Source organism: Streptomyces armeniacus, assembly GCF_003355155.1.
In the GTDB taxonomy this organism is placed as follows: domain Bacteria; phylum Actinomycetota; class Actinomycetes; order Streptomycetales; family Streptomycetaceae; genus Streptomyces; species Streptomyces armeniacus.
The window spans coordinates 7,765,880-7,823,550 of the sequence record NZ_CP031320.1 but is presented as its reverse complement, the minus strand read 5'-3'; the positions used below and the strand labels follow the sequence as shown (position 1 = coordinate 7,823,550).

Below are 57,671 nucleotides of genomic sequence, written 5' to 3'. Positions count from 1 at the left end.
CCGGGCGCGAGCGCGGGTTCGCCGTGCAGGTTCGGGCCGACGCGCCAGCGCGCGAACCAGATCGCCGCCGGGAGGTCGCGCTCGCCGGCCGAACGCACCCGTTCCAGATGGCTGATGCCGGAGATGGCGCTGCTGTAGAAGCCGGGGACGTAGTCGAGGCGGCGGACCTCGCGGTTCCAGCCCCGGACGAACTTCAGGGTCGTGCGGCCGCACTTGGCGTCGCGCTGGTCGTACGCCTCCATGTCGAGGTAGATCGCGCTGTTCGCCGCCATGCCCAGTTCGCGCGCCCGCGCGACGGCGTCCCTGCCCTCGCGTACGCCCTGCTGCCACGCGCGGCCGGCGTCGATCGCGTACCTCCGCTTGCGCTCGGAGTGGACGCACGGCGACTGCGAACCGACGTACAGCGGCAGCAACCGCCAGCCCAGACCGGTCACGCCGCGCACCCAGTCGCGGTCGAGGTTCGGCTGGTTGGGACAGGCGCGGCCGCGGCCGCCGATGTAGACGCCGACCGCGCGGTACGGGGAGGCGGTCCAGGCGCGCATGGTGTCCAGCGGCGGGGTGAGGCAGGTGTCGAAACCCTCGCCCTGGAAGACGCGGGCGCCGGAGGCGGTCGGGTTGTTGGCGGCGTTGGTGTCGACGGCGTCGCTCGGGTTGATCTCCGAGGGGTCGATCTCCGCGTCCGGGTCGTCGCCTTGGGCACCGTCGGTGGCGTCGGCGGCGTCGGCGCTGCCCGGTTCGGTGAGGCCGGGTTCCGGTTCGGCCTCGGCGCCCTGCGGGTACGCGGACGGCTCGGCTGGTGCCGGTAGCAGCGAGGGCTGGGGGTCGGGCCGGTCGGCACCGGCGGCGGTCGCGGAGGTTCCGGTGCCGGTGAAGAGCCCGGCGAGGAGGGAGGCGAGTGCCGCCACCCAGACGATCGTTCGTCGCACCATGTGTTGATGTGTCTGCCGCATGAGCCAGAGTGAACGGCCCGCGGGCGGCCGTACGGGACAGACATGCCGGTTGTCTCCGGACATTCAGTCGATCGCCGCAGCCGCGCCGCACCGCACCGCCCGCCGACGCGGCCCGGCGGACCCGGCACGGCAGACCCGGCACGGCAGACGACGACGGCGCGCCCGTACCGGAGTACGGGCGCGCCGCCGTCTGACCTCCCCCAGCACTCGCCCCTCAGCGGGACGAGGCCGTGCTCACCACAGGTCCGTGAAGGTGATCACCGTGTCGGACTGGTCGACCACGGAGAACGGAGAGTTGTTGAGGCTGGCGTTGTTGGCCTCGTTGGAGGCACCGGCGCCTACGGCCACCTGCGAGTTGACGGTCGAGTTCCGGCCGTCGTCCGCCTGCGCCACGCCCCCCAGGACAGCGAAGGCCAGCGGAAGGGCGGCGACCGCGGCGATGACGCGGGCGGTACGGATACGTGCCATGTCTTGCTCCTCCATGAACCGCAAATCGGTTGTGTCCCCCCGGCGTCCGGTCGAGCCGACCGGACGCCTGTGATGTGACTGCGACGTCGCGGAAGCAGAGTTGCCCACGGGATGCGCGTTGCACCAGCAATGCCGGGACGATTCGCTCGCAAGCATGGCGATCTGTCGATAAACCCCCTTCACGCCCCCAAACCGCCGTGCGCCGGGGCGCATGCCGCGCACCACCCCGGCACAGCAAGCGACGAACCGTTTCAGCAAAAAATCCGGCCATCCTCGATTCCGCAGGTCAGGTCGTGCGCCTCGGCGCACGTCCACTATCCACAAACGAACTTGTGTACGAAAATGGGTGTATGGGCTCCCCGGTGCTCACCCACGCCCTGGCCGCGGCATCCCGCGGCCTCGCCGTGCTGCCCCTCTCCCGCAGCAAACTCCCGGCCATTCGCTCCCCGCACCCCGCCGGCGGGCCGGCCCCGGCCCCGTGCCACGGCCAGTGCGGGCTGCCCGGACACGGCGTACACGACGCCACCACCGACCCCGACGCCGTACGCGCCCTCTTCGCCGCCGCGCCCTGGGCCACCGCGTACGGCATCGCCTGCGGGCGCCCGCCGCTCCACGTCATCGGCCTCGACCTGGACGTGAAGCACGGCACCGACCCGCTCGCCGCACTCGCCCGGCTCGCCCGCGCGCACGCCTTCGTCCTGCCGCCCACCGTCACCGTGCTGACGCCCAGCGGCGGCCGGCACCTGCTGCTGCGCGGCCCCGCCGGCGTGGCCGTGCCGAACTCCGCCGGCCGGCTCGCCCCCGGGATCGACGTACGCGGGTCGGGCGGCTACCTCGTCGGCCCCGGTTCCGTCACGGCGCGCGGCACGTACGAGCTGGCCCTCGGCTCGTACACCCGCGCGCCCGCGCCCGTACCGCCCGCGCTGCTGCGGCTCCTCGCGCCCCCGCCGGGGCCGGCGGCGGTGCGGCTCCTCGCGCCCCCGCCGGGGCCGGCGGCGCCCGCGCGTACGGCGGGCGCCCCTCCGTACGGTGCCGCGCGGGCGGACGCCGCCCTGGTCCGCTTCGTACGCGCCGCCCCCGTCGGCGAGCGCAACGCGCGGCTCTTCTGGGCCGCCTGCCGCGCACACGAGACGGGCCGCGGCGAAGCCCTCACGCCGGCGCTGGTCGAGGCGGCCGTCGCGGCGGGGCTCACCGAACGCGAGGCGCGCGGCACGGTGACCTCGGCGGCCCGGCGGACGGCGGCCGCGCCGTAGGCCGACGGCCGCCGCGTTACTCCGTGACCCGGGCCAGTACGAACCCGTCGTACCCCTTGGTGCCCACCGTCTGCACCGCCGTGGCGCTCAACCGCGGGTTCTGGCCGATCAGTTCGACCAGCTTGCGGCTGCCCTGCGTCTTCGGGTCGGCTGTGCCGGCGTCGACGACGGTGCCGTCCCGCACAACGTTGTCGCCGATGATGATGCTGCCCGGCCGGGTGAGCTTGAGGGACCACTCCAGGTACGTCGGGTTGTTCGGCTTGTCGGCGTCGATGAAGACGAGGTCGAACGGCGCGGCCTCGTCGTCCACCAGCTGCGGCAGCGTCTCCACCGCGTTCCCCACCCGCACCTCGACCTTCTTGTCGAGGCCCGCACGGGTCAGGTTGGCGCGCGCGACGTCCGCGTGGCCCGGATCGGCCTCCAGCGTGACGAGCCGGCCGTCCTCGGGCAGCGCCCGCGCCAGCCAGATGGTGCTGTAGCCGCCGAGCGTGCCGATCTCCAGCACGGTGCGCGCCGCCTGAATCCGGGCGATCAGATGGAGCAGCTTGCCCTGATTCGCCGAGACGCTGATCTCGGGCAGCCCGGCGGCGACACTGTCGGCGATGGCCGCGTCCAGGACATCATCCGGGGCGTGGAGTTGCTCGGTGAGGAACTGATCGACGTCGGTCCACTGGTTCTGGGACATGCGTTCCTTCCATGGAGAGTTCCCGAGGAAAGCTACTCACCGCACACCTCTCCGCAAAAGACGTCCCCCTCAACACGCCGTTCCTGTCCACCTTCTGACATGCGGTCATACGGCGTCGGCCAGCGCCTCCGTACGGGCGGTGCCCGGCTCTCATTGGTCCGGACACTCGGAGGTACGGCGAAGGACGAGGGTGACGAAGCCGAAGCTGTCGCGGTAACTCCGCAGCCACTCCGAACGGTGAGCGGAGGCGACAGCGAGCACCTCGGCGCTGTCGGGGTCTTCGGGGTGCTCCAGCGCCCACGCCGCCAGCGAACCGGTCCAGCACCACTCGAAGTCGTCGAGCTCCCGGCGCGTACTGATGTGCCCGTGGACAGGGGTCCAGCCATGGGCGACGACACGCTCCACGGTGGTCGCCAGGTCCTCGTACTCGCCCAGCAACTCGCGGGCCTCAGCGGTGGGTTCGCACTCCCAGTAGGCGTCGCCGACCAGAACGCGGCCGCCGGGGGCGAGATGCGCGGCGGCGGCGTCGAGGGTGGGCAGCAGGCCGCCGAACGCGTGGGTGGCACCGACGCACAGCACCGCGTCGAAGGGGCGGGTGGACACGAACTCCGCCGCGTCGTGCCGGTGCAGCACGAGCCGTTGTCCGACACCCTGCTCGACCGCCTCCTGCCGGGCCTTGGCCAGGAGTTGGGCCGAGGTGTCGACGCCCTCGGCGGTCACGTCCGTACGCGCGGCAAGCGCCCGGAGGAGCCAGGCCGCCTCACCGCAGCCGAGGTCGAGCACGCGCTGCTCCCCCGGCCCGACGGTCCGCTGGAGCAGCCGGCGCACCGACTCGTCGTCCAGGGGGCTGTTGACGGGATGATCGGCGTGCGCCAGCCGGGCGATCAGTTCACGGTCCATGGCCGCGCAGCCTGACACCGCCGTACGCCACACGCATCCGCTTTACCCCGCCGGTGAACGGGCTTCGGGCCACGCCGCGGGGGCGGACAGCGTTGGGCTGCCCGCCCCCGCGCACGCTTACGAACCACGGGTCACGTGTCACGGTCACGGGTTACGAACCGCGGGTTACGAACCACGGGTCCGTCCGTCGCGGATCACGTGGGACACGAGATCAAGGGTGGCCCGTAAAGGATCAGAGCCAGTCCGTGATGACCGCGCTGTCCCTGGTCCCGTCAGCGTTGAACCACATGCAGACGCCGGTCAGGCCCAGCGGAATGATCGTTCCACCGCTCGCGGTGCATTCCGCCTTGGTCAGCGGCGGGCGGGTGTCGGCCTGGGCCGTACTCGAGCTCCCGAGTACAAGGGCAAGGCTGCCGAGCGCGGTTGCCGCCACTAACGCGATGCGACGAGACCTCATATCGGACCCTCTCTTTGTGGTGGAACTTTCACTTCGCCATCACGTTAGCCACTCAGGTCCAGGGGGTTTCCCAGTGGCGCAATGGTGAATCCCGTGGTAACCGGGCAGAGTTGGCCTCCGCCTGTTCCACCAGGTCAAACGCTGCACGGCCTGTCGGGGAACGGCGTCGCCGGGAATTTCCGCCGCACGCTCGGGCGGGAATCCGGGGTGAGCCCTTTCCTTGTGCCGGGCACCTATACAGACCCCGTGGTGTTTTTCGTACGCGGCTTTCCAGAAGTTCGGGGTGAAAGAGAGTGCATACAGATGGGGCACCCTCACCGAAGGGCGCCCCATCCGACCGGCGTCTGTATGAATCAACGCGGAGGCGGTGGGATTTGAACCCACGGAGACATCGCTGCCTCGACGGTTTTCAAGACCGTTCCCTTCGGCCGCTCGGGCACACCTCCCTGTGCCGCTTCCGGGGAAGCGGCACAGGGACAGCGTAGCCGGAGGGGTGGGGGCGGCTCACACCGGTCTCTTATACCCACCTGACGGCACGTCACCCTCATCGGCCCCTCCGGATCGGGCAAGACGACGATCCTGCGGCTGCTGATGACCCTGCTGAAGCCCGAAGAGGGCACCATCAAGGTCGCCGGTGACTACCTCACACACGAGGAGCAGAACGGCAAGCTCGTGCCGGCCGGCGCGCAGCACATCCGCGCGGTGCGCAAGAAGCTCGCCTTGCTCCTCCACCAGATCAACCCCTTCCTCAACATGGTCCTCCTGCGGAACCTCCCCCACGCCCCGGTGCACGTTCTCGGCCTGTCCCAAGTCGCGCCCACCGCGCGCGCTCACCAGCTCCCCCGTTCCCGGTGCACCCGGCTCCCCCTGCTGCCCCATCACTCCCCCTCCCAGGCACCGATGGTGCCAAGGTGCCGTGCTGCCGCCGACGGGCCCGCGGCAGCGCAGAACGCGGCGGCGGTCACCGCGGCGGTCGCCGTAACGCCGTACGCACCGGCGTACGTCCGGCCGTACGCAGCGCCGTCCGTACCGCCGTCCGTACCGCCGTACGCGCCGGCGGGCAGCAGAGCGGTCGGCGGGTCATGTCGCTGGGGCACGTCGGCGCCTCCGGGCGTCGATCAGCATTTCCTGGATGTTGCGCAGCGGCCGGCCCTCCGCGTCGTGTGCGACGCGCGTCCAGTCGCCGTCCGGGCCGAGGTGCCAGGACGCGGTGGAATCCGAGGTCCCGGTCTCCAGCAGCCCGTTCAGGGAGGCGCGGTGGCCCGGGTCGCTGACCCGCACCAGCGCCTCCATACGGCGGTCGAGGTTCCGGTGCATCATGTCGGCGCTGCCGAACCACACCTCCGGCTCCCCACCGTTCCCGAACGCAAAGATTCGGGAGTGCTCGAGGAAGCGCCCCAGTATGGACCGCACCCGGATGTTCTCGCTCAGCCCCGGCACTCCGGGCCGCAGCGCGCAGATGCCGCGCACCCAGATGTCCACCGGCACCCCCTCCTGCGCGGCGCGGTAGAGCGCGTCGATGACCGCCTCGTCGACCATCGAGTTGACCTTGATACGGACGTACGCGGGCCGCCCCTCCCGGTGGTGCGCGGCCTCCCGCTGGATGCGCGTGACCAGCCCGTCGCGGAGCGACCTGGGCGCGACGAGCAGCCGCCGGTAGGTGGCGCGCCGCGAGTACCCGCTGAGCCGGTTGAACAGGTCCGACAGGTCCGCGCCGACCTGCTGGTCCGCGGTGAGCAGCCCCAGGTCCTCGTAGAGCCGGGCGGTCTTGGGGTGGTAGTTGCCGGTGCCGACGTGCGCGTACCGGCGGAGCGTGTCCCCCTCCTGGCGGACCACCAGCGAGAGCTTGCAGTGCGTCTTCAGACCCACCAGCCCGTACACCACGTGGCAGCCCGACTCCTCCAGCTTCCGCGCCCACTTGATGTTGGCCTGCTCGTCGAACCGCGCCTTCAGCTCGACCAGCACCAGCACCTGCTTGCCGGACTCGGCGGCGTCGATCAGCGCGTCCACGATCGGGGAGTCGCCGGAGGTGCGGTACAGCGTCTGCTTGATCGCCAGCACGTCCGGATCGGCCGCGGCCTGCTCCAGAAACGCCTGCACGGACGTCGAGAACGAGTCGTACGGGTGGTGCAGCAGCACGTCGCGTTCGCGAAGCGCCGCGAAGATGTCGGGCGCCGACGCCGACTCCACCTCCGCCAGGTCGCGGTGCGTGCCCGCGATGAACTTCCGGTACTTCAGATCCGGCCGCTCCATCGCCGACGCGATCCCCGACAGCCCCGTCAGGTCCAGCGGGCCCGGCAGCGGATAGACCTCCGCGTCGCCGACCTTCAGCTCACGGACCAGCAGGTCCAGCACGTACGGGTCTATCGACTCCTCGACCTCGAGCCGTACGGGCGGCCCGAAGCGGCGCCGCATCAGCTCCTTCTCCAGCGCCTGCAGGAGGTTCTCGGTGTCGTCCTCCTCGACCTCGAGGTCCTCGTTCCGCGTGACCCGGAACATGTGGTGCCCCAGCACCTCCATGCCCGGGAACAGCTCCTCGAGATGCGCCGCGATCACGTCCTCCAGCGGCACGTACCGCTGCGGCGACGCCTCCAGGAAGCGGGAGAGCAGCGGCGGGACCTTCACACGCGCGAAGTGGGTGTGGCCGCTCACCGGGTTCCGTACGACGACGGCCAGGTTCAGCGACAGGCCCGAGATGTACGGGAACGGGTGCGCCGGGTCCACGGCCAGCGGCGTCAGCACGGGGTAGATCTGCTGCCTGAACAGCGTGAACAGGCGCGCCTGCTCCTTCTCCGTCAGCTCCGGCCAGCGGATCAGGTGCAGCCCCTCGTCCGCCAGCGCGGGCGCGATGTCCTGCTGGAAGCAGGCCGCGTGCCGCGCCATGAGCTCCCGCGAACGGTTCCAGATCAGCTCCAGCACCTCGCGCGGCTGCAGCCCCGACGCGGAACGCGTCGCCACGCCCGTGGCGATCCGCCGCTTCAGACCGGCCACGCGGACCATGAAGAACTCGTCGAGATTGCTCGCGAAGATCGCCAGGAAGTTGGCCCGCTCCAGGAGCGGCGTCTCCGGGTCCTCGGCCAGCTCCAGGACCCGCTCGTTGAACGCCAGCCAGCTGCGCTCCCGGTCCAGGAACCGCCCGGCGGGCAGATCCCCGGCCTCCGCGTCCGGGCCCTGGCCCTCCTCGTACGTGTCCGGATCGGAGTCCAGATCGGGCTCCAGCGCCGGCCCGTCACCGCCGTGACCGTTCCCCCGGCCCCGGCCGGTCACCCCGGCGTGGGGGCGGTGCGCGGCGATGGAACCGACGGAGGGCTGGGGGGCGGCCGTACGGGTCTCGGCCTGGCGCGTCTCGCTCTGGCGCGCGTCGGCCGGGCGCGCTTCCGCCTGCGGGCGCGCGTCCGTCTGCGAGCGCGCGTCGGCCTGTGCGTCGGTGTCAGCGTCGTCGGTGGTGTGCGGCACAGCTGGCTGGCTCATGTACCCATTGTTCCGCGCACTCGACGCGCGCAGCGCGGCGAGCGGGGGGCGGGACGCCCCAGCGGCGGGTTCCGCCCGTGCGGGGGGCGGCGAGCTGGCGGCTGGCTGCATTCCGCGATGTTCGCAAGCGAGTTTGAATCGATGGTTAAGCGAACATGGCGGCCAGGGGATCACCGCGTTGCCGCGCGGAGCGCGGCGCGCCTGCCTGCGCCTTCTCCCCACCCCCGACCGGGCCCGTCCACCGACCCGGGCACCGACCCGGGCACCGACCCGGGCACCGACCCGGGCACCGACCCGGGCACCGACCCGGGCACCGACCCGGGCACCGACCCGGGCACCGACCGCGGTGACCCTACCGGTCCGTCGCGGACGGGCGAGCCCGCGGTGGCCGGGGGCCGTCCTCAAGCGCCGGACGGGCTGGGTATGCGCCCACACCCACGTCGCGCGACCGCGGCGCCATCGTGGCCGGGGGCCGTCCTCAAGCGCCGGACGGGCTGGAGGGCAACGGCTACGTCTCCGTGCGGTACATGAGATCCGTCTCGTGCGTGCGGAAACCCAACCGCTCGTACACCGTCATCGCCGGCACGTTGTCCGCGTCCACGTACAGCATCGCCGTCGGGAGGCCACGGTCGCGGGCCAGGTGGCGGAGGCCGAGGGTGGTGAGGGCGCGGCCGAGGCCGCTGCCCTGTTCCTCCGGGGCGACGCCCAGGACGTACACCTCGCCCAGCTGCTCCGCGCTGTGCACCTTCGTCCAGTGGAAGCCGACCAGCCGTCCCCCGCGAACGGCCAGGAAGAAACCCCTGGGGTCGAACCACGGCTGCGCCTTGCGGTCGTCCAGGTCGCGCTGGCCGAGGCTGCCCTGTTCCGGGTGGTGGGCGAAGGCAGCGGCGTTCAGGGCGAGCCAGGCCGCGTCGTCGTCGCCCGGTACGAAGGTGCGTACGGTCACGCCCGCCGGGAAGGACGGTTCGGCGAGTTCGAGGTCGGCGAGGGGCCGCCGCAGCTGGCGGAGTTCGCGGAAGAGCGTCAGGCCGAGGAGCTGCGCGAGGTGCCGGGCCGCCGGGTGGCCGCCGTGCGCCCACATGCGCAGCCGTTTGCCGGAGGTGTCGAGGAGCGCCTGCCCGAGCTGGCGGCCGTAGCCGCGGCCCCGGTGCCCGGGGTGTACGACGAGTTCACCGGCCGGTGCCTCGACGGGGTCGGTGTCCTCGAGCTGGGCGTATCCGACGAGTTCGCCGTCGTTCCGGAGCAGCAGATGCCGTACGCCCGTGCGGCGGCCGCCGCGCAGCTGGAGCCGGCCCTGTTCGGAGACGGCGGGCTGCCCGTCCGTACGGGCTGCCGCGTCGATCAGGTCCTGTGCCTCCCGTACGACCCCGGGCGACACTTCGTCCACAACCACCACGTCGCTCATGAGAAGGAGCCTAATCGGTGTGCGCAGCCGCGGTCTCGGTCCGGGGTGTGCACGCGGGGGCGCCGTGCCCGCTCCGTGGCCGCACCGTGGCGAAACGCAGACTTCATCGTCGTGCCCCTGACACGCTACGCGCGTTGACCGTAAGCTGCCGTCCGCCTGCCCACCAGCCCACCACCCGAGGGGGATCCAGGACACCATGGCAGCGACTTCCCAACGCAGACGCCGTGCGGGCCGGTTGACCACGGTCGCCGCCGCGCTGGCCACCGCCGCCGGACTGCTGTCGGCGGCCGTACCGGCGAACGCCGAGAGCTCGGAGGACGCCACGTCCTCCGCCACGCAGCGCAGTTCGGCCGACGCGCCCGCAGACGCATCCGCAGACGTACCCCAAGGCACCCGCGGCGGCCGTACGGTCGACGTCCAGATGCTGTCGTTCAACGACTTCCACGGCAACCTCGAACCGCCCCAGGGCTCCTCCGGCAAGGTGTCCGAACTCCAGCCGGACGGCTCGACGAAGGACGTCGATGCGGGCGGCGCCGAGTACCTCGCCTCCAGCCTCCGGGACGCCCGCAAGGACCACCCGTACTCGGTCACGGCCGCCGCCGGCGACATGGTGGGCGGCAGCCCGCTGCTGTCCGGGCTGTTCCACGACGAGCCGACCGTCGAGGCGATGAACAAGCTGGACCTGGACGTGACGTCCGTCGGCAACCACGAGTTCGACGAGGGCCGCGCCGAACTGGAACGCCTCCAGAACGGCGGCTGCCACCCCGAGGACGGCTGCTACGAGGAAGGCCGTGAGTTCGGCGGCGCCGACTACCCGTACCTCGCCGCGAACGTCACCGACGAGAAGACCGGCAAGCCGATCCTGAAGCCGTACCACGTGTGGCAGCACAAGGGCGTGAAGATCGGCTTCGTCGGCGTCACGCTGGAGGGCACTCCGGACATCGTGTCGGCGGACGGCGTGAAGGGCCTGGAGTTCCACGACGAGATCGAGACCATCGACAAGTACGCCAAGGTGCTGAAGCGGAAGGGCGTCAACGCGGTCGTCGCGCTCGTGCACGAGGGCGGCTCCCCGGCCAGCCCCGCGTACAACTACGACTGCGACAGCCCCGGTGACGGCGACGGCATCTCCGGACCCATCGCCGCCATCGCCAAGGGCACCAGCTCCGAGGTGGACGCGCTGGTCACCGGGCACACGCACGAGGCGTACGCGTGCACCATCCCGGACCCGTCCGGCACCCCGCGTACGGTCACCTCGGCGGCGTCGTTCGGCAAGCTGTACACGGACACGACCCTCACGTACGACCGCGCCACCAAGGACATCGTCCGCACCAAGGTGGCCGCCGCGAACCACGTCGTGAGCCGCGAGCAGCCCAAGGCGAAGGACATGACCGAACTCATCCAGCGCTGGGGCAAGCTGGCCGAACCGGTCGCGAAGCGGCCCATCGGCTGGATCTCCGAGGACATCCCGGGGCGCGGCGCCAAGACACCCGAGTCGCCGCTCGGCGACCTCGTCGCCGACGCGCAACTCGCCCACGCCAAGGAGCAGGACGAGGGCGCCGACCTGGCACTGATGAACCCCGGCGGCATCCGCTCCGACCTCCAGCACGCCGCGTCCGGCGACGAGGGCGACGGCGTGGTGACGTACGCGGAGGGCTTCACCGTCCAGCCGTTCTCCAACACGGTCAACCTGGCCGACCTGACCGGCGAACAGCTCCTCCAGGTGCTGCGGGAGCAGGTCAGCGGCGACAACGAGGCCTCACCGAAGGTGCTCCAGCCGTCCGCGGGCCTCACGTACACGCTCGACCTCACGAAGTCCGGCGCGGACCGCGTGGTGGCCGACTCGGTACGGCTGAACGACAAGCCGCTGGACCCGGGCGCCACGTACCGGGTGGCCGTCAACAGCTTCCTCGCGGGCGGCGGCGACGGCTTCCCGACCCTGGCGGAAGGCAAGAACCCGCTGGTCGGCGGGGACGACCTGGCGGCACTGGAGACGTACCTGACGGCCAACTCCTCTGCGGACAAGCCACTGGACGCACCGGCGGCGGACCGCATCAAGGTCGTGCAGTAACCCGCACCCGTACGGCGCCCACGCCCGTACGGCGGCGGCCGGTCCCCGGCCGTGACGCGACGTGACGCATGACGACGGCCCTCGCCCTCTGTCGGACGCTGTTGGCTAATTCGGGGGTCTGATCACTTCGCCCCGCCGAGTGTGAGCTCGGCGGGGCGAAGTGCTGTGAAGTGGCTGGTGCGGGTGCGGGCTCGGGGCGTGTCGGTGAGGTGTGCGTCGGCTGCGGCGCACGCGCCTGGGCGGACCAGGCGGGCCGCGGCCTCGCCGGCCTCGAACAGCCCGGAGAGGTACGGGTGTTCCCGGCCCTCACGGCCAGCGAGGAACGCATCGCGGTCCTGGTCGGCGACGGCGCCACCACCCAGGAGGCTGCCTCCCGCATGTCCCTGAGTGTCACGACCCTCCAAGCCCCGCGGCCGCGTCGCCTCCGCACACTCGGCGTCCGCTCCACGCCTCCGGCACCCCACCGCCCACCGCCCACCGCCGGTCTTCGGGCTCTCCCCCGACTGGCTCCTCGAGGACGGGCGCCCCGTCGCCGCCGCCACCGTCCTGTCCCACCCGGAGCAGCTCGAACGGCTGGGCTCCGCGTGCCCAGAGGCTGTTCCCACCGCCGTACTGGCCGGCGACCCCTGCTACGACCGCCTCCTCGCCGCCCTGCCCCAGCGCGCGGCCTTCCGCCGCGCGCTGGGCGTGGGACCGGAGCAGCGGCTCGTCGTGCTCAGCTCCACCTGGTCGCCCCGTTCCCTCTTCGGCGACAGCCACGACGGCACCATTCCGGAGGGCGGCGATGACACCGCAGCCGGTCCCCTCCCCTGGCTGCTCCCCCGGATCGCCTCCGAACTCCCCGCCGACGAGTACCGCACGGTGGCCGTTCTGCACCCGAACATCTGGTACGGCCACGGCCCCGGCCAGCTCCGGGCCTGGCTGGAACGCGCCCGCCGCGCCGGACTCACCCTCATACCCCCGCTCGAGGGCTGGCGGCAGGCGCTGATCGCGGCGGACTGCGTGCTCGGCGACCACGGCAGTGTCACCTTCTACGCCGCCTCCCTGGGCACTCCCGTCCTGCTCGCCGCCTTCCCGGACGGCGATCTCGACCCGGGCTCGCCCGTCGCCGCGCTCGGCCGCGCCGCGCCCAGGCTGCGCCCGTACGGCAGCCACGGGAGCCTGCGCGCGCAGATCGACCATGTGGTCGACGCCCACGAACGGGACCGCTACGCCGCGCTGGCCGCCCAGACCAGTTCTTCTCCGGGCGAGTCCGCCGGGCTGCTGCGCGGGCTCTTCTACGGCCTCATCGGCATCCCCGAGCCCGCCAGACACGCCGCGCGGCTCGACCCGCTGCCGCTCCCTCCGTACGAACCCGCCGAACGCACCGCTCCCGTACGGGTGCTGACGCAGCTCGTGGACACCGGCCCTCCGGAGGTCGCCGTCACCCGCTACGCCGGCCCCGTACACGAACCCGAGGACACGGGCCCGGAAGCCGCGCACCTGGCGGTGCCCGAGGACACCGCGGACACCGGCCAGTTGAGCACCGCCGACGTCATCGTGCGCACCGCCGCGGAGGACGATCCGCGTATGGGCCCGCCCGCCGCCTGGACCGCGGACGTCCTCGCCCGCCACCCGTACTGCGCACTCGCCGTGTACGTCACCGGCGTCGACCGCTGTACGGTGCGCATCCGCGGCGGCACCCTGCTGCGGCTGACGGCGGCACCGTACGGGGACGGAAGGGCCCGCCTGTGCGACCCCGCCGCGTACGCCTCCGCACTGCACGCCTGGCTGGCCGCCGGGAAGCCGCTGGAGGACACGGCGCACGGCATCACCGTACGGACGGGTGCGGCCCGCCACCGGGTGACCGTCGAACGGCTCCGTACGGATGACGGCGCGCCCCGCGGATAGCCTCCGTACGGACGTCGGCCCGCCCCTCGGGAGGCCTCCGTACGGCGACCCACCGTCCGGTCCGCGTCAGTCCTCCGCGCCCAACTCCGCCAGCCGCGCCCGTACCCGGGCGGCGGACACGGTGTCGTCCGCCCCCTCGTACAGGCCGAGCGCGGTCCGCAGGTCGTGCGCCTCGCCGTCCGCGTCGGCGAGTTGCCTGGCGCAGCGGGCCCGCAGCTCCGCCGCGTCGGCGTGCTGCAGGGCGGCGCCCTCGTTGCCGAGGGTGGCGATCGCCTGGCCGAGGCAGGTGCGGGCGAACTCCGGGTCGCCGCCGTCCAGATGCGTCTCGCCGAGGCTCATGTGGACGCGGGCCTGGTTGTACAGGTCGGGTTCGGCGAGGTCGCGGAACTGCTCGAGGGCGCCGTGCAGCCGGCGTTCCGCCTCCTCGAGGCGGCCCTGCCCGCGCAGGGCGCGACCGAGGTGGTGTGCGAGCAGCGCCCGGGCGCGCGGTACGTCGTTCGCGCCGTCGTCGCCGGGCCCGATGCGGCCCAGGGTCCGGCCCGCCTCGGCGAAGCAGTCCTCCGCGTCCGCCCACCGCCACTGCTTCAGCCGCAGCAGCCCCAGCGCCTCGACGGCGCTCGCCTGACCCCGGTGGTGCCGCGCCCGTCCGTCCGCCTCCGCTGCCCGCACCAGAGCCGCTTCGGCCTCTCCGGCGTCCTCCGCGCCGCCCCGCCCCAGGTGGGCGAAGGCGAGCTGTACGAGCATCCGCCCCTCCGCCCGCGGGTCCCCGAACGCCTCCGCGCAGCGGCGTGCGGCCTCGACTCCCCTCCGGTGCGTGTCGATCCACTGCTGGTGGTAGCCGAGCCGCAGATGCAGGCCCCACATCGCTTCGCACAGCTGCCACACGAGCTCGTCGAGTCCGTACTCCTCGGCCGCCCGCACCGCCGCCGCCAGGTTCTCCCGTTCGCGGCGCAGCTCCGCCAGCGCGGCTCCGCCGTCCGCGGCGTCGCGGTCCGCGGGGAGGCTCAGCCGCAGGTACGCGGGCCCGAGCCGCCAACGCCCGGGAATGACACGGAGGTCGGCGGCGGCCGCACACCCGAGGTGCCAGCCCACCGTACGGCGCACGGCGGCAGCCATGCCCGCGTACCCGTCCTCCGCCTCCGCGCGCCGCAGGGCGTGCCGGCGTACGAGGTCGTGGAAGCGGTAGCGCTCCTCGCCCACCTCCTCCAGCAGGTGGACACCGGCAAGCTCCTCCAGTCCCGTACGGGCCTCCTCCTCGCCCGATCCGGCGGCTCGCGCGGCGGCCCCGACGGTGATGCCGGGCCACGGCCACACGGCGGTCGAGCGGTACAGGCGCGCGGCCTCCGGGCTCAGTTCGCCGTATGTGGCGTCGGTCGCGGCGTGCACCGCTCCCGGAGGGCCCTCGCCCTCCGGCGGGTGGCCTCCCGCGGCTCCGCCGTCCATGCCACCGCCTCCTCCGCCGTCAGCGCCCGCCGCACCTGCCGTCCCTGCCGCACCTGATGTGTCCTCCGCGGTCAGCCGTTCGGACAGCTGCCGGTCCATCGCCTGCCAGGTGAGGTGCTCGCGTACGGCGAAACGCGCACCCGTCGCGCACAGGGCCAGCGGCAGACGGCCGCACTTCTCCGCGACCGCCCGCGCACCGGCCTCCGCCTCCGGACCCGCCATCCGTTCGCGCCCGACGATGCGGCCCAGCAGCCGTACGGAGTCCGCCGCGGACAGTGGCGGGAGCGTGATGTGCCGTGCGCCGGAGACGGCCACGAGTCCGTCCAGCCGGCGCCGGCTGGTGACGATCACGAGGCAGCCGGAGTCCGCCGGCAGCAGCGGCGCCACCTGCGCCGCGGACGCCGCGTTGTCGAGCACGACGACCATGCGGCGGCCGGCCACGCAGTCGCGGTACAGCTCGCTCTGCCTCTGCTCGTCCGCGGGCATGCGGCTGGGCGGCACGCCGAGCCGGTCCAGGAACCGTACGAGCACCTCCGACGGCGCCGCCGCACCGCCCGGCCCCGGCCCCGCGCCGGCGGCAGCGAGGTCCGTGTAGAGCTGCCCGTCCGGAAAACGTTCGCTGAGAAGGTGCGCGCAGTGCACGGCCGCGGCACTCTTCCCCACGCCGCCGGGCCCGACGAGTACGACGACCGCCGGCGCGCCCGCGGGCCGCTCCCCGCTGTCCAGCAGTCCGGTGATCTCCGCGTGCAGCGCCTCCCGGTCGGTGAACACGGCCGTCGCCGGAGGGAGCATCCGCGGCCGGGACGCACCGTGCGCGAGCGCCGGCACGGCGCGCGGCTCCAGCCACTCCGTCTCCCGCACCCAGGCCGCCACCTCGCGGGCGAACTCGGGTGACCTGCGGGCGTGTTCCAGCAGCCGTACGGCAAGCGCGCGCCGCTCCTCCTCGGTGACCGGCAGGACAGGCTCACCGGCTGCGTGGTCTTCCTCCCGCTCACCCTCCGGCTCCTCGTCCGGTGCCGCGGAGGGGCCCTCGTCGGGTTGCCCGGACGGATCACCGTCCGGGGACGCACCCGCGCGCCGTCCGCGCCGCAGCAGCCCGAAAAGCGCCTCCGAACTGCGCCTGCCCATCTCCCCGCCGGCCCCCGACAGGGCTCCCGAGGAGACCGTGCCGACCGCCGCGATCACCGCCGCCGAGAACGGTTCCACTGCGCCACCCCCAACTCGCCGCTCCCGCAACGGTATCGGGAAGATCACGCCCACAGGGGCGGAACGGTGCACCGCCCCGACACCACCGTACGGAGACCACCAACCGCACATGCTGCTCCGTACGGTGGCCGCCCGCAGCCGCGGCGGGCCCGTGCGCGCTAGGCGGAGGCGGCGCGCTGCCAGAGCCGCTGCACGGTGCGGTAGTCGGTGACGATGACGCCCTCCCGGTCTACGAGTTCACGTGCCCGGGGCGACGTCAGGAAGGCGTGGTCGGTGCTGCGCACGGACCAGCCTCCGGGGTCGGCCGTACGCGCGTCCGCGTCGTCGAGTCCCGGATGCACGGCCCACTCGCTGAGCCCCGCGGGGAGTGAGCGCAGGAGTTCGGCGTAGCGGTCCGCCTTGCCGTCGAGGCCGAGGGAGAAGCTGTCGAGGAACGGATGGTCGGTGACCGGCAGTCCGCGCGGCCGCGTCTTCCGGCGTGCGGGGTCCAGCCAGACGCGTACGGCCAAGCCGTGCTCCGCGGCAAGCGAAGCCGTCAGGTCGAAGATGTCGTCGCGTCCGCCGTCGGCCAGGCAGTGCCAGTCCAGATGCGTCGGCCGCAGCCCGGCGGCGAGCACGGCGTTGATCTGCGCACGGAACTCGCGCTCCACGTCCTCGAGCCGCGCCTGTGCCAGGAGTTCGGGCACTCCGTCCGGCGAGAACAGCTCACCCTCCTCGTCCAGCAGCGACGGCACACTCTCCGGCGCGGCCAGCGGGCCCCACTGGTGGGGAGCGCGTGCCGTGTCGCAGAACAGCGTCAGGTGCACACCGAACGGGATCTCCGGCCGCTCCCTCAGCAGCCGCATCGCCTCCGGCGCACCGGGACAGGGCACCATCAGGCTGCACGAACTGGCGATGCCCTGCTCGATGGCGTCGATCACCGCGGTGTTCACGGCGTGGTACATGCCGAAGTCGTCGGCGTTGACGATGAGCACCCGTGCGCCGGGCGCGAACCCCAGCAGCTCGCTGGAGCTGCGGGTGTCCCGGTCATCGCCGGTACCGGAGCCGTCGCCGGAGCCCGAGCCACTCCCGGAGCCGTCGCCGGAGCCCGAGCCACTCCCGGTGCCGTCGCCGAAACCGCCTCCGGAGCCGTTCCCGGTGCCACTGCCGGAGCCGTCTCCGGCGCAAGTGCCGTCGTGCCCTGCGGATTCCGCCATAGCGGGCACCGTACGGGAGGCGCCGTGGCACCGCCTACGGGTTTACGTCCGGCGGGCGGCGGCCCCCGGGACGGCCCCGCGGTCACCTTTCGCCGCTCCGCTCCGTCCCCGTAACGAGCACCCGGCGGACGGCCCGCCGCATCGGCGCGACATCGAGGAGCAGCACGATGACCACCACCCGTACAACGGCACCGGACGCACAGGGTGCTGACAACGACGCACAGGACGCAGAGAGCGCGCAGTCCGCACCGGCGGCACCCGGCGCACGTACGGCCGCCCTGCTGCGGCCGTACGAGCTCGGCGGCCTCCGGCTGCCCAACCGCGTGGTCATGGCGCCCATCACCCGTGCCCGCGCCACCAACCCGCACCTCGCGCCCACCGCCCTCCACGCCGCCTACTACGCCCAGCGCGCCACCGCCGGACTCATCGTCACCGAAGGCACCTGGACCAGCCCGCGAGCCGTCGGCTTCCCCCACGTCCCCGGCATCCACACCGACCGCCAGGTCACCGCATGGCGCCGTGTCACCGACCTCGTCCACGCCCTCGGCGGCCGCATCGTCCTCCAGCTCTGGCACGCCGGCGCCAACTCCCACCCCGACCACCACCACGGCGCCCCACCCGCCGGCCCCTCCCCCGTGAACCCCGGCGAGAGGGTGTTCACCGGAGGCGGCTTCCAGCGGACGGTCACTCCGCGCGAGTTGACCGCAGCGGACATCGCCGCCACGGTCGCGGAATACGGTGCCGCCGCGCGCAACGCCCGCCGCGCGGGCTTCGACGGCGTCGAGGTCGCCGCCAACGGATCGATGCTGCTCCCGCAGTTCCTCAACCCGCGGCTGAACCACCGAACGGACGCGTACGGCACCCGCCGCGAACGGCTGCTGCTCGAGGTCGTCGACGCGGTCGCCGAACCGTGGGACGGGCAGTGCGTCGGCATACGCCTGTCGCCGTACTGGACGGCGGACGACGTCTTCACCGCCGACGCCCGTACGCGTGCCACCTATCCGTACACGGCCGACGACGAAACCCTCGCCGCGTACGACGAGTTGGTGACGGAGCTGAACAACCACCCGCCCTCGTACCTCCACCTCCGCGGCCCCGCCCCGACCGCGCCCGGCGCCGCCCGTGTAGTACGTGTTCGGGTCGCCCGGTGCCAGTTCACGGCCGAGGGCGAGGCGGGTGACGAGGTCGGGGTTGGCGATGTAGTGGCGTGAAGATTGGTAAAGTGAGTGGGTGTACTGTACGTATATGCTTTATTGTGTTTGTCTAGACTTGGACGGCATGCGACATTGGAGTCCGTCTCGTGTGCTCGGAGATGTATATCAGAGACTGGGCAAGGACGTTCTCCAGTGCGGGTGCGGGTGCGGATACGGGTGCGGGTGAGGGTGCGGGTGCGGGTGCGGGTGCGGGTGCGGGTGCGGCCCGTGGCGCAGAGGGCGCCGGAGGCGGGAGGCCGCCGGGATCCGCGGCGGCCTCCCGGCCCGGTCGTGCGGGGCGGGACGGGTCAGGAACAGCTGCTCAGCTCGCAGATGTCCGCCCTGTCGGTCGAGACCTTGACGTCGTCGTACCAGATGTATCCGTCGTCGGCAGGGGCGAACTCGGGGGTGCCGCCGCCCGCGAAGCTGGAGAAGTGCGCCTTGTCGATCTGGTCGTCGTTGGTGACGAAGCGCAGGCCGGTCTTCTCGGCGGCGGACTCGCCATTGTAGAAGATCTCGAGTTCGCCGTCGGGGTTCGCCTGCCCGTCGGTGACGGTGTTGACCTTCAGCCGCTGGACGACGTTGACCCACTCGCCCTTCGGCCACTGGATGTCGGCGCCGTCCTTCCGCAGAACCACGTGGTCGCCGTACTCGCCCTCGTGCTCCATGCTGTAGTAGTAGACGGCCGCCGTGCCGCTGCTCTTGGTCCAGATCGGGCGGGAGCTGAAGCCGTTGGTGCCGTCGCACTGCTCCCCGCCGGAGCAGGCGCCGCCGCCGGACAGCCCGATCCCGACCTTGCCCGCGAACTGTGTGGTGCCCCAGCTGAAGTCGTCGCTGAACTTTACCCAGAACGACAGGTAGTACTCACGCGACTCGGGCACGCGGAACGGCGCGAGGGCCCCGGAGTTCTCCGGGCCTATCTGCCCCTCCGGGTAGAAGACGCGCAGCGACTTGGCGCCGCTGTGCGCGGGCGTTTCGCCGTCGATGCTCGTACGGGTGTCCCAGCCCTGCGGCGTGCCGCCTCCCGGCCCGTCGGCGAGGTCCCAGCCGTCCGCGGCCCATTCGGAGACCGTGTACGGGTTGCCCGCGGCCGGCCGCTCGAAGCCGTTCTGCTGCGGGGCGGCGGCCGGACGCGGTTTGTCGCCGGTGCGTTCGGCCGTGGCCTGGGGGGCGAGGTTGAAGGTGGCGAGCAGGGCGGTCGCGGTGCCGACGAGGAGCACGGTCTTCGTCTTGGTCTTCATCGTTCCTCTTTCCGGTTGGGGGGACGGGCGGTGCGGCGCGGGGCGCGGTGGATCACGGCAGCCAGCGGGTCAGCCCGTCGGTGACGAACGCGTCCTCCTCTCGCAGCCAGTGGTACGCGGCGTGTACGCGGGCGATCTCCTCCGTCTGGCCTGGCGAGAGGCACTCCGCGGGGTCCAGGCACCAGGTCCCGGCCAACAGGCCCTGGCGCCGCAGCACTTCGTGTACACCGGCGATGCACCCGGCGAAGCCACCGCGTACGTCGTAGACCGCCGCGTTGGCGTCGGTGTCCCCGGCCAGCCGCGCCAGGGCGCGCTGCCGCGCGGCAGCGTCGCCGTCGCGGGCGGCGTGGACGTCGCCGAGCAGCCGCACCGCCGAACGCGTCCACACCGCCCAGTGCCCGAGGAGCCCGCCCGCGAAGTGCCGTACGACCGGGCCCGCGGGCCCGGTCACGTGGTACGGCGTGAGCAGGTCGGCGACGATGGCGTCGTCGTTGCCGGTGTACAAGGCGACGTCCCCGCCGCGCTCCGAGTCGGCGACGCCCTGGACGAGTTCGAGGGTGCGGTACCGGTCGAACGGGGCGGCCTTCACGGCGACGGTCGACTCCTGGTCGGCCAGCCGCCGCCAGTACGCGCGCGGCAGGTAGCGCCCGCCGACGGCCTCCTGGAGGTAGAAGCCGATCACCGGCAGCACCTCGCCGACGGCGGCGCTGCGGTCCAGGAGCGCGTCGAGGTCCGCGTCGGGCAGCCCGGCGGGGGAGACGAGGACGGCGTCGTAGCCCAGTTCGCGGGCCGTACGGGCCTCCCGCACGGCCTGTTGTACGGGTCCGCACACGCCGGCGATCCGCAGGAACGGCCGGTCGCCCGCGGCCTTTTCGGCCTCCTCTGCGGCGAGTTCGAGTACGGCGCGCAGCAGCCCGTGGTCCCGTACGGCGAACTGCGTGGTGTGCACGCCGACGGCCACGCCCCCGGCGCCGGCCGCCGCGTAGTAGCGGGTCAGGGCGCGCTGGCGGCGTTCGTCCAGGGTGCGGTCGGCGCGCAGGGCCAGGGGGTGAGCGGGGATGACGGTGCCGCGGCGCAGGAGCGCGGCGGCGCCCGGAGGCAGGGCGTACGGCATCAGAAGCGGCCGTCCCGGCGCTCGAACTTGGTGGGCCTGTCCCACACTTCGTTGCCCGCGCGCAGCCAGGCCGCCTGGAGGTCGACGAGCTGCCCGAGGGTGCGGTCCGGGTAGCCGAACAGCGCGTGGCAGGCCGTGGCGTCGCTCAGCAGGCTGGTCGCGGGCGGCTCCCCGGTGAACTCGGCCTTCACGCCCAGGCGTTCGGCGAGCCGCAGGGCGAGTGTACGGACGCCGGCCGTCTCCGGTCCGGTGAGGTTCAGCGTGAACGGGTCGCCGCCGCGGGCGTGTCCGATGCTGCGCAGGACGACCTCGTTGGCGTAGCGCTGCCATACGACGTTGACGGCGCCGGTGTCCAGGGCGACGGGCCGCCCGGCGAGCAGCGTGCGGGCGAGGTCGGCGAGGACGCCGTAGCGCGGCTCGACGGCGTAGTTGAGGCGGATCAGGGCGACGGGGGTGTCACGGGTGCGGGCGGCGTGGGTGAAGACCCGTTCGCGGCCGAGGCAGGTGACGGCGTAGTCGCCCTCCGGACGTGGCGGGTCGCCCTCCGGGGAGCCGCCGGTGACGGGGGCGGTCATCCCGTACACGTTGCCCGTGGACAGGGCGACGGTCCGGGCCGCGGGCCAGCGCCGGGCGACGTGGTCGGGCAGCACCGTGTTGGTCAGCCAGGCCTGTTCGGGCGCGGTGGCGGTGCCGAACTTGGCGCCCACGAGGTGGATCACCGCCCCGGCGTCCGGCAGTTGGGCCAGGGCGCCCGGGTCCGACAGGTCGGCGGCGACCGTCTCGACGCCGTACGCCGCGAGCTGTTCGCGCGCCGCTGTGTCCGTCCACCGGGAGACCGCGAGCACCCGCGCGTCCGTACGGCCCGCTGCCGCGAGCGCGCGGCGGGCCATGGCGGCGATTCCGGCGCCGGTCTTGCCGCCCGCGCCCAGGACGAGTACGTCGCCGGGCCAGGAACCGGCCTCGGCCGTCAAGTCCGGTCCGGGCCGGGCGAGTTCCTCCCGGAGTTCCCGTGGCCCGGTCAGCAATTCGCTCATCACTTCTCCCGCGCTTAATTCATTCCCTATTCCGGAATGAATTCTTGATTTCTTGCCACTGCGGCCAGAAAAGCATCGCGGAGTTCTTGACGCAAGAGCATGATTAGCGCAATCTCCTGGCATGAAGTCGGCAGGGAAGAATGATTCATTCCTTCGGGGACCCAAATACCTGCACGTTGCGGAGCGGCTGCGCACGAATATCGAAAACGGCCTCTGGGCGCCCGGCGCACAGCTCCCCGTCGAACGGGAACTCGCCGATTCGCTGTCGGTGAGCATCAACACACTGCGCCGCGCCGTGGGCGAACTGGTCGCCGAGGGCATCGTCCAGCGCCGCCAGGGCGCGGGCACCTTCGTCACGCCCGCCGCCGACCAGGCCGCCGAGGAACCGGCGGCACCGGCGGGGCGGCGGCTCGTCGGCGTGCTCGTGCCGTCGACGACGTACTACTACCCCCGGGTCGTGGACGGGATCCAGCGGGTGCTGCGCGAGGCGGGCGCGGGTGTCGTCCTCGCGTCGTCCAAGTACGACCTCGGAGTGGAGCAGGACGAGTTGCGGGCGATGCGGGACAGCGGCGTGCAGGGCCTGCTGCTCGTACCGAACCTGCACCTCATGAGCGACCCGCAGGCGTACGTGGACGGCCTGCGCGAACTGCCCCTGCCGTACGTCCTGGTGGAGCGCAGGCCCCGGCGCCGGAGCCCGACGACTCCACGTCGTACGTCGGCACCGACCACGGCGGCGGCGTCTGCCTCGCGCTGCGGCACCTGCGCGGCCTGGGCCACCGGCGGGTCGGGCACCTCGGCAGGCTGCGCACCGGCACGTCGGCGAGCGTCGCCCGCGGCTTCGACGACGCCGTGGCGCTCCTCGGGCTCGACGCCGCCGACGGCGCGGTGGCCCGGCAGGAGGTGTGGGCGCCCGCGGAGATCGCCGCGTACGTGCGCTCCTGCGCCGCCGCGGGCGTCACGGCCGTCTTCTGCCACGGCGACCGGGACGCCGCGGCCCTGGTGGTCGAGGCACGGCGGCAAGGGCTGGCGGTGCCGGACGACCTCGCGGTCGTCGCGTACGACGACGAGGTCGCGGAGGTCGGCGACGTGCCGCTCACCGCGGTCTCGCCGCCCAAGTCCGAGGTGGGCGCGCTGTCTGCCCGGCTGCTGCTGGGCCGGATGGAGACGGGCGACGACGCCCTCTGCCACCGAGTGGAGATCCAGCCCCGGCTGGTGGTCCGCGCCTCGTGCGGTGCCGCCCGTACGGCGGCCGCGGTCTGAAGCGGCGTTCCGGGCCGTTCCCAGAGCCGTACCCAAATCCCGTTCCCGAAGCCCGTACTCAAAGACGTTCCAGAGCGCGCGTGCCGTACGCACGCGTGCCGTTCGACCCTTCCTCACCTTCTCGACAGGAGACAATGCATGAGCAGCGACCCGGTCACCGGTCGGTTCCGCATCGGTGTGATCGGCGCGGGAAGCGTCGGCGCCGCCCACGTACGTGCGGCCGCCGACGCGCGGGGCTACGAGATCGCCGCGATCTGCGACACCCGCCCCTCCGCCGCCCGTGACCTGGCGCCCGCCGGTGTGCCCGTCTTCACCGACCACCGCGACATGTTCGCGGCCGGGGAGCTGCACGCGGTCATCGTCGCGGCCCCGCACGCCCTGCACACCCCGATGGTCGCCGACGCCGCCGCGGCCGGGCTGCACGTGCTGGTGGAGAAGCCGATGGCGACCACCGTCGAGGACTGCACCCGGATGGTGGACGCCTGCGACCGGGCCGGCACCCTGCTCGCCGTCGCCCACGTCGTCCACTTCGACCCGCTGGACCAGGAGGCGCAACGGATCGTCGCCTCGGGGGAGTTCGGCCGTCCCGTACTGGTCACCCACCGGCGTTCGGCGCACTACGAGCCCGGGTCGCGGCCGCCGTGGTTCTTCGACCGCGAGCTGGCCGGCGGCGGCATCGTCCTCAACGTCGGCACCCACGGCCTGGACCGCATCCAGTGGTTCACCGGCTCCCCGGTACGGCGGGTCAGCGGCATCGTACGCGGCCGGGACGGCGTCGAGGTGGAGACCGACGCCCTCGCCCTGGTGGAGCTGGCCGACGGCACCAGCGCGAGCGTCGCCCTCACCAGCCGCGGCGCCCCGTACTTCGACGAGACCGAGGTGGTGATGGACCGGGCCACGCTGCGGGTCTCCGCCACCGAGGGCCTGTTCCTGCTGCGCGGCGGCACGTCCGCCCAGCTGCTCGCCGCCGACCCCGGCCGCCAGCGGCACGCGCTGCGCGCCCAGTTGGACGGCTTCGTCGCCGCCGTACGCGGTGAACCCGGCGCCCGCTACGTGGACGCCGCCTACGGCCGGTCGGTGGTGGCCGCCGCGCTCGCCGTGTACCGGTCGGCGGCCGAGGGCGGCCGGGTCGCGCTGCACACGGACGGAGTGCCGGCGTGAACCGGCGCGCGTTCAGCACCCTCGGCTGCCCCGGCGCGGAACTCGGCGAGGTGGTGCGCCTGGCCCGTACGGGCCCCTGCGGCGGCGTCGAACTGCGCTGCGCGCCCGGCCAGTTGGCGTACCCCGGCATGCCGGACGCGGAGGCCGGCGCGGTCGCCGCCCGGCTGGCCGCGGCGGGCCTGGACGTCGTGTGCCTGGCGTCGTACGTGCAGGTCGCCGCCGACCGCGCGGACGTGGCGGAAGACCTGGCCGGGCATCTGCGCCTGGCCGCCAGGCTCGGCGCCCCCGCCGTACGGGTCTTCGGCGGCGGTGGCGACGGTGGCGGTGGCGGCGAAGTGCGGCCGGGGGAGGGGCGCGACCGTGCGGCCCGTCTGCTGTCCGGCGCCGCACCGCTGGCGGCGCGGCTCGGCGTGGACGTCCTGCTGGAGACCCACGACGAGTTCCTCACGGGCGCTCAGGTCGCCGCCGTCCTCGAAGCCGTCGGCTCCGCCGCCGTCGGCGCGGTCTGGGACGCGGTCAACCCCTGGCGCGCCGGTGAGCCCCCGGACCGTACGGCCGCCGTGCTCGGGCCCTGGGTCCGGCACGTACAGCTGAAGGACGTCGCCACAGCCGCCGACCTGCGCCCGGTCCTGCCCGGCCACGGCACCCTGCCGCTGGCCGCCGTCGTCGAGCAGGTGCGACGGCTCGGCTACGGCGGCTGGTTCAGCCTCGAGTGGGAGCGCGCCTGGTACCCCGAGGCCGCCGGTCTCGGGGTACCAGGCGCGCTCCCACTCGAGGCTGAACCAGCCGCCGTAGCCGACCCGTCGCACCTGCTCGACCACGGCGGCCACGGCACCCTGCCGCTGGCCGGGCAGGACCGGGCGCAGGTCGGCGGCTGTGGCGACGTCCTTCAGCTGTACGTCCCGGACCCAGGGCCCCAGCACGGCGGCCGTACGGTCCGGGGGCCCACCGGCGCGCCCGGGCCCCACCCCCGGCACCTCCGCCGGGCGGGACGGACTCGGCGCGCTGCTCGCGCGGCCCGCCCGTGCCGTCGTCGCGGTCGACTTCGACGGGACGCTGGCCCCGATCGTCCCCGATCCCGCGCAGGCCCGCGCCCACCCCGGCGCCGCGCCCGCGCTCGCGCGGCTCGCGCCGCGGCTCGCCGCCGTGGTCGTGGTCACCGGGCGGCCCGCCGAACTCGCCGTCCGCTACGCCGGTCTGGCGGACGATCCCGCCCGGCCGAACCCCGACGTGCCCCACCTCGTCGTGCTCGGCGCGTACGGCGCGGAGCGCTGGGACGCGGCCTCCGGGGAGGTACGGCTGCCCGACCCGCATCCGGGTGTGGAGGCCGTACGGGACGTACTGCCCGGCCTCATCGAGGACGTCCTTCCCGCCGGCGATACCGGCGTGCACGTCGAGGACAAGGGCCGCGCGCTGGCCGTGCACACGCGCCGCGCGGCCGACCCGGCCGCCGCTTTCGAGGGGCTGCGCGAGCCGCTGGAGGCGCTCGCCGCGCGCCACGGTCTGGTCGTGGAGCCGGGGCGGCTGGTGCTGGAGCTGCGTCCGCCGGGCATGGACAAGGGCGTGGCGCTGCGGGAGTTCGTACGGGAGACGGGCGCGAGCACGGTGCTGTACGCGGGCGACGACCTTGGCGACCTCGCCGCCTACGCCTACGTCGACTCGCTGCGCGCCGAGGGCGGGCACGGCGTTCTGGTGTGCAGCGGCAGCGACGAGGTGACCGAACTCGCCGAACGCGCCGACCTGGTGGTGGACGGCCCGTCCGGCGTCGTGGAGCTGCTCGACGGCCTCGCCGGCGCCCTGGCAGCCGGGACCGGGACCGGGGCCGCGACCGCGACCGGGGCCGCCGGGCCCGAGGCAGGCGCGTGACCGCCGTACGTACAGGGCCGGACCACCCGGCCGGCGAGCTGCGCGTACTGACGTGGAACCTGTGGTGGCGGTTCGGGCCCTGGCGGGAGCGGCGCGAGGCGATCCGTACGGTGCTGCGCGAGGAACGTCCCGACGTGGTGGGCCTGCAGGAGGTGTGGGCGGACGGTACGGACAACCTCGCGGGCCTGCTCGCCGACGACCTCGGCATGCACTGGACGTGGTCGCCGTTCGACCGCCCCGAGCGCTGGAACGCACGCCTCGGCGACCCGGACACCCAGGACGGCACGGCGCACCACACCGGCACCCCGGCGTACGGCATCGGCAACGCCGTGCTCAGCCGGTGGCCCGTACTGGACCGTGCCGTGCTGCGGCTGCCGACGACGGCCGGCGGGCAGGACGACGGCCGTACGGCGCTGTACGCGCTGCTGGACGCGCCCGGCGGCCCGCTGCCGTTCTTCACGGTGCACCTGAACTCGCCGCCGCACGAGTCGGCCGTACGGCGCCAACAGGTGCGGGCGGTGGCCGAGTTCATCGCGGAGCACAGGGACGCGCCCACGGCCGTGCGCGGGGCCGCCGTCGGCGAGCCCTTTCCGCCCGTCCTGACCGGCGACTTCAACGCCTTCCCCGACTCGGACGAGATGCGCCTGCTCAGCGGCCTCCGTACCGCGCCCGCCGTGCCCGGGCAAGTGCTGCTGGACGCCTGGGAGTACGCCGGAACGGGCGCGCCGTCCGCCACCTGGGACGCGGCCAACCCGTATGTGGCGGCGACGCATTCGCCCAGCGTCCGTATCGACTACGTGCTGGTCGGCCAGGCGGCGTCCGACGGGCGCGGCGCCGTACGGGCGGTGCGGCGGGCGGGCGACGCACCGGTCGGCGGGGTGTGGCCGTCGGACCACGCGGCGGTCGTCGCGACGCTGGCCGCGGACCGCGACGCGGACTGCGACGCGGACCACGACGCGGGGGCCACAACGCGGGCCACGACGCGGGCCGCGGGCTGACCGCGGGCTGACCGCGAGCGGCTCCGCCCCCCCGACAGGCAGGCGCCCGACAGACCGGCCCTCGACGGGCAGGCGCCGTCACACCCCCCGCAGCGCCTCCAGCTGCGCCAGGAACCACTCCGCGGGCGGCAGCGCCGTCGCCGCCGCCGCGAGCCGCGCGGTGCGCGCCGTACGCTCCTCCGCCCCCATCGTCAGCGCCTCGTGCAGGGCGTGCGCGGTCGCGGTGACGTCGTACGGGTTGACCGTGACGGCGTCGTCGGCGAGTTCCTCGTACGCGCCCGCCTCGCGCGACAGGACGAGGGCGCAGCCCGCGTCCGAGACGACGGGGATCTCTTTCGCGACGAGGTTCATGCCGTCCCGGATGGGGTTGACGAGGGCGACGTCCGCGAGGCGGTACGCGGCGAGGGACCGCGCGAAGTCGTCCTTCACGTGCAGGACGACGGGGGTCCAGCCGGGCGTGCCGAAGTCGGCGTTGATCTTCTCGGCGACGCGGGCGACCTCGGCGGTGTAGTCGCGGTAGACGGCGAGGTCCTGCCGGGAGGGGTAGGCGAGGGCGAGGTGGACGACGCGTTCGCGCCACTCGGGCCGTTCGGTGAGCAGTTCGCGGTAGGCGTGCAGGCCGCGGACGATGTTCTTGGACAGTTCGGTGCGGTCCACCCGTACGACCGTGTGCCGGTCCGTGCCGCCGATCTGCTCGCGGAGCCGCCCGATCCGTTCGGTGACGTCCGTACGGCGGGACCGTTCCCGCAGGAACTCGCCGTCGGCGCCGAGGCCGTGGACGCCGATCCGCGTCGTACGGCCCTCGTACGTGACCCGCGGCTCGCCGTCGCCGCCCCGCCCGTCGCCGCCCTGCCCGCCGCCACCGGCCTCGCCGCGATCCGCCTCGCCGTACGTGACCTCCGCGCCCAGCACCTCCGCGCAGCACGCCGTGAACGCGTCCGCCCAGCGCCGCGTAAGGAACGCCGCCCGGTCGGCGCCGAGGATGCCGCGCAGGACGGCGGCGGCGGTCGCGTCGGGGAGCAGCCGGAAGTAGTCCGGCGGCGCCCACGGGGTGTGCGAGAAGTGGCCGATACGCAGGTCGGGGCGGCGTTCCCGGAGCAGCGCGGGGGTCAGGGCGAGGTGGTAGTCCTGTACGAGCACGGCGGCGCCGTCGGCGGCCTCCTCGGCGAGGGCGTCGGCGAAGGCGGCGTTGTACGTCTCGTACGCGGCCCACTGCCGGGTGAACTCCGCGTCGAAGGACGGCTCGAGGGGCGTCTGGTACAGCAGGTGGTGGACGAACCACAGGACGGAGTTCGCGACCCCGTTGTAGGCGGCGGCGAACGTCTCGGACGGGATGTCCAGCATGCGGACCGCCTGTCCGCCGGCGTCGCCCGCGTCCAGCCGCCGCCCGGCGCGCCGCGCCGCCTCGCGGTCGGCGTCGCCGAGCGCGGCGCACACCCACACGGCGTCCGCGTCGGGCCCGATGGCGCTGAGCCCGGACACCAGCCCGCCCCCGCCGCGCCGCGCGGTGAGCCCGCCGTCGTCGGTGAACGCGTGGGCCACGGGGCCCCGGTTCGACGCCACAACCACCTGTGCGGAGCGCTCAGTGACCATGGTCCGCAGCGTAGTCGTACGGCCGCGAAAAGGAATGGCGCCTCCCGCGCGCGCGTGCTGCGCTGTGCCGGTCAGAGGCCCGTACGCGGGCGGCAGGCAGGTTGAGAGGAACCGTATGAGCAGCGTGGAACTGATCCGGAACGAGCGGCTGTCGGACATCGCCGAGTACGCGTACGCCTCGGCGGTCACCGCACCCACCCGCACGGTCTTCACGGCCGGGGCGTGCCCGCTCGACGCGGACGGCGCGACGGTCGCCGTCGGCGACTACCCGGGCCAGGCCCGCCAGGCGATGGCCAACCTCGTCACGGCACTCGACGGCGCCGGGGCGGCGCTGACGGATGTCGCGAAGACGACGGTGTACGTGGCGTCGCAGCGGCAGGCGGACCTGGTCGAGGCGTGGGAGGTGGTCCGCGACGGCTTCGGCGACCACGATCCGCCGAGCACGCTGCTGGGCGTCGCGGTGCTGGGCTACGAGGACCAGCTGGTCGAAATCGAAGCCATCGCGACCACGCCCGCCACGAACTCCAGCCCGTCCGGCAACTGACGCCGCCCGGACCGGCCACGACCTCAAGTCCGTCCGGCGTTTGAGGACGGCCGGGGGCGGTCACGGCCGGTGGTTGGCCTGGTTGCTTGGCCGGGCAGACGCGGATCGTGGCCGGGGTCCGTCCTCAAGCGCCGGACGGGCTGGGAAGTGGCCGCGGCCACGGCTACGCGGCGCGGCGGCGCGCCGCGTACTCGGGGACGTCCCGCATCGGCGGCCGCTCCTCGGTGTCCACGGCGTGCGTACGGGCCACGAAGCGCCCGGAAGGGGCGCGTTCGAACTGCGTCAGGCGCGGGCGTACGAGCGGCCCGCGCGCCGCCTGCCCACGCTGCACGCCGTGCCCGGCCTGCGGCCCCGGCCCGCGCGCGAGCCGCAACTGCGCCGTGCGGTAGATCGCCGCCGCCATCCGGCCCAGGGCCTGCCCGTCCTGGTGGCGGTGGCGCCGTACGCCCACGTCGACCTGGGCGAGCGCGTCGAGCCCGGCGGCGTGCAGCGCGTCGATCAGCAGGCCGAGCTCCACGCCGTAGCCGACCGGGAAGGGCAGCCGTTCCAGCAGCTCGCGCCGGGCCGCGTACTCGCCGCCGAGCGGCTGTACGAAGCCCGCCAGCAGCGGCCAGTGCAGGTTCAGCAGCGGCCGTGCGACCAGTTCGGTGACCCGTCCGCCGCCGGGCCCGCCGCCCGCCAGCGCACCGTTCCCCGGGTCGGCGGCGGCCCCGCCGCCTCCCAGAGCCGCAGGCTCGTACGGCACCGGCCCGAGCGGCCGGTCGTACATCGCCTTGACCAGCCGTACGTCCGGCTCCGTCAGCAGCGGCCCGACGACCCCCGAGACGAAGCGGGCGGAGAAGTCCCGCAGGTCGGCGTCCACGAAACACACGATCTCGCCGTTCGTCGCCAGCAGCGACCGCCACAGCACCTCGCCCTTGCCGGGCAGTGCGGGCAGCCGCGGCAGCACCTCGTCGCGGTGTACGACCTTCGCGCCCGCGTCGCCCGCGACCGCCGCCGTACGGTCGGTGGAGCCCGAGTCCAGCACCACCAGCTCGTCGACCAGCGGGACGGCCTCGGTCATCAGCTCGCGGCGGATGACGGAGACGATCTCGCCGACGGTCCGCTCCTCGTTCAGCGCGGGCAGCACCACGCTCACGCTGCTGCCCTCGCCGCCGGCGCGCTTCGCGTCGAGCAGCGTGGTGAGCGGGCGATCGGTCGCTGACCAGGAGCGCCGTTCGAGCCAGTAGCCGACCTCGTCCAGCACGTGCGCTCCCTTGCGATCCCTTGCGGTCTCTTGTGATCCATCTCGCGGTTCGGACGACTATCTCAAGCCCGGTGGCCTTCGGTTACAGTCTTGAACAACGGCGATGGCCTCAGCATGCCTGGGCCTGACCCCGGAATGCCTGTGGACGGCTGACAGGCGACTGACAACCGATCGAACAACTTCATACCGCTCATCCAGAGGGGCAGAGGGAACGGCCCGATGAAGCCCCGGCAACCCTCCGGCCGGCCTGCGCACATGGCGGGGCTCCCGGCTAGGGAAGGTGCCAAGTCCGTCTCGTGGCGAGATACGTCACGGGGAAGATGAGGAGAAAGGGCCTCGCCTTCATGGCTGTGCAAACTCCCGAGACGCCCACCGCCCCCGGCACCGACGCCACCAACGGCAACAACGCCCCCGGCGGCACGGTTTCACTCGGCCCCGCCGCCGCGCTTTCCTGCCGCGAATGCGGCGAGCGTTTCGCGCTCGGTCCGATCTTCGCGTGCGAGGTCTGTTTCGGGCCGCTGGAGATCGCGTACGACCTCCCGAGCGGCGACCCCGAGGGCCTGCGCAAGCAGATCGCGGCGGGCCCCAACAGCATCTGGCGGTACGCGCCGCTGCTGCCCGTCCCGGCCGATGTCGTCGACCGGCCCGGCACCAACCCCGGTTTCACACAGCTGGTCAAGGCCGACAACCTGGCCCGTGAGCTGGGTGTCACCGGTTCGCTGCACATCAAGGACGACTCCGGGAACCCGACCCACTCGTTCAAGGACCGCGTCGTCGCGATCGCCGTCGAGGCCGCGCGCGCCTTCGGGTTCACCACGCTCTCCTGCTCGTCCACCGGCAATCTCGCGGGCGCCGTGGGCGCCGCCGCCGCGCGCGCCGGGTTCCGCTCGTGCGTGTTCATCCCGCACGACCTGGAGCAGGGCAAGGTCGTGATGGCGGCGGTGTACGGCGGTGAACTCGTCGGCATCGAGGGCAACTACGACGACGTCAACCGCTTCTGTTCCGAGCTCATCGGCGACCCGCTCGGCGAGGGCTGGGGCTTCGTCAACGTCAACCTGCGCCCGTACTACGGCGAGGGCTCCAAGACCCTCGCGTACGAGATCTGCGAGCAGCTCGGCTGGCGGCTGCCGGACCAGCTGGTCATCCCGATCGCCTCCGGCTCCCAGCTGACGAAGATCGACAAGGGGCTGAAGGAGCTGATCGCGCTCGGCCTGGTCGAGGACAAGCCGTACCGGATCTTCGGCGCTCAGGCGGAGGGCTGCTCGCCGGTGTCCCGCGCGTTCAAGGACGGGCACGACGTCGTACGGCCCGTGCGGCCCGACACCATCGCCAAATCCCTGGCCATCGGCAACCCGGCGGACGGGCCGTACGTCCTGGACATCGCCCGCCGTACGGGCGGCGCGGTGGAGGACGTGAACGACGCGCAGATCGTCGACGCGATCAAGCTGCTGGCCCGTACGGAGGGCATCTTCGCGGAGACCGCGGGCGGCGTGACCGTCGGTGTCGCCAAGAAGCTGCTCGAGAACGGCGTGCTGGACCCGTCCCTCACCACGGTCGTGCTGAACACCGGCGACGGGCTCAAGACGCTCGACGCGGTGGCGCCGACGACCGGTCCGACCGCGACGATCCGGCCCAGCCTGGCGGCGTTCCGCGAGGCCGGTCTCGCCTGACCGCCGGGCCTCCCGCCCGCCGGGCCGGGCGGCGGGCCCCGTCCGGCCCAACCCGGGCGGGCCGCCCCGCCGTTCGGCCCGCCCGCGGCGTTCGACCGCGATCCGGCGTACGACCCCGATCACCCCGGCCGGGCACGTGCCGCCGTAGACCCAGCCCCGCTGCAGGTACCACCCCGCGACGCCGCCCATCGCGTGGACTCCGACCCGTCTCTTTGAACCACTCTACCCGCCCCGACGACGTAGCACGCGGCACACCTACACAGCAGGGTGTCCCGGGACAGCCCTGAGGGGACGACGGGGGGGGAGCGCCTGCTACGCGGGCCGGGGCGGCCGGGCCGGGGGGGGGCAACGGTGGCAGGGCCGCCCCGGAACACGTGCGCGGGCGGGCGGGGTCCGGGCGCGCGGTCCGCGGGCTGGGGCTGCTAGGCGGAGGCGTGGGGCGGGTGCGCCGGATGGGTGGGTCGAGTTGCGCAACGGCGGGCGCCGGGGAGCGTTAGTACGGCAAGGAGCGCGGAGGTCGCGCGCCTGCCAGCACTCACCGGGAGCCACCATGTTGCGCCGTACCGTAACCATCCTGGCCGTCGCTGCCGCCCTCACCGGGGCTGCCGCCGCACCGGCGACGGCCGTCCTGCCGGGTGGCGGCGTCGTACCGCCCGCCAAGGCCGACCGCCTCAGCGTCTCCGTCACGGACAGCGCGGACCGTGCGATGGACGGGTCGTTCACGCTCGCCTGTCACCCGTCCGGCGGTGACCACCCCGAGGCGAGGGAAGCGTGCGCCGCCATCGACAAGGCCGCCAGGAAGGGCACCGACGTCTTCGCGCCCGTACCCAAGGACGCGCAGTGCACGATGGTCTACGGCGGCCCGGTGACGGCCCGGGTCACGGGGACGTGGCGCGGAAAGCCGGTCGACGCGCGCTTCAGCCGGGCGAACGGGTGTGAGATCAACCGCTGGAACGCGCTCGTGCCGGCGCTGCCGAAGGCGTCCTGAGCCGTACCGGGTCAACCGGAAGCCCGCGGGTCCCGGCCGGAGCCGGGGCCCGCGGCGACCGTTCTGACCAGCCCCTGACAACCCGCCGGGCCCACGGGGTGACCTGCGAAGGCCGTCCGGCGGGGCGGCGTACGGCGGGTGCCGTCACAGCCTCCTCACGCGTTCCTCGCGCGCATCCTCCGCCGGGTGGCCGAGCACTGCCCGTAGACTCCCCCCTAGTGACACCCCCGGAGCGGGCGGCAGACTGGACAGCCGCCGCCGGAGCAACGGGCGGCAGGTCACCGGCACCATGCGGTTACAGGGAGGATGCACCGTCGTGAGCAGCAGGCCATCCCGAGGCGCTGCTCGCCTCGCCGCCATACTCGACGCGCTGCCCGATGCGTTGCTGCTCGTGAACTGCAACGGCACCGTGGTGAACGCGAACGCCATCGCGCTGGAGGCGTTCGAGACCCCGGGCACCGCGCTGGTGGGGCGCGGTCTGCTCGATCTGCTCCCGGAGTTCGACTCCAAGCGGATCCCGGGTTCGATGCGCCGGCCGGACGAGGACGAGGGCGAGGTCCGTACGAAGCCGACGCGCATGGTCGCGAGGCGTACGGACGGCAGTGAGTTCCTGGTCGAGGTGACGAGTGCGAACGTCGCCGACGGGCGGACCACGTACCAGTCCTCGTTCGAGGCCGCCTGGGCCGACCACGGGACGCCGCCGCCGGGGCCCGGCCGCAGCAAGCAGTACACGGGCGACGAACTGCTCATGATCGTCGTACGGGACCTCACCGGCACGCTCGACACCGAGGCCGAACTCGCCCGCCAGCAGCGCCAGACCGAGATGATCCTGCGCGCCGCGTCCGAGGGCGTCGTCGGCGTGGACACCGAGGGCCGCGTCGTCCTCGTCAACCCGTCCGCAGCGCAGATCCTCGGGTACCGCGCCAGCGACCTCGGCGGCAAGCACCTGCACTCCCTCGTGCACCACTCGCGTCCCGACGGCAGCCAGCTGCCGTACGAGGAGACGCCGCTCAGCGACACCCTCGGCTCCGGCCGCAAGCACCGCGTAAAGGCCGGGCAGGTGCTGTGGGCCAAGGACGGGCAGCCGGTGCCCGTCGACATGACCACGGCGCCGGTACGGGACGGGGAGCAACTCGTCGGCGCCGTGCTGACCTTCACCGACCGGCGCCCGTACGAGGCGCTGGCCGAGCGGCACGCGCAGCTGCTGGCCGTCCTCGGCGACGCCCTGCGCGGCCCGCTGGACCAGCTGCGCGGCGACCTGAGCGGGCTCGCGGCGGACCCGGCGGGGCAGCTGTGGCCGGAGGCGAACCAGGTGCTGCACCATCTGGCCGCCGGATATGCCCGTATGACGACGCTTGTCGACAACGTCCTGAGCTACCAGCGGCTGGACGCCGGCCAGGAGAAGCTGCGGCTCGAACGCCTCGCCCTGGACAGCGTGGTGGCGGCGGGCGTCGAGGGCGCGGTCGAACTGATCGGACCCGGGCGGGCGCAGTTCGCGGTGCACGCGCCGCCCATCGAGGCCGAGGTGGACGGGGAGCGGCTGGTCACGGCGCTGGCCCATCTCATCGCGGACGTGGCGGGCGTCGACTCGACCGGCAGCGCGCCGGTGACGGCGGCTGCGGGCGGCGACTCCACGATCGTGGTGGCGGCGGCGCAGCGCGGCGATGTCGTACGGATCGAGGTGCGCGGCCCGCACGAGGGCGGCAGCCCGGTGCACGAGCCGATCGCGCGCGGCATCGTGCGGCAGCACGGCGGCGTGCTGCAGACGCACGAGGTGCCGGGCGCCGCGGGCGGCAGCGCGTACGTCCTGGAGGTGCCGGTCACGGCCGGGGCCGCGGTGACGGCGCGCGCGAACGGCGGCGAGCCGGGCGCGGGCGGCACGAACGGCGGCGGTACGGGCGGCGGCGCGCGCGGCGGCGCGGGCGGCGGCGCGGGCGGCGGCGCGGGCGGTACGAACGGTACGGGTGTCGGCGCGAACGGTACGGGGACGGGCGGCGGCGCCGGTGTCCCTGCCGGGGGTTCGGGAGACCACGCGCTGCCGCGCGAGAACGAGACCACGGTGATGCCGGTGCCGGCGCAGCCGGTACGCGGCACGGAAGCGGCGCGGCAGGCGTCGTCCGGGGGCGGGGCGCACGGGGCGCAGCACGCGGCACAGCACCTGGGAGCGCCGGACGGCGGCGACACGCAGGGCGGGGCCGCCGCGCACGCGGGCGGGTCGCACGCGGGCGGGTCGGACGGACGCGGGTCGGAGGGTTCCGCCGGCGGCCTCGTACCCGCGCAGGGCGGGCCGCCGGACGTGTCCGCGCAGCAGCCCCGCCCGACGGGGCGCCGCCGGGGCCGGCCGAGCCCGGCGGAGGCGCAGGCGCAGGTGCAGGCGCAGGCCGCGGAGGGCGGTCAGCTGGAACGGGTCGATCCGCGCGGGCAGTTCACGGGGGCCGGACAGGGCGCGGCGCAGGGACAGGATGAGCAGTACGGTGCGGGCGCACCGGGCGGGCAGCTCGAACAGGCCGCGCCCGACGGCCAGTCGGCGCGCCGTCCGCTGTCCGCGGGCCCCCGTACGGGCGGTGCCCCGGCGGAGGAGAACGCGCACGGCGCGGCGCAGCCCGGCACCGGGCGCAGAGCACGGCGCGTACTGGCGCCGCCGGCCGAGGGCGCCGCGGGCGCCGCGGGTGAGGCGGACCCGCGGAGCGCGGAGCAGACCGGCTCGGGTCCGCACGGCCAATCGATTCCTCACCAGGCACAGCACGGTTCCGGCGCCACGCCGCTCCCCGCGCTGGGCCCCGGCGGCGGAGCCGCCGAAGGCCACGCGAACGGGACGGGCCAGACGGCGCTGCCCGCCGGTACGCAGGGCGCGGACGCCGGCGCGGGCGGCGCGGACCCGGGCGCGGGCGACCCCGGCAGCGCTCCGGCCGTCGCGGGCGGTGGCCGCCGCGCCCGGCGCCTCGCCGCCGCGCGGGCGCGCGCGGAGGAGCAGGCCGCGGGCCAGCCGTCGTCGAACGAGCCGTTCGCCCTTCCCCCGCCCGGTCCGGACCCGAGGACGCCGGACGGCCCGGCCGGCCTCGGCGCAGAACCCGGAGCCGTACCAGGAGCAGGAACCGGCGCCGGTCAGGGACACGGGCACGGACAGGGGCACGGAACCGGAGCCTCCGAACCGCTCCCGGGCGCCCAGCCGATGCCCGCCCCGAGCGGCGACCCGCAGCCGCTGCCCGAGTCGGAGCCGGCCGCCGCCGAGTCCGCCGAGCAGCCCGCCGACCCGCGTGTCGCCGACCACTCGGTGGTCGCCGCCAGCCCGATCCTCGGCGGCGGACCGCTGCCGCAGCAGCCCACGCCGCCCCAGGCGCTGCCGATGCCGGGCGCCGAAGTGGAGCCGTACGGGCAGGACCAGCCGAGCGGTATAAGCGTACGGACGCTGGGCCAGGGGGTGCCGTTCTCCCGGAACCTCGGCGGCGAGCAAACCGGCCAGCAGCAGCCCCAGGCGATGGGCCCGGCGCCCGCCCCCGCACCGGCCATCCCGTCGACTCCGTCGACGCCCGCGCCGCCGCCCGGCTCGGGCCGGCGCCGCAAGCTGGCGGCCCCGTCGGAGAACGGCGACCGCTCGGCGGCGCAGCCCGGGGCACAGCCGCCGCCGGGACCGCAGCCGCAGCAGTCCGGGCACCAGCCGCAGCCGCAGGCCCGCGAGTTCGCCATAGGAGCGCCCGACGTCGGCGCGGCCGAGGGGCCGGAGCCGCTGGACGGGCCGAACGGAGCCGTCGAGGTCACCGACGGTCCCGGCGGCATGGCCGCGCCCGAACTCCCGCTGGACGACGAGCTGCCGCCCGAGCCGCTCGACAACCCGCGGCGGCTGCTCGTATGGCCGGAACCGGACGTCTCCACGCAGCAGGCGCTGTCCGCCCGCGGCTACCGCCCCGTGATCGTCCACTCCCGCGAGGAGGTCGACGCGCAGATCGCCGCGTATCCCGCCGCGCTGTTCGTCGACCCGCTGACCGGCCCGATCACCAGGACCGCCCTCCAGTCGCTCCGCCAGGCCGCGGTCGCGGCGGAGGTGCCGGTGCTGGTCACGGCCGGGCTGGGGCAGGCGACGCGCGAGGCGGCGTACGGCGCCGACCCGGCAGTCCTGCTCAAGGCCCTCGCCCCGCGCGACAGCGAGCAGCACCCACCGCGGGTGCTGCTGGTCGAGGAGAACGCGGCCATCGCGGGCGCCTTCTCCGCCACCCTCGAGCGCCGCGGCATGCAGGTCGCGCACGCGCCGTCGGACTCGGAGGCGGTGAACGTCGCCGCGCAGATCCGGCCGAACCTCGTGGTGATGGACCTGATGCAGGTACGCCGCCGACGCGCCGGGATCATCGACTGGCTGCGCGGCAACGGGCTGCTGCACCGCACCCCGTTCGTCGTCTACACCTCGGCGGACATGGACCCGGCGGGGCTGCCCCGGCTGGCGTCGGGCGAGACGGTGCTGTTCCTGGCGGAGCGCTCGACGAGCGTGGAGGTGCAGTCGCGGATCGTCGACCTGCTCGCCAAGATCGGCGCCAACTGACCGGCCTCCGCAGCAGTCCGCGGTAAGCGGCAGTAAGCGGTAAGGGGCACCCTCCAGGGAGGGCGCCCCTTACTTGTGCCGTCTCCGGTCACAACCGGGTGACGTCCAGCGCGTCCGCCGCGTACTCCGCACGGAGTACCTTCTTGTCGAACTTCCCGACGCTCGTCTTCGGCACCGCCTTGATACGCGCCCAGCACTCCGGCAGCTGCCACCGCGCGACACGTTCGCCGAGGAACGCACGCAGCTCCTCGTACGTCACGTCACCCGCGCCCTCCTTCAGGACGACGACCGCCAGCGGCCGTTCGCCCCACTTCTCGTCCGGAACGGCCACCACCGCGGCCTCCTCCACCGCCTCGTGCGCCATCAGCTGGTTCTCCAGCTCGACCGACGAGATCCACTCGCCGCCCGACTTGATGACGTCCTTCGCGCGGTCCGTCAGCGTCAGATAGCCGTCGGGGGTGATCACGCCGACGTCGCCCGTACGCAGCCAGCCGTCCGGGCTGAACTTGTCCTCGGGCCGGACCGGCTCCGCGCCCGCGCCTCCGTAGTACGCGCCCGCGATCCACGGCCCGCGCACCTCGAGTTCGCCCGCCGACTTGCCGTCCCACGGCATGAACCCGCCGTCCGGGCCGCGCAGCCGCGGCTCGACGGCGGCGGCGAAGCGGCCCTGCGTCACGCGGTACGGCCACTCCTCCTCGGGCGTCAGCCCGGCCGGCGGGTGGGCGATGGTGCCCAGCGGCGAGGTCTCGGTCATGCCCCAGGCGTGGCAGACGCGTACGGAGTGCTGCTCCTCGAAGGCCCGCATCATCGCGGGCGGGCAGGCGGCGCCGCCGATGGTGACCGTCTCGAGGCAGGAGATGTCGCGGGGCGTTTCGGCGAGCTCCTTGAGCAGGCCCTGCCAGATGGTGGGGACGGCGGCCGCGTGGGTGGGCCGTTCCGCCTCGATCATCTCGGCGAGAGGCGCGGGCTGCAGGAACCGGTCGGGCATCAGCATCCCGACGCCCGTCATGAAGGTCGCGTGCGGAATCCCCCAGGCGTTCACGTGGAACATCGGCACCACGGGGAGGGTGGTGTCCCGCGTCGTCAGGCTCATCGACTCGGCCATGTTGACCTGCATGGCGTGCAGGTAGATGGAGCGGTGGGAGTAGACGACGCCCTTGGGCTCGCCGGTGGTGCCGGAGGTGTAGCACATGGCGGCGGCGTCGCGCTCGTCGAGGTCGGGCCAGTCGTAGTGGGTTGGCCGCCCGGCGAGCAGCGCCTCGTACTCGTGCACGGCGGGCCGGCACCCGTCCAGCAGGGAGGTGTCGCCGGGGCCTACGACGACGACGTGCTCGACGCTGTCCAGGCGCGGCAGCAGCGGCGCGAGCAGCGGCAGCACGGAGCCGTTGACGAGGAGGACGCGGTCGGCGGCGTGCGCGACGATCCACACCAACTGCTCGGGCGGGAGCCGGAGGTTGAGGGTGTGCAGGACGGAGCCCATGGAGGGGACGGCGAAGTACGCCTCGATGTGCTCGGCGTTGTTCCACATGAAGGTGGCCACCCGGTCGCCCCGGCGCACCCCGAGCCCGTCGGCCAGCCCGTGGGCGAGCTGCGCGCACCGCTCGCCGACCTGTGCGTAGCTGCGGCGGTGCGGCTCCTTCTCTCCCGTCCAGGTCGTGACCTGCGAACTGCCGTGGACGGTCGAGCCGTGGCGCAGGATGCGCGAGACGGTGAGCGGGACGTCCTGCATCGTGCTGAGCACCGGGTGCCTCCCCGAGTTTACGGGCGGGTAATGGTGCTGCGATTCTCAGTGCATACCGCTCGGTATGTCACTACCCGCGGCACAGGATCGCCGTATCGCTCGAAGATCGCCACGACGGGTGCGGTGGAAAACGGTGCCGCCGAGAAGGGGAACGGGGAGGTCAGCGCGCGAATCCGGCGGTTACGCCGCCGTCGCGGCCTCGACCCGTTCCAGGCTCTCCCCCGTGTCCCCCCGCTGCTCCCCGCCCCGTATACCCCTTTGACGCTGCCGCCCACGGTCTAGGGCTACGTCTCGGCCACCGCACCCGGCGACGACACCGCCCAACGCTCCACCAACCCCGCAACCGACACCTCCGGCCGCACCGCCACACCACCCGCCAGCTCCACCAGCACCCGCTCCCGCTCCCCCGCATCCAGCAGGTCGGCGAGGGCGACGGGCCGGCCGGGTTCGGTGACGACCGCGTCGAGGAGGCGGAGGTAGCGGGCGCCGATGGCCTCGGCGGTGGCGTGGTCGAAGAGGTCGGTGGCGTACTCCAGGTAGCAGAGCATTCCCGGCCGGTCGGGGTCCTTGAAGTAGTTGAACTCCAGGTCGAACTTGGCCGTCGGAGTGGACACGGCCTCCAGGCGCCCGGTGACGCCCGGGAGTTCGAGGTCGAGCCAGGCCTCGTTCTCCCAGGTGAACATCGTCTGGAACAGCGGGTGGTACGCGGTGGAGCGCTCCGGGTTGAGGAGTTCCACCAGCCGCTCGAACGGCGCGTCCTGGCTGTCGTACGCGGCGAGCGCCTTGCGCTGCACCTGGGTCAGCACCTGGTCGAACGTGGGGGTGGCGGACAGGTCGGCGCGCAGCACCCAGGTGTTGACGAAGAAGCCGACGAGCTCGGCGAGTTCGTCGTCGGTGCGGCCCGCGATGGTGGAGCCGATGGCGATGTCGTCGCCGCCGCCGAGGTGGTGCAGCAGCACGCCGAGCGCGGCCTGCATCACCATGGGGACGGTGACCTCGCGGTCGCGGGCGAGCTCCTCGACGGCGGCGAGCAGCTCCGGGTCGATGGGGAAGCGGACGACGCCGCCCCGGTGGCTGGCGGCGGGCGGCCGGGGCCGGTCGGTGGGCAGCCGCAGCGGCTGCGGCACCCCGGCCAGCTCCTCGCGCCAGTAGCGCACCTGCTCGGACAGCACGCTGTCCGGGTCGTTCTCGTCGCCGAGCAGCTCACGCTGCCACAGCGTGTAGTCCGTGTACTGCACGGGGAGTTCCGGCCAGCCCGGCTCGGTGCCCTCGTGCCGTGCCGTGTACGCGGCGGCCAGGTCGCGGGCGAGCGGCGCCATGGACTCGCCGTCGCTGGCGATGTGGTGGACCAGCAGCAGCAGGACGTACTGGTCCGGTGCGTGCCGGAACAGCGTGGTGCGTACGGGTATCTCAGCGGACAGGTCAAAGGTGTACGACCCGGCGTCCCGTACCGCCTCGTCCAGCGCCGTGGGCTCGACGTCCACGAGCGGGGTCTCCGGGCATGCCTCCGCCGCGGACGCGGGCAGCACGTGCTGCCCGGGTACGCCGTCGGCATCCTCGACGATCAGCGTGCGCAGGCTCTCGTGCCGGGCCACCACGTCTCGTACGGCGGCACGCAGGGCGTCGGTGTCCAGATCACCGGTCAGACGCAGGACGAAGGGGACGTTGTACGTCGCCGACGCGCCCTGGAACTTGTCGATGAACCACAGCCGACGCTGCGCGAAAGAAAGGGGGATCATGAGTCGCCACTCCTGTTCATCTTGCGCAGACGGGGTCGCTTGGACGTCGTCGCGTCCTGCAGCGTGCGGGAGAGCCCGGCGATGTCGCGGTGCTGGAAGACGGTGCCGATGGCGACGTGCACGCCGAGCACCTTGCGGATGCGGCTGGCCAGCCGTGTGGCCAGCAGGGAGTTGCCGCCGAGGGCGAAGAAGTCGTCGTCGATGCCGATGCGTTCGACCTCCAGGACCTCCGCGAACAGTTCGCAGAGGGCCTCCTCCTGCGGCGTGCGGGGCGCGCGGTGCGTGCCCTCGCCGAGGTCGGGCTTGGGCAGCGCGGTGTGGTCGGGCGCGCCGCCCGGCGTACGCGGCAGCTCGGTCAGCGGCACGACGGCCGCCGGGACCAGGGCGGCGGGCAGCCGCTCCGCGGCCCAGGCGCGCAGGTCCTCGCCGGTGGGGCCGTCGTCGGTGGCGCCGTCGCCGGGGCTGATTACGGCGTATCCGACCAGGTGGCGGACGTCGCCGCCCTGGTCGTACGCCAGGACGAGTGCCTCACCGACCGCGTCGTGCGCGGCCAGCACGTCGGCCACCTCGTCCGGTGCGACGCGTACGCCCTGCACGGTGAACTGGCCGTCGCTCCGCCCTTCGTACTCGAGCAGCCCGCCGGCGCCCCACCGCGCCAGGTCGCCGGTGCGCAGCATGCGCGCGCCGGGCGGCCCGCAGGGGTCCGCGACGAACTGCGCCGCGGTGTCCACCGTACGCCCCGGGTAGCCGCGGGCGAGCGAGGGCCCGGCGAGGTACAGCTCGCCGACCGCGCCCTCCGGTACGGGGGTCAGCCCGGGGCCGAGCAGGTACGCGCGGACGTTCGCGGGCGGTGTGCCGCGCGGGGGCGGCGTCGTGGTGCCGGCGACGCGGGCCGGGGCGGCGGACGCGGCGGGTGCCGCGGTGCCCAGTTCGAGGGTGCGGCCGGCGGCGAGGGCCGTACACAGCCCGGTGGCGAACACGTCGGGTCCGAGCCCGGGGCCCATCCCCAGCGGGACGGCGGCCCGTTCGGGCTGCTCGGCACCCGCGGCGACGGCCGCCGCGAGAAGCCCGCGGTGGGTGTACGCGACGGGGCGGGCGCCGTCGGGGTGGCCGGACGCGTACCAGAGGAAGGCCAGTTGACCCATGGCGGGCGCCGGGGGCACGGGCTCGTCCACGGAGCCGTACGCGGGGTCGTGCCCGGAGGTGTCCACGGGTCCGTGCCCGGGGTCGTGCTCCGGTCCGTCGAGCAGCAGCCGCGGCACGCCCTCCGGCAGGACGGCGGCCGTGGCGGCGTCCGTGAGGACCGCCGCGGGCGCGGCGTCGTCCAGGACGCGGCGCAGGTACGCGGCGGGGTGTGCGGGGTCGAGCGGCAGGCAGCCGGCGCCCGACGTGAGCACGGCCAGGGTGGCGACGACCAGGTCGACGGGCTGCCGCAGGGCGACCGCGACGACGTTCTCGGGCCCTGCGCCGTGCCGCCGCAGCCGGCCGGCGAGCCGGTCCACGGCCTCGGCGACCTGCCCGTAGCCGAGGACGACGTCCCCCGCCGTGACCGCGACGGCCTCCGGGTCGCGCCGCGCGCACTCCGCGAACAGCTCGGGCACGGTGCGCTCCGGCAGGGGCACGGCGGGGCCGTGCTGCCGTTCGCCGAGCCGCTCCCGTTCGCCGGGTGCGAGCACGTCGACGGCGCTCACCCGGTGGCCCGGGTCGTGGGCGATCTGCCGGAGGATCGTGCCGAACCGGGCCGCGAGGAGCTCGGCGGCCTCCTTGTCGAGGGTGTCGAGCCGGTACTGGAGCGCGGGCCGCAGCCGGGTGTCGGAGTCGGTGAAGACCATCACCGTCAGTGGGTAGTGGGTGGCGGTGAACAGCCGTATCCCGCTGATCGTGATGCCCGCCGCCTTGCTCGCCTCGCTGAGGCCCGCGTGGTTCATCGGGAAGGACTCGAAGCCGACGATGGAGTCGAACAGCGCGTCCAGCCCGGCGGCTTCGTGGATCTGCGTCAGCGAGTAGTGGTGATGGTCCATGAGCGCCGCCTGCCGCTCCTGGATGCCGGACAGCAGGTCGGCGAAGGTGTCGGAGGACGACCAGCGGGCGCGTACGGGAATGGTGTTGAGGAACGTCCCGACGATCGAGTCCACGCCGGGCACGGCGGGCGGCCGCCCGGACACGGTGGAGGCGAACATGACGTCCTGCCGGCCGCTCAGCTGGCCCAGCAGCGTCGCCCAGGCGCCCTGCACGACGGTGTTCACGGTGACGCCCACCTCGGCGGCGCGCCGGGAGAGGGCCCGGGAGTCCTCGCCGGACAGCGGCACGTCGACCTGTCCGATGCCGGTCTGTCCGAGGCCGGCCCGCCCGCCCTCGCCGCCCGCCGGCGACTCGGGCAGTACGGACGTGGGCTCGGTGACGCCCGCGAGCTCACGCCGCCAGGCGCGGGCGGACTCGGCGGAGTCCTGCCGGGCGAGCCAGGTGAGGAAGTCGCGGTAGCCGCGTACGCGCGGCCAGGCGGCGGGGTCGCCCTCGGACGCGTAGAGCCGCAGCAGGTCCTGCATGATCAGCGGCACGGACCAGCCGTCGAACAGGACGTGGTGCGCGGTGATCACGAGCTCGGCCCGCCCCGGCCCGGTCGTGACCAGGGTCAGCCGGAACATGGGTGGTTCGGCGGGGTCGAAGTGGGCGGCGAGGTCGTCCTGCAGGACACGCTCGAAGGCGGGGTCGCGCTCGCCGTCGGGCAGGCCGCTCAGGTCGATGTGCTGCCAGGGCAGTTCGACGCGGCCGAGGACGAGCTGTACGAGGTCGCCGATGAAGTCCGGTACGAACGCGGCCCGCAGGCTGGGGTGCCGGGCGAGCAGCGCCTGCCCGGCGGCCCGCATCCGCTCCGGCTCGACGGGTCCGGACAGATGGAGGGTGTACTGCACCTGGTACGGGTCGAAGTCGGTGTCCTCCAGCAGGGAGTGGAACAGCAGCCCCGACTGGAGCGGGGTGGCGGGCCACACGTCCTGGAGCCCGGGGTAGCGCTCCTCCCACGCCTCCAGGTCGTCCTGACTGACGGACACCAGCGGCACGTCGGAGGGCGTCAGCCCGCCCGCGTCCGGGGCGGCGACGTGCCGGGCGAGCCCGGCGAGCGCGTCGGACCACAGCCGGGTGAGCTCTCGTACCTCCTCGGAGGTCAGCACACCGGCGGGCGCGGTGAACAGGGCGCCGAGCCGGGGGCCTTCGGGGGTGTCGGTGACGGAGGCGTTGATGTCGAGTTCGGCCGCGGCGGCCATCCGCGGGTCCTGGGCGGCGTCGAGCTCGGCCAGTTCCTCGATGCCGGCGGCCTCCGGGGCCTGGGTCCAGCCGAGGCCGCGCAGTTCCTCGGGCATGTCGGCGGCGGCCGAGAACCGGCCGAGGTAGTTGAAGCCGACCTGGCCGAGGGGGTGCTGCCGCAGCACCTCGGCGGTCCCGGGGTTGAGGTAGCGCAGCAGGCCGTAGCCGAGGCCCTTGTCGGGCAGCGCCCGCAGTGCCTCCTTGACCAGTTTGACCGCCTCGCCCGCGGCGCGGCCGCCGGCGAACGCCTCGTCCAGGTCCAGCCCGGCCAGGTCGAAGCGCACCGGGAAGACGCTGGTGAACCAGCCGACCGTACGGGACAGGTCCGCGCCCGGAACCGCCTCCTCCTCGCGGCCGTGGCCCTCCAGCCGTACGAGCGCCGAGGACTCGTCCACGCCGCGCTCGCGGCGCCACTTGGCGAGCGCGAGGGCCAGCCCGGCGAGCAGCCCGTCGTTGACACCACCGCGGAACGCCGCGGGCACGGCGGTCAGCAGCGCCTCGGTGACCTGCGGCGGCAGCTGCACCCACGTCTTCCCGGTGGTGGCCCGGGTGTCGACGGCCGGGTCGAGGCGCCGCGCGCCCAGCAACGGGTCGGGTCCGTCCACCACGGCCTGCCAGAGCGGGAGTTCCGCCACGCGCGCCGGGGCCGCGGCCTCGTCCGCGAGGGCGTGCGCCCAGCGGCGTACGGAGGTGGGCACCTCGGGCAGCTCGGGCGCGCCGCCCGCCCGTACCTGCTGCCAGGCACGCGCCAGGTCGGGCATGAGGACGCGCCAGGACACGCCGTCGACCACGAGGTGGTGCAGCGCCAGCAGCAGCCGCCCGGGCTCGGCGGGATCGGGCGGCGTGAACCACACGCACTGCGCCATCACGCCGCCCGCGGGGTCCAGCCGTACGGCCGCCGCGTCGAGTTCGTCCAGCAGCAGGCTGCGCCACTCGTACGTGTCCCAGCGGCCGTCGCAGGCGACGTGCCGGATCAGGCCGTCGGCGGTGACCGAGCCGGGCGGTGCGACGACGAGCCGGCCGGCCCTTTCGTCCGTGGGGGCGTCCAGCCGGGACCGTAGAAGGTCGTGCCGGTCCAGTACGGCCTGGAGGGTCGCGGCCAGTCCCGGACGGTCGATGCCGGCGGGCAACTCCAGGACCATCGTCTGGAGGAACCGGTCGAAGCCCGGCCCCCAGTCCTTGACCCACTCCGCGACGGGCAGCAGCGGCATCGGGCCGGTGCCGCCGCCGGGCAGTTCCTCCAGCACGGGCGGCGCTCCGGCCTGCCGGTTCGCCTCGGCGACCTCTGCCAGCTCGGCGACCGTACGGCACTCGAACACGTCGCGGGAGGCGATCTCCAGGCCCTGGGCGCGGGCCCGGGAGACGACCTGGATGGACTGGATGCTGTCGCCGCCGACGGCGAAGAAGTCGTCGTCGATGCCGACGCGGCCCAGGCCCAGCACCTCGGCGTAGAGGGAGACGAGCGTCTCCTCGGCGTCCGTACGGGGTGCGCGGTAGACGGCGCCGCGTATCTCGGGCTCGGGGAGCGCGGCGACGTCGAGCTTGCCGTTCGCCGTGAGCGGCAGTTCCTCCAGCACCTCGAAGAAGGCGGGGACCATGAAGCCGGGGAGGCGCCCCGCGGCGAACTCGCGCAGGTCGCCGACGACGAAGCTCGAATCGAGCGCGATGGCGCCGAAGTTGCTGTCCTTGGGGCGGGTGCCGGGGTCGCCGGTGCCGGCGGGCACGACGTACGCCACGAGCTGCTTGCCGCGGCCGGTGCCGCGGCTCTCGTGCGGGATCACGACGGCGTGGGCGACGCCGGGGTGCGACTCCAGCACGGCCTGGATTTCGGCGGGTTCGATGCGGAAGCCGCGGATCTTCACCTGGGAGTCGGCGCGGCCCTGGAACACCAGGCCCTCGTCCGGACCCCACGTCACCACGTCCCCGGTCCGGTACATCCGCTCACCGGGCTCCCCGAACGGGCACGCCACGAAGCGCTCACCCGTCAGGGCCGGACGCCCGGCGTAGCCGCGCGCCAGGCCCGCACCACCGATGTACAACTCCCCCGCCACACCCGGCAGCACGGGACGCAGCGCCCCGTCCAGCACGTAGACCCGCATACCGTCCATCGGACGGCCGATCGGCACCGACCCCGGAACAGGGCCTTCGGGGATCGGGAAGCACGTCGCGAAAGTGGTCGTCTCCGTCGGCCCGTAGACATCCACCACCTGCAATCCCGGGCAGGCGGCACGTACGCGCTCCACGGCGGCCGGCGAGACCACCTCCCCGCCCGTCCACACCTCGCGCACACCGGACAGGCAGTCGGGCCGCTCGTCCGCGACCACCCTGAACAGCCCCGCCGTCAGGAACACGGCACTCACACCGTGCTCCGCCACCACGTCGGCCAGGACGGAGGCGTCCAGCTTCCCCGGCGGCGCCACCACCACCGTGCCCCCGCCCAGCAACGGCGCCCACATCTCATACGTCACCGCGTCGAAGGCCTGCGCGGAATGCAGCAGCACCCGCTCGTGCGCACCACCGCAGAACCGCGCATCCCGCGCCAGCCCCACCACCGCACGATGCGTGACCGCCACACCCTTGGGCACACCCGTCGAACCCGACGTGTACATCACATACGCCAACGCATCCGCCGACACCGCAGGCATCTCGACCAACGGCCGCGTTCGACCAGGATCCTCCTGCCGTGAACGGTCAGCCGGGCATTACGGTGGGACACGAAGACCTCCGTGTGCGGTGAAGCCTAGACACCTCCACCACACCGGAGGTCTTCGCCGTGATCAAGACCGGCCAGTGTCAACAACGCTCATGATCAATACACCTAGGTCTCCGTCAGCTTCAGCGTCGCCGGCCGCGTGGCGGACTGCGGCCTCAGGACCGTGCCCGCGTCACACGTGCGCTTGCCGTCCATGACCAGGAGGTCGGGCACCACCGAAACGGCCTTCGAGACCCGGCCGTTGTACTCGAACACGAGCAGGTTGCCCGCGTCGTAGTAGAACTCGCCGCCGAGGACCGGTTCGCCCGCCGTCCGCTCGACGTCCCCCGCCGACGCGCCCTCGCTGAAGACGTGCACCCGTTCCCAGGCGAACTCGGTGAGATCGGCGAGCTTCGCGGTCCCGCCGCGTCCGCTCAGGTCGCGGAGCTTCTCCGACAGTTCCCTGTCGTGCGCCACGCCCGCACCGTCGCCCACCTGATACGAGTCGCTCACCTGGTCCTCCCTGCCCGCGCACGCCCCGCCGCACAGCAGTACGGCCGCGGTGCCCGCCGCGATCAGCGCGCGTCCCGGTCCGCGTCCCGGTCCGCGTCCCGGACCGCGTGTCAGCCTGCTTCCCACAACGCGCCTCAACTTCCGCTCCCCGCCCCGCTGTCCTGTGCGCTGCCGGAGCCGCCGCTGTCCGTCGAGCCCGACTCCGGGTCCTGCCCCTTCTCGGGGGCGGGGAGGGAGGGGTCGCCTGTCTGGCCGGGCCCGATCTCGTCGCTGAAGGCCAGGCGGCCGCCGCCCCCGGGAATCACGACCATGTTCGCCGTCGCGTACGGCCTGTTCGACGAGGTCGGCCAGTTCCTCTTCGCTCGCGTCGGGGTGGGCCTGGGCGATCCGTCTGCCGACCTCGTTGTTGTGCAGGTCCATGGACTCCCGCTCGGGCGGGTTTCCGGGGATGGCCTCGTGGGCCAGGGTGTACTTCTCGGTCCAGTCCGCGCCGTACTTCGGCGGAGGTGGACACGACGGCTTCAGGCTGGCAACGCGGCGGTCCCGCTCCCAGGGTCCCGGCACGGCGCGGCGGCTACCGCGGCGGCTTCCGCCAGACCGAGACGTGCGACCGGCTGGACGAGGTGAACGGCGCCTCGTGCCAGTCGGCCCACCGCTCGGCCAGTTCCAGGCCGGCGAGCCTGGCCATCAGGTCCAGCTCGGCGGGCCACACGTAGCGGTGCGGTGAGAGGAACGTCGTGCACTGCCCGTCCGCGATCGTGTAGTGGTGCGAGACCACCCGCTGGTTGGCCACGTCGTACGTGTCGAAGCCGAGGTGGCCGGTGCCGATGTGGAACGGGCGCGCGGTCTCGCCCGGCGGCAGCCGCCGCAGTTCGGGCACGAAGACCTCGATCACGAACCGGCCGCCGGGAGCGAGATGGCGCGCGGCGTTGCGGAAGCACGCGACCTGGTCGTCCTGGGAGAGGAGGCAGGTGATGGCGTTGTAGACGAGGTACACCAGGCCGTACGTGCCCGGGGCCCGCGCCGTCGTCATGTCCCCGACGGTGACGGGCACATCGCCGCCGCCGGGCTTCCCGCCCAGCTCGCGTGCCATGGGCTCGCTGCTCTCGATCCCGGCCGTACGGACGCCACGCGCGCTCAGCGCCAGCGCGACGCGGCCGGTCCCCACGGCGAACTCCAGGGCGGCGGCGCGGTCCGTTCCGGGAGCCGTGCGGCGTTCGAGGAAGTCGACCGCGGGGTCCAGGACTTCGGGCGCGTACATGTCCGCGGACGCCTCGTCGTACCCCCGCGCCACCTGCTCGTTCCACACGCCGTCAGCCATGCCGCCGCACGCTGCCACGCGACCGGGGCCGCGGGCCACCGATTTCACGCCGTCCGCAGGGGCGGTCGAGGGGGACGCCGGGCCGCACCCCGCGCGGACCCCGACCGGCTACTCCGCCTTGACCGACGTCAGGCCCGCGATGCGGCTGAGGAACGTGATCTCGCCGCCCTTCTTCGCCGGCGGGACCGTCACCGCCTGCTCCGAGACCCGTACGTACGTGAGGGACTTCTTCGGTGTGCCCGTCATCAGGGCCTTCACATACGGGTCCTTGACCTGCGGCGTGTAGCCCTCCGCGACCGTCTGCTTCTTGTGGTGGTGCGTGGCGAAGAACAGCATCGCGCCGCCGTCCTTCGTGCGCAGGCCGAACGGGGCGAACTGCGGCGGTACGGCCGGGGTGTCCGCCCACTCGGTACGGACGCCCGGCTTCTCCGCGGTCTTCTCGCGTTCCTCGCGCCACTTGCTGGTGTGCGCGCCGGCGGCGAACTCGCCCTCGCCCTCCTGGAGGTAGCGGGCGTACGCCTTGCTGATCTTGTCCGGTTCGACGGCCAGCTTCTCGCCGCCTCCGACGTCCGGTACGGCCTTCGCGTAGCCGTCCTTGCCGACCGCGAACTCCGGGGTGTCCGCCGGGTCCAGCACGGCGAGGTACGTGGCCTTCCACTTCGCGTCCGCGCTGTCGCGCTGGAAGAGGAGGAACCAGCGGCCGTCGGAGCCGCGGTTGCTCTTGGTGTCGGCGACGAAGAACTTCGGCCAGCCCGCCTGCTTGGGGATGAGGAAGCGCGAGTCGCTGAACTTCAGGGGATCGAAGTCGTCGTTGCCCTCGGGGTGGACCTTCTTGCGCGACTTCAGGCCCGCCTGGTCTATCGCGCCGAGGGCGCCGGCCTCGACGGTGGCGTTGAGGCCCGCGTCGTACGTCTTGTTGGACTTGTTGTTGACGGCGGTGAACTCGTCGAGGACCTTCCTGGCCTCGCCCTTGCCGACCGCCGGGATCACGGCGTCCTCGCCGTGCACGGTGATGCATCCCGACAACGTGGCACTGAGGACCGCCGCGGTCGTCGTCGCCGCCAGCAACCGGGCTTTCATCCTGGGCCTCCCACGTCCTCCCACAGACTTCCGAGGTTCGAAACCATACCGGTGCGCGGAGCCGTACAGCCGCCGGGGCGGGCGCCGGGGCGGGCGGCCGTGGGGACGGGCGTACGGCGTACTGCGGGGCATGTGGCATCATTCCGGCGCATCGGGGCGGAGAGCTGGGGGGCTTGTGACGCAACGCAGGGAATTCGGCACGGCGCTGCGCGCACTGCGCGGTGCGCAGAAGACGGCGAAGGGCGTCTCGCTCTACTCGCGCTACCTCAACCGGCCAGCCGGCCGCGTACTCGCCGCCGCCGCGTACCGGCTGGGGCTCACACCGAACCAGGTCACCCTGGTCAGCGCCGCCTTCAGCGGTGCCGGCATCGCCGCGCTGGCGGCCGGGCGGCCGTCGTGGCCGCTGGCCGTGTGCGTGTACGCGGCGCTCGCCATCGGCTTCGCCTTCGACTCGGCGGACGGGCAGCTGGCGCGGCTGCGCGGGGAGAGCAGCGCGGCGGGGGAGTGGCTGGACCACGTCGTGGACTGCGCGAAGATCACGGCGCTGCACTCGGCGGTGCTGATCTCCCTCCACCGCTTCCACGAGCTGCCCGGCGAGGGCTGGCTGCTGCTGCCGCTCGCGTTCCAGCTGGCCGCCGTGCTGATCTTCTTCGGCGGGCTGCTCACGGACAAGCTGCGGCCGCGCCCGGCGCCGGGCAGCGCGCCGTACGGGCCGCCGCCCGCGCCGCCACTCGCCCGCTCGCTGGCCCTGCTGCCGGTCGACTACGGCGTCTTCTGCGCCGTGTTCCTGCTGCTGGGCAGCGAACGGCTGTTCCTCGGCGGCTACACGGCGTTCTTCGCCGCCCATGTGCTGTTCCTGGTGGCGTTCCTGATCAAGTGGTTCCGGGAACTGTCCGCGCCGCGAGCGGCGTGACCGGCCCGGCGGATCCACCGGCGGACCCGCCCGCCGGCGTGCCGGCCGAACCCCCGGCGGCCGCCTGCCCGTTGGGCGCCGCCCCCGCCAGCGCGTCGAGCGCGCGCCGCAGCTGCGTGCTGGAGGTGTGCACGGTGTACGGGAAGTACACGACGTCCACGCCGACCGTACGGAAGTCGGCCTCCAGCTTGTCGCCCTTCGGCGTGCCCCGCCAGTCGTCCCCCTTGAACAGCACGTCGAACCGGATCTGCTGCCACGTCTCCAGCTTGTCCGGCACCGTCTCCACGAACGCGGCGTCCACGAAGCGGATGCTGCGGACGATCTCCAGCCGCTCCACGAGCGGCACCACCGGGGGCCGCCCCTTGGCCCGTTCGGCCATCTCGTCGGAGACGACGCCCGCGACGAGGTAGTCGCAGCGGGCGCGGGCGTGCCGCAGCACGTTCAGATGCCCCACGTGGAACAGGTCGTACGCTCCGGGCGCGTAGCCCACGATCTGACTCATCCGCCATTCCCCCCACGGAACTCAGCGAACTCGGTGAACCCGGCGGCACCAGGGGCCGCCGGCGACTCGGCCCGTCGCTGCGGGCTCAGTGATGACGCCGATCCAACCACAAGGAGAACACGGCAGAGTCAAGTTGTGTGGATGTTGTGCGCCATACCGCTAAAGTGCTGATCGGGGGAATTGAGGGGGAGGGGAACCGTTATGGCGGTGCAGCCTGGGCGGCGTCTGCTGCTCGTGTCCACCAACTACGCGCCGGAACAGGCCGGAATCGGCCCGTACGCCACACAGATCGCGGAGCACTGGGCCGCCGACGCGGACGCCGAGGTGCACGTCCTGACCGGGCTGCCGCACTATCCGGCCTGGCGCACCTCGCCCGCCTACCGCGGCGTGTGGCGCACCGTCGAGGACCGCGCGGGGGTGCGCGTGCACCGCAGGCGGCACACCGTTCCGCCGCGGCAGACCGCCGTACGGCGGGCGCTGTACGAGGCGTCGATCCTCGCGCACGGCGTCCTCGCGCCGCCCCGTACGGACGGGCCGCCGCACGCCGTGCTGGCCCAGCTGCCGAGCCTGGCGGGCGGGCTGCTCGGGGCGCGCCTCGCGCGGCGGCACGGCGTCCCGTTCGTGCCCGTCGTACAGGACCTGATGGGCGCGGCCGCCGCGCAGAGCGGCATCCGCGGCGGCGACCGCGCCGCCTCCGCCGCCGCGGCCGTCGAACGGCGCGTGCTGCGCGCCGCGACGCTCACCGGCGTCATCCACGAGAGCTTCGTCGACAAGGTCGCGGCCATGGGCGTGCCGCCGGAGCGAATACGGCTCGTGCCCAACTGGTCGCACGTGTCCGGCCCTTCGCAGCCGCGCGCCGTGACCCGCGCGCGGCTCGGCTGGGACGACGGCCGCACCGTCGTGCTGCACTCCGGGAACATGGGCCTCAAGCAGGGACTCGACGTGCTGATCGACACCGCACGCCTGGACCCGGAGCTGCGGATCGTGCTGATGGGCGACGGCAACCAGCGCGCCCGGCTGAGCGCCCTCGCCGACGGGCTGCCCAACGTCGACTTCCTGCCGTCCGCCGCCACGCGCGACTTCCCGGACGTGCTGGCCGCCGCCGACGTCCTCGCCGTCACGCAGCGGGCGTCCGTGCTCGACATGAGCGTGCCGTCCAAGCTGACCTCGTACTTCGCGTCGGGCCGCCCCGTCCTCGCGTCCGTCGCCGACGGCGGCGGCACCGCCGAGGAGGTACGCCGCTCGGGCGCGGGCCGGCTGGTGCCGCCCGAGGACCCGGCCGCGCTCGCCGCCGCCGTACGCGCCCTGGCCGCCGACCCGGACGCGGCCGGCGCGCTCGGCGCGCACGGCCCCCGCTACGTCGAGTCCCATCTCAGCCGCGCCGCGGGCCTCGCCCGGATCACCGCGCTGCTCGACGAGGCGCTGGCGGAGCACGCCGTACGGGGCGGCGCGCACGGCTCCGGGCCTGCGCACGGCTCCGGGGCCGGGTCCGGGCCCGGAGCCGGGCAGAGACCCGTACAGAGGGAGCAGAGGGGGGCGGAGGCATGAAGGACGGCGGTGCACGGGAGGAGACCCGTGCCGTGCAGGCGTACGACGAACCCGACCTGCTGCGCGAGCAGTTCCGGCAACTCCTGCGCTACCGGCTGCTGATCGCACTCGGGCTGCTCCTCGGGCTGCTCGGCGGCGGCTGGCTCGGCATCTCCGGCGGCGACTCGTACTCCGCGTCGACCGAGGTGACGCTCCGCCCCGGCAGCGCCGACCCGCTGGCGGACGGCAGCTCCGGCAAGACGGAGCTCAGCATGGGCTCCGAGCGGCGCACCGCGCTGAGCCAGGTCGTCGCGGAACGCGCCGCGAAGAAGCTCGGCGAGTCCCGCACTCCGGGCAGCGCGCTGGCCCTCGCCCGCGACCTGCAGGTCACCAACCCGCCCAACACCGTGGTGCTGCGCTTCGCGTACACCGCCGACAGCCCGAAGACGGCGGCCAAGCGCGCGAACGCGTTCGCGCAGGCGTACCTCGACAACCGGCAGTGGGACACCGACCGGCAGATCGACCACATGGTCGTCTCGTACAAGCAGCAGCGCGCCCCGCTGCTCAAGGAGCGCGACCGGCTCGCCGAGGAGATCAGCGGGCTGCCGGACGGGCGCGTGCTGGACTCGTCGCTGTCCTCGCACTCGTCCGTCGTCGGCAACATCGCCGAGATCAACAGCAACATCAGCAAGCTCGAAGCCCTCGACACCACCCCCGGCAACGTCGTCTCGGCCGCCACCCCGCCCAAGTCCCCGGCCGGGCCGGGGCTGTTGCTGCTGCTGGGGCTCGGCGCGGCCGTCGGCACGGGCGTGGGGATGCTCGCCGCGTGGGTACGGCTGGTCTTCGACCCGACGGTACGTTCCGCGGGCGACGTCGTACGGGCCCTGCGCGCGCCCGTCCTCGGCACCCTGCCGCGCACCAGGCGCGGGCACCCCGACGTGCTGCTGGCCGAGGGCAGGCTCGCCGAGGAGTACCGTTCGGTCGCCTTCCGGCTGGCCTACGACGAGGCGTTCGCGGAACGCCGCCGGCTGCTGGTCGTCGCACCGCGCGGCAGCATCGAGACGGCGCTCGCCGCGTCCGTCAACCTGTCCGCGTCCTTCGCGGAGATGGGGAAGGACGTCCTGCTGATCGAGGCCGACCTGCGGACGCCCAGCCTCACCGAGCAGCTGCACCACGCCGACGGCGGCCGGCCCGGCTGGGCACGCGCCCCCGAACAGAGCACCACCGGCTGGCCGACGGGGCGGCGCGTGCCCATCGACGCGGGCGAGTCCGGCTATTTCGACCTCGTGCCCGGCCACCGCGTACGGAACGTGCCGCGCGCGCTGACCTCCGCGGCCGCGACGCAGCTCATCAGCCAGGCGGACGCGCGCAACTCCGTACTCGTCGTGCTGGCGCCCGCCGTCCTCTCGTACGCCGACGCCATCGCGCTGACCGACCGCGTCGACGGCGTCCTGGTGGTCTGCGACCCGCGCGAGGTGCGGCGCGACGACCTCAGCCGCGTACGGGAGCTGGTCGTCGGCGCGGGCGGCATCCTGCTGGGCGCGGTGCTGCACTCGTACGGGACGGCGGAGACGCGGGACGGGAAGGGCGGTGAGAGGGCTGCCGGTTCGGGCGCCGGGCCCGGGGGCGGGTCCGGGGCCGGGGCGCGGCGCAGGCAGCCGGCCCGGCCCGCGAGCGGGCTCTTAGACACACCGATCTCTGACGCCTCTGACGCGAGTTGAGGGGTACGTCGGCAGATCCACGACGGCGGGCAGGTGCGCGGCGAACGCCGGGGCCCAGTCCACCTGTACGCCGTGCGCCCACAGGTGGCCGAGCGAGGTGTAGAAGCGGTCGAGACCGCCCTCGTCGCGCCGGAGCGTCCCGGTGACCGTGACGTCCACGTCCGCCGCCTCGGCCGTGTCCTGCACGGGCATGGTGAGGACGGGGTGCGGGCTCATCTCCGCGAACACCCGGCGTCCGTCCTCGATCAACGACCGTACGGCGGGCTCGAGCTGCACTGTGTGGCGCAGGTTGGTGTACCAGTATTCGGCATCCACACGGGTGTCGTCATCCAGCCAGTCACCGGTGACGGTGGAGAAGAACGGCACCGCAGGAGTCCTGGGCTCCAACGGCGCCAGAGCCGTCAGGATCGCCTCACGGATCTCCTCCACGTGAGCGGAGTGGGAGGCGTAGTCCACCTCGATACGGCGGGCGCGGATCTCCCGCCGCTCACACGTCACCATGAGCTCATCCAGAGCGTCCGCGTCACCGGAAACCACCACCGCGGACGGCCCGTTGACGGCGGCGACCGAGATACGGCCCTCCCACGCGGCGATCAGCCCATCCACATCCGTACGCGGCTGCGCGACCGACACCATCCCGCCACGACCCGCCAGCGCCGTAATGGCCTGGCTCCGCAACGCGACGACACGAGCACCGTCTTCGAGAGAGAGCGCACCGGAGACACAGGCGGCGGCGATCTCACCCTGCGAGTGACCGACAACGGCGGCAGGCTGCACACCGTAGGAGCGCCACACCTCGGCGAGGGACACCATCACCGCCCACAGGACGGGCTGCACGACATCCACCCGGTCAAAACCGGGAGCACCGTCCACACCCCGCAGCACACCCGACAGCGACCAGTCCACGAAGGGTTCGAGGGCCTGTTCGCAGGCGTCGAAGCGTGCCGCGAACACCGGGCTGCTGTCGAGGAGTTCGCGGCCCATGCCGACCCACTGCGCGCCCTGGCCCGGGAACACGAACACGACGCCCGTGTCCTCGCCCGAAGTCTCGTCCACTCCCACGGTGACGCCTGCGGGCATCTCGCCGCGCGCCACCGCGCGCAGCCGGTCGAGGAGTTCGCCGGTGTCCGCGCCGGTCACCACCGCACGGTGCTCCAGCCCTGTACGCGCCACGGCCAGCGAGTGCCCGACGTCCGCCGCGCCCGCACCGGACTCCGCCACGTACGCGGCCAGCCGCTCCGCCTGCGCCCGCAGCGCCTCGCCCGTACGGGCGGACAGCATCCACGGCAGCGGGCCACCGGCCCGCTGGACCGGAGCGTCGGTGTCTGCGTCTGCGTCGGCTGTCGTGTCCGCCGCCGGGGGCTCCTCGATGATCAGGTGCGCGTTCGTACCGCTGACGCCGAAGGAGGACACGCCCGCGCGGCGCGGGTGCCCGTTCCGTTCCCACGGGCGGGCTTCGGACAGCAGCTCCACCGTGCCGGAGGACCAGTCGACGTGCGGCGAGGGCTCGTCGATGTGGAGGGTCGCGGGCAGCAGGTCGTGCCGCATGGCGAGGACCATCTTCATGATCCCGGCCATGCCCGAAGCGGTCTGCGCGTGACCGATGTTGGACTTGACCGAGCCGAGCCACAGCGGCTCCTGCTCCGGGCCGCGCTCCTCGCCGTACGTCGCGAGAAGTGCCTCCGCCTCGATCGGGTCACCCAGCTTGGTGCCGGTGCCGTGTGCCTCCACCGCGTCCACGTCGCGCGCGGAGAGCCCCGCCTGTGCGAGGGCGGCGCGGATGACGCGCTGCTGCGACGGGCCGTTCGGTGCCGTGAGGCCGTTGGAGGCGCCGTCCTGGTTGATCGCGGAGCCCCGTACGACGCCGAGCACCGTGTGCCCGTTCGCCTGCGCGTCGGACAGCCGCTCCAGCACGATGACGCCCGCGCCCTCGGATAGGGCGAAGCCGTCGGCCGCCGCCGCGAACGGCTTCGAGCGCCCGTCGGGTGCCAGGCCGCGCTGCCGGCTGAACGCGATGAACTGCGACGGGTCGGACATCACCATCACCGCGGCCGCGAGCGCCATCGAGCACTCGCCGTTGCGCAGCGCCTGCGCCGCCATGTGCAGCGCCACCAGCGACGACGAGCACGCCGTGTCCACCGTCACCGCGGGGCCCTCCAGGCCCAGGGTGTACGAGATGCGGCCGGACGCGACGCTGCCGACCGCGCCCGTCGCGAGGTAGCCCTCGGCCTCGCCCGCGGCCTTGCGCAGCCGGGTGCCGTACTCCTGGTCGGTCATCCCGACGTACACGCCCGTCTGCGAGCCGCGCAGCGCCGCCGGGTCGAGCCCGGCGCGCTCCAGCGCCTCCCAGGACGTCTCCAGCAGCAGCCGCTGCTGCGGGTCCATCGCGACCGCCTCGCGGGGCGAGATCCCGAAGAAGGCGGCGTCGAACTCGGCCGCGTCGTGCAGGAATCCGCTCCTGCGCACGTAGCTCTTGCCGGTGCTGTCCGGGTCGGGGTCGTACAGGCCGTCCAGGTCCCAGCCCCGGTCGGCCGGGAAGTCGGAGATGACGTCCACCCCGTCGCGTACGACGCGCCACAGGTCCTCCGGGGACCGTACGCCGCCGGGGAAGCGGCAGCTCATCGAGACGATGGCGATGGGCTCGTCGTCCGCGGCCGGTGCCGTGGCGGCGGGCCGTACGGCGGCGCCGGCTGCGGTCGCCGTGTCGCCGCCGAGCTTGACCGAGAGGTGCCCGGCGAGTGCCTTGACGTTGGGGTAGTCGAAGACGACGGTCGCGGCGAGCTTG

37 protein-coding genes, 1 tRNA gene, 6 pseudogenes and 1 riboswitch (2 of these 45 running past the window's edge) are annotated in these 57,671 nt (G+C 73.6%); of the genes and pseudogenes, 18 read left to right on the top strand and 26 right to left on the bottom strand.

Going from position 1 to position 57,671, the window contains the following annotated elements; translation table 11 throughout:
* Together DVA86_RS33845 and DVA86_RS33840 are read right to left on the bottom strand one after the other, a co-directional pair.
* A protein-coding gene (locus tag DVA86_RS33845) for a glycoside hydrolase domain-containing protein (RefSeq protein WP_208884015.1) crosses the window boundary here: on the bottom strand, nt 1-929 show its 5' portion. It extends 121 nt beyond the left edge of the window; only the first 929 of its 1,050 coding nucleotides appear in the window; the start codon lies at nt 927-929; the stop codon falls past the left edge of the window.
* A gap of 255 nt (nt 930-1,184) precedes the next feature.
* Nucleotides 1,185-1,418 (bottom strand): hypothetical protein, encoded by a 234-nt coding sequence (locus DVA86_RS33840; protein WP_208884013.1) that lies wholly within the window; start codon nt 1,416-1,418, stop codon nt 1,185-1,187.
* Nucleotides 1,419-1,768: 350 nt separating this feature from the next.
* On the opposite strand from DVA86_RS33840, the gene DVA86_RS33835 reads away from it, so the two are divergent.
* On the top strand, nt 1,769-2,671 hold the full coding sequence (locus tag DVA86_RS33835) for a bifunctional DNA primase/polymerase (RefSeq protein WP_208884012.1): 903 nt from the start codon (nt 1,769-1,771) through the stop codon (nt 2,669-2,671).
* 16 nt (nt 2,672-2,687) lie between these two features.
* Here DVA86_RS33835 and DVA86_RS33830 read toward each other — a convergent pair whose 3' ends face one another.
* The 4 genes from DVA86_RS33830 to DVA86_RS33815 form a co-directional block, all read right to left on the bottom strand.
* Nucleotides 2,688-3,356, bottom strand: a complete 669-nt coding sequence (locus DVA86_RS33830; RefSeq protein ID WP_208884010.1) for an O-methyltransferase — start codon at nt 3,354-3,356, stop codon at nt 2,688-2,690.
* Nucleotides 3,357-3,506: 150 nt separating this feature from the next.
* The gene (locus DVA86_RS33825; RefSeq protein ID WP_208884009.1) at nt 3,507-4,256 is read right to left on the bottom strand and encodes an SAM-dependent methyltransferase; all 750 of its coding nucleotides are present in this window, start codon (nt 4,254-4,256) and stop codon (nt 3,507-3,509) included.
* Nucleotides 4,257-4,488: 232 nt separating this feature from the next.
* On the bottom strand, nt 4,489-4,689 hold the full coding sequence (locus DVA86_RS33820; protein WP_208884007.1) for a hypothetical protein: 201 nt from the start codon (nt 4,687-4,689) through the stop codon (nt 4,489-4,491).
* A gap of 383 nt (nt 4,690-5,072) precedes the next feature.
* A tRNA-Ser gene (locus DVA86_RS33815) sits at nt 5,073-5,159 on the bottom strand.
* An 85-nt stretch (nt 5,160-5,244) separates the two neighbouring features.
* Here DVA86_RS33815 and DVA86_RS33810 point away from each other — a divergent pair.
* Nucleotides 5,245-5,553: pseudogene (locus DVA86_RS33810) on the top strand (ATP-binding cassette domain-containing protein); the annotation flags it as partial.
* 38 nt (nt 5,554-5,591) lie between these two features.
* Here the strand turns inward: DVA86_RS33810 and DVA86_RS33805 are convergent.
* The 3 genes from DVA86_RS33805 to mshD all read right to left on the bottom strand — a co-directional run bounded on the left by DVA86_RS33805 (nt 5,592) and on the right by mshD (nt 9,589).
* On the bottom strand, nt 5,592-5,810 hold the full coding sequence (locus DVA86_RS33805; RefSeq protein WP_208884005.1) for a hypothetical protein: 219 nt from the start codon (nt 5,808-5,810) through the stop codon (nt 5,592-5,594).
* Nucleotides 5,794-8,184, bottom strand: a complete 2,391-nt coding sequence (locus tag DVA86_RS33800) for an RNA degradosome polyphosphate kinase (RefSeq protein ID WP_342776403.1) — start codon at nt 8,182-8,184, stop codon at nt 5,794-5,796. Before DVA86_RS33800 ends, DVA86_RS33805 begins: the two co-directional genes overlap by 17 nt.
* A gap of 508 nt (nt 8,185-8,692) precedes the next feature.
* Nucleotides 8,693-9,589, bottom strand: a complete 897-nt coding sequence (gene mshD, locus DVA86_RS33795; protein ID WP_208884004.1) for a mycothiol synthase — start codon at nt 9,587-9,589, stop codon at nt 8,693-8,695.
* Between the two features lie 196 nt (nt 9,590-9,785).
* Between mshD and DVA86_RS33790 the strand changes: the two genes are divergently transcribed.
* Nucleotides 9,786-11,657, top strand: coding sequence for a bifunctional metallophosphatase/5'-nucleotidase (locus tag DVA86_RS33790; protein WP_208884002.1), 1,872 nt, complete (start codon nt 9,786-9,788; stop codon nt 11,655-11,657).
* Nucleotides 11,658-12,044: 387 nt separating this feature from the next.
* Nucleotides 12,045-13,547: a hypothetical protein gene (locus tag DVA86_RS33785; protein WP_245997467.1), complete on the top strand. Its 1,503-nt coding sequence runs from the start codon at nt 12,045-12,047 to the stop codon at nt 13,545-13,547.
* 66 nt (nt 13,548-13,613) lie between these two features.
* Here DVA86_RS33785 and DVA86_RS33780 read toward each other — a convergent pair whose 3' ends face one another.
* Both DVA86_RS33780 and DVA86_RS33775 read right to left on the bottom strand, forming a co-directional pair.
* The gene (locus DVA86_RS33780; protein ID WP_245997465.1) at nt 13,614-16,196 is read right to left on the bottom strand and encodes a tetratricopeptide repeat protein; all 2,583 of its coding nucleotides are present in this window, start codon (nt 16,194-16,196) and stop codon (nt 13,614-13,616) included.
* Nucleotides 16,197-16,354: 158 nt separating this feature from the next.
* Nucleotides 16,355-17,392, bottom strand: coding sequence for a polysaccharide deacetylase family protein (locus DVA86_RS33775; RefSeq protein WP_222623398.1), 1,038 nt, complete (start codon nt 17,390-17,392; stop codon nt 16,355-16,357).
* Between the two features lie 167 nt (nt 17,393-17,559).
* Here DVA86_RS33775 and DVA86_RS33770 point away from each other — a divergent pair, with 167 nt between their 5' ends.
* Entirely contained in the window at nt 17,560-18,603 is a 1,044-nt protein-coding gene (locus tag DVA86_RS33770) for an oxidoreductase (RefSeq protein ID WP_222623397.1), read from the top strand.
* 290 nt (nt 18,604-18,893) lie between these two features.
* Here DVA86_RS33770 and DVA86_RS33765 read toward each other — a convergent pair whose 3' ends face one another.
* From DVA86_RS33765 to DVA86_RS33755, 3 genes are read right to left on the bottom strand one after another with little or no spacing between them, the layout of a single operon-like run.
* Nucleotides 18,894-19,826: a polysaccharide lyase gene (locus DVA86_RS33765; protein WP_208884000.1), complete on the bottom strand. Its 933-nt coding sequence runs from the start codon at nt 19,824-19,826 to the stop codon at nt 18,894-18,896.
* A gap of 52 nt (nt 19,827-19,878) precedes the next feature.
* A complete protein-coding gene (locus tag DVA86_RS33760) occupies nt 19,879-20,940 on the bottom strand; it encodes a dihydrodipicolinate synthase family protein (protein WP_208883999.1) in 1,062 nt (353 codons plus the stop codon).
* Nucleotides 20,940-21,974 (bottom strand): NAD-dependent epimerase/dehydratase family protein, encoded by a 1,035-nt coding sequence (locus DVA86_RS33755; RefSeq protein WP_208883997.1) that lies wholly within the window; start codon nt 21,972-21,974, stop codon nt 20,940-20,942. Before DVA86_RS33755 ends, DVA86_RS33760 begins: the two co-directional genes overlap by 1 nt.
* A 121-nt stretch (nt 21,975-22,095) precedes the next feature.
* Between DVA86_RS33755 and DVA86_RS35810 the strand changes: the two are divergent.
* From DVA86_RS35810 to DVA86_RS33730, 6 genes and pseudogenes are all read left to right on the top strand, one after another.
* Nucleotides 22,096-22,269, top strand: a pseudogene (locus tag DVA86_RS35810) (winged helix-turn-helix domain-containing protein); the annotation flags it as partial.
* Entirely contained in the window at nt 22,188-23,234 is a 1,047-nt protein-coding gene (locus DVA86_RS36205) for a substrate-binding domain-containing protein (protein WP_342776422.1), read from the top strand. The pseudogene DVA86_RS35810 and the gene DVA86_RS36205, both read left to right, overlap by 82 nt.
* A gap of 138 nt (nt 23,235-23,372) precedes the next feature.
* On the top strand, nt 23,373-24,395 hold the full coding sequence (locus DVA86_RS33745) for a Gfo/Idh/MocA family protein (protein ID WP_208883995.1): 1,023 nt from the start codon (nt 23,373-23,375) through the stop codon (nt 24,393-24,395).
* 128 nt (nt 24,396-24,523) lie between these two features.
* Nucleotides 24,524-25,069 (top strand): annotated as a pseudogene (locus DVA86_RS33740) (sugar phosphate isomerase/epimerase family protein); the annotation flags it as partial.
* Between the two features lie 331 nt (nt 25,070-25,400).
* Nucleotides 25,401-26,261: a trehalose-phosphatase gene (gene otsB, locus DVA86_RS33735; protein ID WP_245997826.1), complete on the top strand. Its 861-nt coding sequence runs from the start codon at nt 25,401-25,403 to the stop codon at nt 26,259-26,261.
* A 38-nt stretch (nt 26,262-26,299) separates the two neighbouring features.
* Nucleotides 26,300-27,259 carry an endonuclease/exonuclease/phosphatase family protein gene (locus DVA86_RS33730; RefSeq protein WP_208885538.1) on the top strand — a complete coding sequence of 320 codons (960 nt, stop codon included), beginning with the start codon at nt 26,300-26,302 and terminating at the stop codon, nt 27,257-27,259.
* Between the two features lie 78 nt (nt 27,260-27,337).
* Here the strand turns inward: DVA86_RS33730 and DVA86_RS33725 are convergent, their stop codons facing one another.
* On the bottom strand, nt 27,338-28,852 hold the full coding sequence (locus tag DVA86_RS33725) for an alpha,alpha-trehalose-phosphate synthase (UDP-forming) (RefSeq protein WP_208883992.1): 1,515 nt from the start codon (nt 28,850-28,852) through the stop codon (nt 27,338-27,340).
* Nucleotides 28,853-28,967: 115 nt separating this feature from the next.
* On the opposite strand from DVA86_RS33725, the gene DVA86_RS33720 reads away from it, so the two are divergent.
* Nucleotides 28,968-29,396, top strand: a complete 429-nt coding sequence (locus DVA86_RS33720) for a RidA family protein (protein WP_208883991.1) — start codon at nt 28,968-28,970, stop codon at nt 29,394-29,396.
* 163 nt (nt 29,397-29,559) lie between these two features.
* Here the strand turns inward: DVA86_RS33720 and DVA86_RS33715 are convergent, their stop codons facing one another.
* Nucleotides 29,560-30,642 carry a glucosyl-3-phosphoglycerate synthase gene (locus DVA86_RS33715; RefSeq protein ID WP_208883989.1) on the bottom strand — a complete coding sequence of 361 codons (1,083 nt, stop codon included), beginning with the start codon at nt 30,640-30,642 and terminating at the stop codon, nt 29,560-29,562.
* A 187-nt stretch (nt 30,643-30,829) separates the two neighbouring features.
* A riboswitch (SAM riboswitch) is annotated at nt 30,830-30,969 on the top strand.
* A gap of 17 nt (nt 30,970-30,986) precedes the next feature.
* Here DVA86_RS33715 and thrC point away from each other — a divergent pair.
* From thrC to DVA86_RS33700, 3 genes are all read left to right on the top strand, one after another.
* A complete protein-coding gene (gene thrC / locus DVA86_RS33710) occupies nt 30,987-32,312 on the top strand; it encodes a threonine synthase (protein ID WP_425470959.1) in 1,326 nt (441 codons plus the stop codon).
* Nucleotides 32,313-32,862: 550 nt separating this feature from the next.
* Nucleotides 32,863-33,300: an SSI family serine proteinase inhibitor gene (locus tag DVA86_RS33705; protein WP_208883987.1), complete on the top strand. Its 438-nt coding sequence runs from the start codon at nt 32,863-32,865 to the stop codon at nt 33,298-33,300.
* 316 nt (nt 33,301-33,616) lie between these two features.
* Nucleotides 33,617-37,834, top strand: coding sequence for a hybrid sensor histidine kinase/response regulator (locus DVA86_RS33700; protein WP_208883985.1), 4,218 nt, complete (start codon nt 33,617-33,619; stop codon nt 37,832-37,834).
* A gap of 88 nt (nt 37,835-37,922) precedes the next feature.
* Here the strand turns inward: DVA86_RS33700 and DVA86_RS33695 are convergent, their stop codons facing one another.
* The 8 genes and pseudogenes from DVA86_RS33695 to DVA86_RS33665 form a co-directional block, all read right to left on the bottom strand.
* Nucleotides 37,923-39,575, bottom strand: coding sequence for a long-chain fatty acid--CoA ligase (locus DVA86_RS33695; RefSeq protein ID WP_208883984.1), 1,653 nt, complete (start codon nt 39,573-39,575; stop codon nt 37,923-37,925).
* 284 nt (nt 39,576-39,859) lie between these two features.
* On the bottom strand, nt 39,860-41,314 hold the full coding sequence (locus tag DVA86_RS33690) for a condensation domain-containing protein (RefSeq protein WP_208883982.1): 1,455 nt from the start codon (nt 41,312-41,314) through the stop codon (nt 39,860-39,862).
* Entirely contained in the window at nt 41,311-47,229 is a 5,919-nt protein-coding gene (locus DVA86_RS33685; RefSeq protein ID WP_425470958.1) for a condensation domain-containing protein, read from the bottom strand. The genes DVA86_RS33690 and DVA86_RS33685 overlap by 4 nt, the downstream gene beginning before the upstream one ends.
* Nucleotides 47,230-47,435: 206 nt before the next feature.
* Nucleotides 47,436-47,822, bottom strand: coding sequence for a hypothetical protein (locus DVA86_RS33680; RefSeq protein WP_208883979.1), 387 nt, complete (start codon nt 47,820-47,822; stop codon nt 47,436-47,438).
* 134 nt (nt 47,823-47,956) lie between these two features.
* A complete protein-coding gene (locus DVA86_RS33675; RefSeq protein ID WP_208885646.1) occupies nt 47,957-48,133 on the bottom strand; it encodes a hypothetical protein in 177 nt (58 codons plus the stop codon).
* A gap of 16 nt (nt 48,134-48,149) precedes the next feature.
* Nucleotides 48,150-48,386: pseudogene (locus tag DVA86_RS36380) on the bottom strand (DUF6973 domain-containing protein); the annotation flags it as partial.
* Nucleotides 48,387-48,396: 10 nt separating this feature from the next.
* Nucleotides 48,397-49,143 (bottom strand): methyltransferase domain-containing protein, encoded by a 747-nt coding sequence (locus DVA86_RS33670; RefSeq protein WP_208883977.1) that lies wholly within the window; start codon nt 49,141-49,143, stop codon nt 48,397-48,399.
* Nucleotides 49,144-49,251: 108 nt separating this feature from the next.
* Nucleotides 49,252-50,223, bottom strand: a complete 972-nt coding sequence (locus tag DVA86_RS33665) for an SCO2278 family lipoprotein (protein ID WP_208883976.1) — start codon at nt 50,221-50,223, stop codon at nt 49,252-49,254.
* 214 nt (nt 50,224-50,437) lie between these two features.
* On the opposite strand from DVA86_RS33665, the gene DVA86_RS33660 reads away from it, so the two are divergent.
* Complete coding sequence (locus DVA86_RS33660) at nt 50,438-51,136, top strand: CDP-alcohol phosphatidyltransferase family protein (RefSeq protein WP_425471015.1); 699 nt, start codon at nt 50,438-50,440, stop codon at nt 51,134-51,136.
* Nucleotides 51,137-51,224: 88 nt separating this feature from the next.
* On the opposite strand, the pseudogene DVA86_RS33655 reads toward DVA86_RS33660, so the two are convergent.
* Nucleotides 51,225-51,638, bottom strand: a pseudogene (locus DVA86_RS33655) (FAD synthase family protein); the annotation flags it as partial.
* Between the two features lie 201 nt (nt 51,639-51,839).
* Between DVA86_RS33655 and DVA86_RS33650 the strand changes: the two are divergent.
* Together DVA86_RS33650 and DVA86_RS33645 are read left to right on the top strand one after the other, a co-directional pair.
* A complete protein-coding gene (locus tag DVA86_RS33650) occupies nt 51,840-53,186 on the top strand; it encodes a glycosyltransferase family 4 protein (protein ID WP_208883972.1) in 1,347 nt (448 codons plus the stop codon).
* Nucleotides 53,183-54,886, top strand: a complete 1,704-nt coding sequence (locus DVA86_RS33645; RefSeq protein ID WP_245997462.1) for a polysaccharide biosynthesis tyrosine autokinase — start codon at nt 53,183-53,185, stop codon at nt 54,884-54,886. The genes DVA86_RS33650 and DVA86_RS33645 overlap by 4 nt, the downstream gene beginning before the upstream one ends.
* On the opposite strand, the pseudogene DVA86_RS36060 reads toward DVA86_RS33645, so the two are convergent.
* A pseudogene (locus DVA86_RS36060) lies at nt 54,848-57,671 on the bottom strand (type I polyketide synthase); its annotated part runs 4,829 nt beyond the window's last position; the annotation flags it as partial. The gene DVA86_RS33645 and the pseudogene DVA86_RS36060 sit on opposite strands and share 39 nt — an antisense overlap.

Excerpts from the sequence above, each read along its gene's own strand:
- DVA86_RS33725 (WP_208883992.1), bottom strand. The coding sequence starts at position 28,852 with ATGGTCACTGAGCGCTCCGCACAGGTGGTTGTGGCGTCGAACCGGGGC.
- DVA86_RS33775 (WP_222623398.1), bottom strand. The coding sequence starts at position 17,392 with ATGGCGGAATCCGCAGGGCACGACGGCACTTGCGCCGGAGACGGCTCC.
- DVA86_RS33745 (WP_208883995.1), top strand. The coding sequence starts at position 23,373 with ATGAGCAGCGACCCGGTCACCGGTCGGTTCCGCATCGGTGTGATCGGC.
- DVA86_RS33650 (WP_208883972.1), top strand. The coding sequence starts at position 51,840 with ATGGCGGTGCAGCCTGGGCGGCGTCTGCTGCTCGTGTCCACCAACTAC.
- DVA86_RS33705 (WP_208883987.1), top strand. The coding sequence starts at position 32,863 with ATGTTGCGCCGTACCGTAACCATCCTGGCCGTCGCTGCCGCCCTCACC.
- DVA86_RS33765 (WP_208884000.1), bottom strand. The coding sequence starts at position 19,826 with ATGAAGACCAAGACGAAGACCGTGCTCCTCGTCGGCACCGCGACCGCC.
- thrC (WP_425470959.1), top strand. The coding sequence starts at position 30,987 with ATGGCTGTGCAAACTCCCGAGACGCCCACCGCCCCCGGCACCGACGCC.
- DVA86_RS33830 (WP_208884010.1), bottom strand. The coding sequence starts at position 3,356 with ATGTCCCAGAACCAGTGGACCGACGTCGATCAGTTCCTCACCGAGCAA.
- DVA86_RS33720 (WP_208883991.1), top strand. The coding sequence starts at position 28,968 with ATGAGCAGCGTGGAACTGATCCGGAACGAGCGGCTGTCGGACATCGCC.
- DVA86_RS33800 (WP_342776403.1), bottom strand. The coding sequence starts at position 8,184 with ATGAGCCAGCCAGCTGTGCCGCACACCACCGACGACGCTGACACCGAC.
- DVA86_RS33835 (WP_208884012.1), top strand. The coding sequence starts at position 1,769 with ATGGGCTCCCCGGTGCTCACCCACGCCCTGGCCGCGGCATCCCGCGGC.
- DVA86_RS33645 (WP_245997462.1), top strand. The coding sequence starts at position 53,183 with ATGAAGGACGGCGGTGCACGGGAGGAGACCCGTGCCGTGCAGGCGTAC.
- DVA86_RS33690 (WP_208883982.1), bottom strand. The coding sequence starts at position 41,314 with ATGATCCCCCTTTCTTTCGCGCAGCGTCGGCTGTGGTTCATCGACAAG.
- DVA86_RS33675 (WP_208885646.1), bottom strand. The coding sequence starts at position 48,133 with ATGGTCGTGATTCCCGGGGGCGGCGGCCGCCTGGCCTTCAGCGACGAG.
- DVA86_RS33825 (WP_208884009.1), bottom strand. The coding sequence starts at position 4,256 with ATGGACCGTGAACTGATCGCCCGGCTGGCGCACGCCGATCATCCCGTC.
- DVA86_RS33840 (WP_208884013.1), bottom strand. The coding sequence starts at position 1,418 with ATGGCACGTATCCGTACCGCCCGCGTCATCGCCGCGGTCGCCGCCCTT.
- DVA86_RS33755 (WP_208883997.1), bottom strand. The coding sequence starts at position 21,974 with ATGAGCGAATTGCTGACCGGGCCACGGGAACTCCGGGAGGAACTCGCC.
- DVA86_RS33665 (WP_208883976.1), bottom strand. The coding sequence starts at position 50,223 with ATGAAAGCCCGGTTGCTGGCGGCGACGACGACCGCGGCGGTCCTCAGT.
- DVA86_RS33670 (WP_208883977.1), bottom strand. The coding sequence starts at position 49,143 with ATGGCTGACGGCGTGTGGAACGAGCAGGTGGCGCGGGGGTACGACGAG.
- DVA86_RS33760 (WP_208883999.1), bottom strand. The coding sequence starts at position 20,940 with ATGCCGTACGCCCTGCCTCCGGGCGCCGCCGCGCTCCTGCGCCGCGGC.
- DVA86_RS33790 (WP_208884002.1), top strand. The coding sequence starts at position 9,786 with ATGGCAGCGACTTCCCAACGCAGACGCCGTGCGGGCCGGTTGACCACG.
- DVA86_RS33770 (WP_222623397.1), top strand. The coding sequence starts at position 17,560 with ATGACCACCACCCGTACAACGGCACCGGACGCACAGGGTGCTGACAAC.
- mshD (WP_208884004.1), bottom strand. The coding sequence starts at position 9,589 with ATGAGCGACGTGGTGGTTGTGGACGAAGTGTCGCCCGGGGTCGTACGG.